This window comes from Microvirga sp. GN3 (assembly GCF_055792825.1).
Genome location: NZ_JBVVAK010000063.1, coordinates 1 through 49,637, shown reverse-complemented (window position 1 = coordinate 49,637; position 49,637 = coordinate 1). Strand labels below are relative to the sequence as shown.

Genomic DNA, 49,637 nt, shown 5'->3' with positions numbered 1-49,637 from the left:
AACGCCTGGGCCGTCGGCGCTCCGATCGGACAGTCTGCGCACCGCCGCCCCAGGCTCCGTCTCACCCGACCTGACTGACAGTTTCGCTTTGCGCCTCACGCGACATTTCAACTTGGTTGCCACATTATTGATGGGTGAGCGGAGCCATGAAACGTCCTCCGCTGCTCCCTCCTTCGGGTTCGGCCCTAAGCGTCGTATCGATCCGATTTGCGTTTGACCGAGTATTGGACAGCCATACTCGCAGGATTGCGGTTCATCCCCTTCGGTTGATCACAGATGCTGCTCGGACCCGTGGATCGGTTGCGCTGCGTTTCTGGCAATCCTTTGTCCAGTTGTCGATCGATCGGCTTGGGGCGATCACCGGCAAACCTTGATCAGCCTGCGGATATGAATGTCTGGAGCTGTTTCTGCCGGCTGGGACCACCTCTTTTCTTGCAAGGTCCCATTTTATTGCCGTGAACCGGATCTGTTTCGCCTAAACACGCTCCAAGGGTCGTTCGAGCGGCGGTGATGTGTCTATGGCAGGTGCATGGAACCGTTATGGTTAACGCAGAAATTCCTTGCTCCAGCATCCTCAAGGCTTCGTCCCTCAATGCCTGAACCGAAATCCCGAACCGGCAGGCAATACCCGCAGTTCGATCCACTCGCCCTGCCCGCCTCCGCAGTCGATCCCAATCAACCTCTTATGATCTACCGCTGACGGTCCCACACCAGGGCTGCCAGGGGCATGACGTGGTTGCGCCTCAGGGTGATGATCAGAACACCATAGAGCGCAATCCCCGTGCCGATGGCCATTCGCACGTCGAAATGATCGCCCGTGATGAGAAGTCCGAGCGCCACAGTCATCAGCGGGTTCATGATCGTCAGAGGTGCGATGAGGTTGGCCGGGTATTTTCCAATGAGCCCATAATAGATGGTGTGGGCCACGAGAGACACGATCAGGGCCGAGAACAGCAGAGCCGCCAGGAAGGCCCAACCGGCTTCCATCGCCCGCGGGATCTGATTGGCCTCGAGGCTGGCTGTGAGGAATGTTAGCGGCAGCACGGAGGCAAGTCCGATCCAGGCCTGGAAGCGCAGCGGCCGAACGCCTTCCATCTGCTTCATCATCACGGCTGCCAGCGAGCCCACAGCCGCGGATCCCAGGATCAGGAGGAGCCCACCGGAGATCGGAAGACCGCCATTGGGATCCCACATCACGAGCACACCACCCACGAATGTCAGCGCGATGCCTAAGGCCCGTCGCCAGTAGATCCTTTCTCCAAGCATCGCGACTGACAACAGGGTCGTGATCGGCAGGCCGAGCTGTGAGACGATGGCGGCACTCGACGGGCTCGCCGTCTTGATGCCTAAGAAGAACAGGGCGAAGCCGCCTCCTCCCATGAAAAACCCGACCAGAAGAATGCGCCAGGTCGGCCTAGGCATGGGCAGCAGCCAGGGCAGCGCCAGCAGGGCGACGATGGCATAGCGGATGGCCGCATAGAACAGCGGCGGAATCGCCATGTCCGAAACGACGATCTTGCTCACCACCGTATGGGCTGCCCACAGCAGGCAGACCAGAATCATCAGGGAAAAATCACGCAGAGCCATGATGTTGGATAACTCGGGCCTGGTGCGCACTACAAATGCCAGGTGCGTAGGGCTGGCATGCTTCCGCGTGTCTGAGACGGCTTTTCAAAGGTAACGATTGCATATCTGGGCGTTTTCACCTCGGGCCACATGATCCCAGATGTCGTCCTGCGGCTCGTATCCGATGAGCTGGCGGGTGGTCTCGATATCCCATGGCATGCCTTGGTTCGCTGACATGCCGTTGACGACGATGCCGGGCTGCGGCCAGGCTTTCGCGTCCGCGAGAAGCGCCCGCTCCATGACGGCCGTGAAGTCCCGGTTGGAGAGCCACATGTTGCGGAACCACCGCAAATCCCGTTCCGTATCCGGGCCGATATTTGTGTCGTCGCCGGGCAGGCCGGACGTGTTGATCGTCTCCGGCCTGTTCTCCTCGGGCTGACACCAGCCAATCCGGACGCAGACCGCGGTCAACGCTCCGTTCGACCGGTTTGCCTCGGCGAGACAGGCACGCTCGCCCATCAGCTTGGACGCCGCGTAGGCAAATCCCTGAAGCATCTCCCGGCCGTTGAACCAGCGCGTTCCCGGGCCCGGCGGCAGAGATGTCGTCAGAGCACCGGGCGTCAGGGTGTCGGCCAGAGGCGTGTCCTTGTATTGCCCCATCACATGGTTGGAGGAGGCGAACACGATCCGCTTCAGGCCGGCCCGGCTGGCCGCCGCCAGCAGAGCGAGCGTCATGTCGAAGGACGCTGAGGCATCGCTCCAGGGCGCATCGGGATACGGGTTCTGGGCGGCGAAATGCACTGAGGCATCGACCCCGGCCAGAGCCGCGTGCCATTGCATGTCGGAGGGATCCGCAAGATTGCCCGCAACCCACTGCACCCTGTCCACGGGTGCAACAGAAGCGGGTGCCGACCGATCGAGCGCGACGATCCGCTCGCACCAATCCCGTGTCAGGAGATGCGCGATCAGCTTCTGACCGAGATTACCTCCCGCGCCTGTGATGAGGACAGAGCGAACCGGTTTCAAGGAAGTCATGATCGAACTGACGCTCCATGATAATGCTCGATAGGCAGTATCGCGCTGCCCGCGCCGACTGTCACCAGTTGGTGACCGAGCCGTCCCGCCTCCTCAGATGCGGCGCTTCCCAGAACTCGAAGCTCTGCCTTGCGATCAGCTCCTCATTGACCTCGATCCCAAGGCCGGGTGCGTCCGGAACCGGATAATGGGCCCCCACCAGACGCGGCTGGACCGGGAAGAAATCGGAGTTGTCGAAGCCGAGATGCGTTTCCGCGGGGCTTGCGCGGGTTTCGAGCCAGGAAAAGTTCGGCACAGCAGCGGAGAAATGGATGGTCGCCGCCGTACAGATGGGCCCGAGCGGGTTGTGCGGCATCATGTCGACGTAGTGGGTTTCGCTCCACGCCGCGACCTTCATCGATTCCGTCAGGCCGCCGACGTTGCAGACATCGAGGCGATTGTATTGGTGAATGTCGCGCTCGATATAGGGCTGGAACTGCCATTTTGAGGCGAACTCCTCGCCGATGGCGAAGGGAACGTCGGTCAGACGGCGCAGTGCCTCATAGGAGCCCGGCGACTCGTCGCGGATCGGCTCCTCGAGGAAGTCGAGGGTGCCCGATGGCATCTTCTGGCAGAAGCTCGCGGCCTCCGCGACGCTGAGGCGGTGGTGATAGTCGATGCCGAGGACGACATCCTCGCCCAGCGCCTCACGGGCCTTCACACACCATTTCGCCGTCGTCGCGATGTGCTCGCGCGGCTCGTAGATTTCTTTGTGTTCGTGCCCCGAAGGTGAGAGACGCATGGCAGTCCAGCCATGCTCGACCAGCATTCGTGCCTGTTCGATCATGGCCGGGCCCGGCTCCGCGAAGGTCGTCGCAAAGGTCAGGATGCGGTCGCGCTGTTTGCCGCCGAGCAGCTCGTAGACTGGCACGCAAAGGGCCTTGCCCTTGATGTCGTGGAGCGCGATGTCGATGGCCGAGATCGCGGCCTGCAGCACGCGGCCGCCTTCGAAATACTGGCTGCGATACATCTCCTGCCACAGGGCGCTGATCTTGAACGGATCGCGGCCGCGCAGGAATTCGGCATAGTGCTCAAGCGCGCCGACAACGGCTTTCTCGCGGCCGGACAGGCCACTCTCGCCCCAGCCGTAAATTCCTTCATCCGTCTCGACTTTCACCAGTAGCTGGTTGCGGATACCAACCTTGACGGCATAACTCTTGATCGCGGTGATCTTCATTTCATCCTCGGATTACCAATGCCACAGAGTACCGTCTTCGAGACGGTTCACGGGCAGATACGCGTGCTGGTAAGGGTACTTTTCCGCCAGCCTCTCATCGATATCGACACCATGGCCGATGGCCTCGCCCGGATGGAGGTAACCGTCGGACAGGCTCCAGGCGCTCGGGAAAACCTCGAGGATCTGCGGCAGATAACCGGAATATTCCTGGATGCCGAAATTGGGGACCCACAGGTCGAGATGCAGGTTGGCGCCGAGACAGATGGGCGACATGTCCATCGCGCCGTGGCACGCGGTGCGGACATTGTAAACACTCGCAAAATCCATGATACGGCGCAGCGCCGTGACGCCGCCCGCATGCACGGTGGTCATGCGGATATAGTCGATAAGCTGCTCCTCCATGAGAAGCCGGGCATCCCAAATGGTGTTGAACACCTCGCCGACGGCGAGCGGCGTCGTGGTGTGCTGGCGGATCAGCCGAAAGCCCTCCTGGTGCTCTGCCGCAACCGCATCTTCGAGCCAGAAAAGACGTGCGAATTCCAGGTCCTTGCCGAGCCGGGCGGCTTCGATGGGTGTCAGGCGATGGTGCGTGTCGTGCAGAAGCTCGATGTCCCAGCCATGGGTGTCCCGTACTGCCTTGAAGAGCTCCGGCACGTAGCGCAGGTATTTCGATGTCGACCAGGTTTCCTCATGCGGGACAGCATCGTCGAGGGCGTTGTTCGTCACCGATTTCGCGCCCGTGCCGTAGACGTCCGGGAGTCCCGGAATGCCGACCTGGACGCGGATCGCCTTGTAGCCCTGCTCCTTGCGCCGGCCGACGGCCTCCACAGCCTCGGCGATGTCGCGGCCCTGAGCATGGGTGTAGCACAGCACCTTCTCGCGGCTCGCGCCGCCGAGAAGCTGATAAAGCGGCATATTGGCGGCCTTGGCCTTGATGTCCCAGAGGGCGGTATCGATGCCGGCAATCGCCGCCATGGTCACCGGGCCTCGACGCCAATAGGCTCCCTTGTAGAAATACTGCCAGATGTCCTCGATGCGGCTTGGATCGCGGCCGATGAGAAGCGGTGCGAGATGGTCCTGCAAATAGGCGACAACGGCGAGTTCGCGGCCATTCAGCGTCGCATCGCCGACTCCGGTGAGCCCTTCGTCCGTAAAGATCTTGACGGTGACGAAGTTGCGCCCCGGCGAGCAGACGATAATTTTGACGTCGGTGATTTTCATCGATTTACCCGTTGGCTGAAAGCGTGCGGCCGGAATCGTACCGGAACCGGTTGTGGATGCGCCGATTGCGTGGATCGGGATGGGGAATGGCCGAGAGCAGCGCCCGCGTGTAATCGTGCGCTGGATTGTTGACGACCTGATCGGTCTCACCCATCTCGACGATCTTGCCGCGATACATGACAGCGACACGGTCGCACATGTAGCGGATCACCGACATGTCGTGGGAGATGAAGACATAGGAGAGACCGAGCTCGTCCTGCAGCTTCATCATCAGGTCGAGCATCTGGGAGCGCAGCGAGACGTCGAGAGCCGAGGTCGCCTCGTCGGCGACGATAAGCCTCGGATTCAGCGAGATCGCGCGGGCGATGCCGATGCGCTGCCGCTGGCCGCCGGAAAAGGCATGCGGATAACGCTCCCGCCAGGCCGGCTCCAAGCCGACCTGCTGCATCAGGTCGGCGACGCGGTCGTTGAGTTCCCTACCCTTCATGCCGGCGATCTTGAGCGGCTCGGCGATGATCTGGCCGGCGGTCTTGCGCGGGCTGAGCGATCCCACGGGATCCTGAAAGATCATCCGGACCTCGCGGCGGATCTTTTCTAATGCGCCCTTGTCGGCGGTGCGGATGTCGACCGTAAGACCGTCCGGGCGGCGATAATCGATGGCGCCGGCCTGTGCGTCGTAGATGCGCAGCAGGCAGCGTCCCATCGTGGTCTTGCCGGATCCGGACTCGCCGACGATGCCGAGCGTCTCGCCCGGTCGAACGCTCAAGGAGACGTCGTCGACTGCCTTGAGGCCCGAGGGGAAGGTCAGCGAAAGGTTCCGCACTTCGAGAAGCGGCGGGGTTCCGGCCGGGATTGCCGGTCGCGACAACCGAACCTCCGCCTTCTTCTCCAATTTGACGACGGAGCCGATCAGCCGGCGCGTATACGCGTCCTGCGGCGCATGGAAGATCTGCTCGACGGGTCCCCTCTCCATCACCTTGCCGCGATACATGACGAGGACCTCGTCGGCGATCTCGGCGACGACGCCCATGTCATGGGTGATGAAGAGCACGGCCATGCCGTGGCTCTGCTGCAGCCTTTTGATGAGATCGAGGATTTCGGCCTGCGTTGTCACGTCGAGCGCCGTCGTCGGCTCATCGGCGATCAGCACCGAGGGGTTGCAGGCAAGCGCCATGGCGATCATCACGCGCTGGCGCATGCCGCCCGAGAACTCGAAGGTGTAGCGGTCGATGGCCACCTCGGGACGCGGGATCTCGACCTGCCGCAGGAGTTCGAGAACGCGCTCGCGCTGCTCGTGCTTGGGCGTGCCGAAGTGGATACGCAGCGCCTCGCCGATCTGCGTGCCGATACGGTGAACCGGCGAGAGCGAGCTCATCGGCTCCTGGAAGATCATGGCGATCTCCTTGCCGCGCACGCTGCGGATCTCCCGGCCCCGCGGGTCGAGCTTGGCGAGGTCGGTCCTCGAGCCGTCGGCACGGGTGAGCAGGATGGACCCACCCTCGATGCGGCCAGGCCTGTCGACGATCTGCAGGATCGAACGCGCGGTTACGGACTTGCCGGAACCGGATTCGCCGACGACGCAGAGAGTCTTGCCGCGTTGCAGCTCGAACGAGACGCCGTCGACCGCCTTGAAGATGCCGGTACGGGTCGGGAAAACGGTCTTGAGGTCCCGAACCTCGAGGATCGTGTCCTTCGTCATGCTCATGCCACCGACTCGTAGGGATCTGCGGCATCGCGGAGACCGTCGCCGAGGAAATTGAGCGCCAGAACCGAGATGACGATGGCAGCGGCCGGCGTGAAGAGCAGCCACGGCGCCTGGGCGACCGCGCGAATGTTCTGCGCCTCCTGCAGAAGGACGCCCCAGGAGATGATCGGCGGCTGCAGGCCGATACCGAGAAAGGACAGCGCCGTCTCGGCCAGGATCATCGACGGGATCGCAAGCGTCAGGGTCGCGATGATGTGGCTGATGAAGGACGGCACCAGATGGTGGAAGATGATGCCGATCTCGCTCATGCCGTCGAGACGGGCCGCGATCACGAAATCCTCGTTTCTCAGGGACAGGAACTTGCCGCGTACCTCGCGCGCCAGGCTTGTCCAGCCAATCAGAGAAACGATCAGCGTGATGACGAAGTAAGTCCGAAGCGGCGGCCAGCCGACGGGGATCGCCGCCGCAAAGCCCATCCAGAGGGGGATGGTCGGGATCGAGCGGAGCAGCTCGATGAAGCGCTGGATCGCGAGATCGATCCAGCCGCCGAAAAAGCCGGAAATGCCGCCGATGGTGACCCCAAGGATCAGGCTGATGAAGACGCCTACGAGACCGATGGACAGCGAAATCTTGGCGCCGTGGACGACGCGAGAGAAGATGTCGCGACCGAGACGATCCGCGCCGAAGATGTACAGGCTGTCGCCCGGCTTCGGGTTCGTGAGGCCGAAGAGCTTGGTCTGCATCGGGATGAAGCCGAGCAGGTCATAGGGCTGTTGTGCTGGCACGAAGAAGGACACCGAGAGCGGCTTCGTCGCGTCGGGCGTGAACTCCCGGCGCATCGACTCGGTGTTCAGCGTCATCTTGAGCTGGTTGACATGCGGCTGGAACGAGCCGTCCAGGAACAGCGAGATGCCCTGGGGCGGCGCATAGGTAAAGCGCGCGTTCGGGACATTGGGATCGAAGGGCGCGATGAAGTCCGCGAAGGCCGCGACGAGATACATGAACACGATCACGACGAGGCTTAAGAGCGCGATCTTGTGCTTCTTGAACTTGAGCCAGAACAGGCGCCATTGGCCGGCGACGGCCATGTCCCTGCCGTGCAGATCGAGTGACGTCGTGGTCTCGGGCGGAAGGCTGGTGATATCTGTCATTGGAGCCGGATCCGCGGGTCGGTGATGGCGAGCAGGATGTCCGAGATCAGCGTTCCGATGATGGTGAGCACCGAGATCAGCAGGATGAGCGAGCCAGCGAGATACATGTCCTGGGCGAGAAGTGCGCGGAGCAGCAGCGGCCCGGTGGTCGGCAAACTCATGACGACGGACACGATGATCTCACCCGAAATGACTGCCGGCAGGATCCAGCCGAGGGTCGAGATCAGTGGGTTGAGGGCAAGGCGCACCGGATAGCGCAGCAGGAGCTCCAGTTCCGACATGCCTTTGGCCCGCGCCGTGGTAACATAGGGCTTCGAGAGCTCATCGAGCAGATTGGCGCGCATGATGCGCACCAGAGCCGCGAGCGATCCGAGACCGATCACCACGACCGGCAGCCAGACATGCTGGGCGAAGTCGACGAGTTTACCGAGGCTCCACGGCGCATCGACATAATCGGGCGAGAACAACCCGCCGACGCTCTGCCCGAAGAAGGCGGACATGATGTACATGGCCGAGAGCGCCATCAGGAAGTCCGGCACGGCCAGGAAGAAGAAAGCCAGGAAGGTCGCGGTGTAATCGGAGATCGAGTACTGCCGCACCGCCGACAGGATCCCGATAGGAATCGCAATGGCCCAAACGAAGCACAGCGTCAGAATCGAGAGCAGCAGCGAGAAGCCGAGACGGTTCCAGATGAGCTCCGTGACCGGCTTGCCGAGCTCGAAGGATATGCCGAAATCGCCGCGGATCAGGATGCCGGCGATCCACTTGTAATACTGAACATAGATCGGCTGATCGAGGCCATAGCGTTCGCGCATGGCGGCGACCGTGCCGGCCTCCACCGCGCCACCCTGGCTCGCCCAATCTGCCATCAGGGTCGTGAGATAATCTCCCGGCGGAAGCTGGATGATGATGAAGGCTACGATGGAGACGGCAAACAGTGTCGGTATCGCGAACACCATTCGCTTGATGATGTAACGAAGCATGAACCTGACCGTTCGATGAAATCGAAGGGGTATCCGGCGGCAGCACGCATGCCGCCGCCGGCACCAGACGGAGCCTTACTTGGCCGGCTTGTCGAAATACCACTGGGTCAGCGTCGGAGCCGGATGCCAGAGATTGCCGGTGATCGGGATGCCGTTGACGACGTTCTTTAGGTTGTTCGAGGTCATCATGTATTTCGGCATGGGGCGCGAGATGCCGATGTTGAGGAAATTATCCGCCGACAAGTTGATGAATTCCTTCATCTTCTGGCGACGGTCGTCATCCGTGACGGCGGCGTTGACCTTGTCATAGGCGGCCATCAGCGCCTTGATCGATTCCGGCGGCTCTTCGCCCGTGGTGCGGTTCGAATACCACTCGCTCCACTTCATCGCGAAGAAGATGTCGGCCTTCTGGAAGGGCATGTAGCAGCGTGGATCCGTATAGACCTCGGAAAGTCCGCCGACGCAGTTCCAGATATAGGCATCCTGCTCGTTCGCATACCACATCGTGTTGAGGCGTGCGCGGTCGGTGGTGCGGAGCTGGATATCGATGCCGATATCCTTGGCGTATTTCTGCACCATCTGCATCACGTCCGGATAGGACAGGCCGAAGACGTCGGCCACCATGAAGTTGATGGTGAAGCGCTTGCCGTTCTCATCGAGACGGAAGCCTTCGGCATCCTTCTTCGGCATGATCTTGTCGAGGATCTCGACCGAGCGCTTTGGATCGAACTCGGTGTATTGCTTCGCCTGGCGCTCGTTATGGAGCTCGTGCTCGGGCTGGACAGCCACCTGTGACGGAGCCCCCTGCCCCACATAGACGAGATCGATGATCTCCTGGCGGTTGATCGCATGGCTGAGCGCGATCCGGAAATCCTTGTTCTGGAAGATCTTGCGCTTGACCGGATCGGTTGAGTTCAAGTTGAGCAGGATGACCGCGTCATTCGCCGGCAGGTCCTTCACGTCCACGAAACGGTAATTGCCGGTTTTCTGGCCATCGAAGAGTACCGACTTGAAGGTCGCGTTGTTGATGTGACGGAAGGCGAAGTCGAACTCGCCCGAGGTCATCTTGAGTGCCATGAGCTGCGGATCGTCGAGCTTGGCCCAGGTGATGCCGTCGATATAGGGGAGCTGGTTTCCGGCCGTGTCCACTTTCCAGTAATAGGGATTGCGGGTTGCGACCACGCGCTCGCTGTCCGCATAGGGCACGGTCAGCACCCACGGATTGAGCGTCGGCAGTTCGAGGTTCTGCCAGAAGGGCGGCTGGAAGGTCAGCGAAACCTTGGAGTTGAACAGCGCCACCCAATCGCCGGCGGCGGGATTGGCCTTCAAGAGCGCCGGGATGCCGTCCTTGTTGTACTTCTCGTGAAACTTGCTGAGGTAATGCTTGGGATAGATGACCGGCAGGTGGCCTTGGCCATAGGCAAGCTGCTGCAGGAAGAGGCCGTAGGGCGACTCGAACTTGAACTCCACCGTCTGATCGTCGATCTTGGTCACCTTCACCGGCTTGCCGGCGACCGTGAAGGTCGGGTTCTTGGCCGGCGAGAGCGCGTTGTTCATGAACACGTCTTCGTACCAGAACATGATGTCGTCGACCGTGAAGGGCTGACCGTCGCTCCACTTCAGCCCCTTCCGGAGCTTGAACGTGTAAGTGGTCGCATCCTCGGAAGCCTTGAACTCCTCGGCAAGCGACGGCACGACCTTCTTCCATTGCGGATCCCAGCGCACGAGCAGTTCGTTGGCGATGGTGCGGGTCAGATTGTAATGGTCACCGTTGGCGAGGATCGTCGTGCGCAGGGTGCCGCCATATTTGCCGACACCATCGATCATAGTCTCCACATAGGGATTTTCCGGGAGCCGGTTGGCAACAGCGGGCAGCTTGCCTGCCTTCACCTGCTCATCGAGCATCGGAGCCTGCTTATAATCCGCCGCGCCGGCCGGGGACATCGCCCCTAGAAGCATGGCGCCTAACAGGCCTGTCGACATGACGAGGCCGGGCAGCTTGTGCTGGTAGCCCATAGCGTTTTCTCCTCTTGGCCGGCTTTTTGCCGGTTTCCTCCCGAACCACGGCCTTTTCGGCCGCCGCACGGAAAAGCTTTCAAATCGTACATTATTTGTCAATCTGAATGTATGGTTTAAGATGCTTCGCGCTTGGCAAGCGAGGACCGAGTGAATAAAGAAACATTCCTATGAGAACGATCGCCAGCATTCGACAAGCTACTCCCGAGCGCGAGGACGAGGACACAGGCCCGTCGGTCTATGACCGCCTGCGGGACGACATCATTCACGGGCGCGTCAAACCGAACGAGCGCCTCAAGGTGTCCGAGCTTGCGAACCGCATGGGCACGTCCACCAATCCCGTGAGGGAGGCTCTGCAGCAGCTGCGTGGCGAAGGCTTCGTCATCATGACGCCGAACCGCGGCGCCCGCGTTCGCCCCATCGACGAAGAATTCGTGCGGGATATCTGCGAGATCGAAGTGCTTATCGAGCCGGCCCTCACCCGCTGGTTCGTCGGGATTGTCACGAACGCCGAGATCGAGGAGTTGGAGCGCATCCAGGAAGAAATCGAGGCGCTCAATTTTGCGGACGAAATGAAGCATTCCAATCTCGACCTGCGGTTCCATCAGCTCATGTACGACCGCCACTATAATCGCCATGCGGTCGATCTATGGGTGCGCCACCGTCAGATCCTCTGGGCCATCAGCCGCCGCTTCCCGACCTCGCTCAGCCGACAAACGAACGTTCTGGACGAGCATCGGGAGCTGATCGCCTGCATCAAGGCGCAGGATGCCGAGGGGGCCGCACAGGTGATCGCCCAGCATGTCAACGGTTCCGGCCGGCACATCATGGAACGCATGCGCCTAGCCCGTCTCTCATCGCAGCAATAACAGCCTCGTGCGTGCGGAGCGCTCCCACATGAACGCCCTGTTCTGAGCAGGACGGCTCAGAGCCACTGCTTCCGGCGGAAGCGCCAATACAGCCATGAGCAGATCACCGCGATGAACGCCAGCACCAGTGGATAGCCGTAATCCCAGTGCAGTTCGGGCAGAACATCGAAGTTCATGCCGTAGATACCGGCGACTGCGGTCGGCACTGCCAGGATGGCCGCCCAGGCGGCCAGCTTGCGGGTGATCTCGTTCTGCTGCGCCTGTCCGGTCATCAGGCTGCTCTCGAATGCGAAGGCCAGCACCTCCCGCAACGACTCGATCTCCTCCTGCACCCGCCGGATGTGGTCCGAGACATCGCGGAAGAGCGGGTGGAGCGTGCTGTCGATCCCCGGCAGGCCCGGCTGCTCGAGGCGCCGGCACACCTCCACCAGCGGCACCGCGGCATTGCGCAGGCGCAGGAGATCCCGGCGCAGCTGGTAGAGCCGCACGATCTGGCCCTGTGGCTGGTTCGCGCTCAGGATGCCGTCCTCGATCCCTTCCACCTCCTCCTGGATCATCTCGATGACCGGCATGTAATTATCGACGATGAAGTCGAGGATGGCATAGAGGATGAAGTCCTCACCCTCCGAGAGCGATTTCGGCGCCGCCTCGCAGCGCTCCCGCACCGGCGTGTAGGTCGTCGAGGCACCGTGGCGAACAGAGACCACATAGCCGCGTCCGACGAACAGATGCGTCTCGCCGAAGGCGATGCGTCCTTCCACCATCTGGGCCGTACGGGCGACGACGAACAAAGCTTCGCCATATTGCTCGACCTTGGGACGCTGGTGGGCCTTGAGCGCATCCTCGATCGCGAGTTCATGCAGGCCGAACTCTGCCTGAACCTTTCTCAGAAGATCGAGGCTGGGCTCATGCAGGCCGATCCACACGACATGCCCGGGCTTGCGCGACCATTCCCCGGCTTCCTCGATCGGGATCTCCATCACACGCCGCCCGCCCGCATAGACCGCCGACGCGACCACGCCGGGAGTATTCGTGGGCGGAACGGAGACGAGCTTGAGAGGCTTTGCCATGACGATCCAACGCATAACGCTTTCCGGCCGTTGCCATGATGAACCGCGTGCAGGCTCCCCCGCAAGCGTCATCCTGAGCCGGTGGTGGATCCGGGGACGCCGTGGTACGTTGACCGAAGTGCAGATTGAGCCGATCGCCCGGCTGGTCGGGTTTTACGGATGGCCTGCAGGGGATCGACCCGATGACCAAGACCGTCACATCCCTCTTCCACAGCGAGCACCACGCGACCACCGCTGCGAACCGTCTGAAGCAGGCCGGCATTCCGGCGGACGCCATCGACATCTGGACGACCCCGCACAACCTGCCTCCTCTTCTGGAGGATCTCGGCGTGTCGCGTGCCGATGCTTATGCGTATCAGGAAGGCGTCATCCGCGGCGGCACTGTGGTGATCGTGAGATGCGATGCGTCTGAGGTCGGCACGGTCGCCGGCATTCTGAATCAGGAAGGCGTGCTCGATCTCGACGAGCAGCAGGCCGCCTGGCGCTCGGAAGGATGGGAAGGCCCCGTCGCGGGGCAAGCCGGCGATCTCACCGGATCACCCGAGATGCCCCCGGTTGGGGCCGATGTCACAGTCGAGAGGACGGAAGTCATCATCCACGGCCGGATCCGCATTCATTCCCGCAGGGGAGAGCGTCGGACGCCCGAATAGGCTCGCTGGCGATCACGCCGCCACGACAATGTCGAACTGCCCATGGAGAGCGCCGGCCTCGGGCGCTTGCGCCGCGAGCAGCGGAACAATGACGCTGCGGCGAGCATTCGGATCGCGAATACCGTTTAAGACGCCGTCACGGGCGTTCAGAGGTTCGCCCTCGATATACATCTGCGTGACCAGCCGCCCCTGCCCCGGCACATGCACGGCAAAATGAATATGCGGTGTGCGGCCAGGATATGGCACTGGCCGAATGGTGCGGAAGCGATAGCGCCCCTGCTCATCGACCTGCATGCGGCCATAGCCCTGGAAGGCGTGATCGATGCGCCCCTGCCCGGCCGCCCGAGGATGACGATAGACGCCGTTGGCATCGCATTGCCAGATCTCGACGACGCTTCCAGGTCTCGGCTGCCCGCGCATGTCGAGCACACGGCCCGATACATGGATCACCTGCCCTATCGCCCGTGCGGCTTGGCCAGTCACCCGGACAAGATCATTGTCCATGTCAGGCGGGAATTCGACGGGGTAGAAAGGTCCCTCGGTCTGCCCCGGCGTCGCGACAAGCTCGGCTGCGACCAGGATCCTCGGCGCGACTGCCGCCGCAACGATAACTCCGGCCTGGATCAACACGGACCGACGGTCGGGAGAGATAAAAGACTGAAGAGTCATTGGAACCTCGGGCTCCGATCGGTGGACCCGAGGATAAACCAGCCCTGCCCTCATGCCAGATCACGAGCGTCAGGATCGCATGAACGTGATGAACGCATTAGATCAGTGAGTGGGTAGCAACGAGCCTTCACTCACTGATCTTCTTTCGGAAGGAGCGCATCAAACTGCTCGGCTGTCAGGTAGCCCGTGACCGCCGCGCTGCGGCTTCTCTGGTAGCCCATGATCGCTTCCCGCGTCAGCGGACCCATGATGGCATCGATCGGACCGGTATAGAGGCCCAATTCCCGGAGCCGTTGCTGGATCAAACGGCGTTGCTTTTGCCCGAGCTGGGCGTCTTCTATCGTCGGCGCCACGGACACATGCCTCAATTGTTCCGCCTGGGCGGCCGCGATCTGAGCTTGGGCTTCAACACGTTTGGCCTCCTGCTTGGCCTTTTCAGCGTCCGCCTGAGCGCGCTCGACATCGGCCTGTGCTTTCTTGGCATCGGCCTGAGCTTTCAGCACTTCGGCCTGGGCCCGCTCGGCCCTGAGCCGCTCGTCGCGCGCGCGGGTTTCTGCCTGCTCACGCGCGCGCCGCTCCTCTTCCAGCTTTCCTTCGATTTCCTCCGTCTTCTGAACACCGACAGCTGGTTGTGGAGAGATCGCGGCGACAGGTTGCGTTGGAGGCGCGGGAGCAGGTTTTGCGAGATTGACTTCGTCTACGCGCCCGAACACCGCCCCTAAATTGCCGTTCGAGGCAATCTTGATCGCCTCGGTGAGCGACGGGCTTGGTTGCTGGAGCAGTTTGGTCAGCGCCTCTGCAGCCTGCTCGCCTGCGGCATCGATGCGGGATACTGGAATACGAGCTGAGCTGGAGAAAATGGTGACGGCGTTCTTCGGAACTTCACTGGTGAACTGAGGCCTGGCATCCAATCCCTCAATGGCGTTCTCGAAGGTCGGCGACGTCATGAAAAAGAACACGCCACCTGTCTGCGCTCGCCCGACGATCTGCGCAATATTGGTAGTCGAGAGCGCACGCGACAGCAGGTCGGTCGCTCGCCCGAGTTCGGTGTTGGTTGTTAGGAAAAAGGTCTGGCCACCCCATGCCACGCCGTGCCCGATCAAGACGACGAACGCGAGATCGGATCCTTCCGCTTTCGCCGCGAAGTCTCGCAGATGTGCTCTGGCCGTCGCATTGCTCGGATTGGGGCTTACGATCACTTCAAAGCCCCGCGCTTTGAGAGCCTCGGCGATCTCGGCACCCCGCTTCGTCCCGATGCTGGATTTCGGAAGTTTCTGATAATCTTCCGCCGTTAGGACTAATGCGATTCTTCCAGCGGCATGAGCGGATGCGATGCCCATCAGCAGCAAGGAAAGCGCAAAGGCGAAGCCTACCCCGAAATTCAGTATCGGATGTCCCCGATTAAGCCCTCCCAATGTGCTTTTGCGCACAGAGGATCTGCCTGCAAATCCACCTGCTTGACCGAAATGCATGGCACGTCTCCAAGACTTGCATTATCATGGAATCCGGTAGTTGTTACGCGAACTAACCTCTCGAGCCGTTGGAGATATCCCGTGGGATTACGGCTGAAATTCAATATCATTCTCGCCGTCTGCTATCTGCTTGGACTCAGCTTATCAATTTATCCATTTTATCAAATTTCCAGGCGGGAAGCCATGGAACAGCTGCAGTCGCAGATCGATGTTCTGCGAGCGCAGGCGCTTTCCATACGCCGCTATACCTCGGAAGAAATTCAGCCCTTGCTGGCTGAACATTCCAGCGTTCAGTTCCTGCCGCAAACGGTTCCGTCGTTCTCTGCACAGACGGCTTTCCGCAATTTCCGAGGGTTCTACCCGCAGTTCTTCTACAAGGAAGCAGCACTCAACCCGACAAACCCCGCGGATCTTGCGCGCGATTGGGAGCGGGAGCTCATCGAGAAACTCCGCGCAAATCCTGACCTGACCAAGGACGTCAGCTTTCAGACGATCGACAACCGTTCCCACTACACGGCAACCTATCCCCTGGTGATCAGGGACGAGTCTTGTCTGACCTGTCATTCGACGCCGGACAGGGCTCCTCCCTCGATGGTTGCTCTTTACGGCAACAAGAATGGATTCGGCTGGAAGCTTAACGAGACGATCGGAGCACAGATCATTTCCGTGCCTATGGACATCGCCGAAGGATCGATCTGGCGGAATCTAGGATTATTTGTCGGTACCTCAAGCATTATCTTTCTGATCTTGCTGATCCTGCTCAACATCCTGCTAAATCGGTATGTGATCAGCCCGGTGACGCGGATGGCGAAAACTGCAGAGGCTGTCAGCATGGGCGATGCATCTGTGGCCGAGTTCGAATACCCAGGTTCGGACGAGATCTCGTCCCTGTCACGCTCGTTTAACCGGATGCGCAGGAGCTTGGATAGCGCATTGAAGATGCTTGAAAAGTGATCAATACGATTGATCCCTGGCCTAACAGAACCAGATTACCGCTCGTCAGGGAATTTTCTCCGATGACCGCAGACAAGGATCTGAGGACAGGCAGTAGCCAAGGCGGAGCCAGTGGCGCCATCCCCGCCAGAATTGGCAAGTATCGCCTTGACCACGTGATCGGCCGCGGTGCGATCGGTGTCGTCTATAAAGGCTACGATGAACAGATTGATCGGCCCTTGGCGATCAAGACGCTTCGTCCCGAAATCCTGGAGAACCTGAGCGAGAATGACGAGCTCCTCCGTCGCTTCGCCACCGAAGCCCGCTCCGCAGCACGGTGCCTGCACCCGAACATCGTCACGGTCTTCGACTTCGTGGAGCAGGACGGCGCGCCCTACATCATCATGGAGTATGTCAATGCGGGTACGCTGGAGAACGTGATCCGGCGTGGCACGTTGCTGCCCATCCGCCAGGTCGGCGAAATCATGGCCCAGTTGCTGTTCGCCCTGGGCTATGCGCACTCCAAGGGCGTCATTCACCGGGACGTCAAGCCTGCCAATATCCTCTGTCCCTCGGCCGCGTCGATCAAGGTTTCCGACTTCGGTGTGGCCCATGTCGAGGCTCTTGATCTCACGAAGCCTGGCGGTATCCCGATCGGCACGCCGAACTACATGGCCCCGGAGCGATTTCTCGGGCGTCCGGCCGATGTCCGCGCGGATCTTTTCTCGGCCGGAGTCATCCTCTTTCAAATGCTGACCGGCGCGAAGCCCTTCATTGCTGCCGACCTGCCTGAACTGATGCGCAAGCTCATGAACGAACCACCGCCATCGATCAGGACCTATCGGCCGGAGCTTTGGCCGGAGATCGACGCCGTCGTGCAGCGAGCTCTAGCGCGAAACCCAGAGGATCGTTTCCAGACGGCGGATGAATTCGTCGTCGCACTCAATGCATCGATCGAGATGCGCCCCAGTGCTGACCTCCCACCGCTTGACCTGACCGAGCTCTCCCACCTGCCTGGAAAAGAGCAGCCTGCGCCTGCAAAGGAACAGCTTAACCAAACCATGGCCGAAGTGCTCACGCCCACCACAATCGACGCACTTGGACGATCTCTTGCCCACTCGCTCGGCCCGATAGGCCACTTACTGGTGAAACAGGCCGCGCACGAGACGATGGACATCGATACGTTCCTGGAATTCCTTGTCGAGAAAATCAAAACCGAGGCCGAGGCCGCCACCTTCCGAAAAGCGGCTCAGCAGATGCTCCGTGACGACAAGGGCTTCAAGATAGCGCAGATGGAAGCCGTCATTTCCCAGACTGAAATTCGTGCGGTGACCGAAGTACTGCTGCCGCTCATCGGTCCTGTTGCGCCAACGCTGGTCGCTCGGCAGGCCGAGAAATCTGTCGGCCGAGATGACTTCTACCGCCGTCTTTCCGACTTCATTCCTAGCGAACGGGACCGCGCGAGCTTTCTCAAGATTCGTGGTAAACTCAGCGAAACCAAACAATGACGTGTAGGTACTCGATGAATGAGTGATGGATAATCTGGCACCCGATGCACCTCAGCCTTCCGGCAAACGAATTCGACGCCTACGAGCGGTCTTCGCGGCCGACATGGCGAATTTTGGCGGCTTGGTTTCCGTTGACGAAACCAACACCCTGGACGCCCTATGGGCGACCCGGCGCGTTGCCCGGGAGGAGCTTGCGGCTCATGGTGGATGGCTTTTTGGGATGCCCGGAGATGGCATTTTCGCGCTCTTTGAAAGCGCCGTGGATGCTGTACGTTGCGCACTCGATACACAGGCGCGTCTCACAGCAATGACGAAATTCGATGCGGTCCGTCTGCGGATCGGTATTCATCTCGGCGATGTCCTATTCCAGGACGATCTTCCCTTCGGCGAGACCCTTGTCATTGCGGCCCGTCTGGAAAGCCTCGCGGATCCGGGGGGAATCCTCGTATCGGCAGCTGTCATGGAAGCTGTGGCGCCTCGCATTTCGGCGACCTTCGGAGAGCGCGGCGTATTCGACCTCAAGCACAGTCCACGGCGGATCACGACGTTCACTGTGGCGATGCCACCGTCTGCGACCGATATGAATGCTACCGTGAGCCTGATCGAGCCACTCGATCGAACAGTGCTTTCGGTGGCTACAGCACGGATGGAAGACAGAGCCGACATGCCCCTGCCGTCCCCCGCGTGCCCCGGGCCACAAGCCATATCACTGCCAAAGGCCGCCCCCCTCGTCATCCCTGTTCATCCGGCAGCGACATCTTCACCATCCGATGATGACGTGGTGCCGGAGAGCCTCCCTGCTCGTTCCGCACCTTTGGACTCCACTGCCCGTCAAGCCTGTCTTGCCGAGCTCACTCACACCCTGACGACCTATCTCGGCCCGGTCGCGGGATTGCTCGTGAAACGGCATGCCGCAAATCTAGCGGATCTAGCCGAGCTTGTTGACGACCTTGCCCGCGAGATTCCGGCGAAGGACGAGCGCCTGCAATTTCTCACGCGTGCTCAACAGATAGTGGCGCAAAGGCGTCTTTGACCTCTACTCGCCGAATTCTGCAATCTCATCGATCCGCTCGAGGTCATGAACAACCAGCCCGCCGCGATCTTGAGTTAAGAGACGCTCTTCGGCCCATCGGTTCAGAACCTTGTTCAAGCCCTCCCGCGACATCGCCGTCCATTGAGCCATCTCGCTTTGTGTCAGCTTGAGAACAACTTCGATTCCTCTAGGCGTGGCTTTGCCATGATCCCGGGCAAGATGGCCGATAATCCGCGCCAGACGCTGAGGCGCCTGACGCAGGGTGGCATCTTCCATCCGGGCACTGGTCCATCTGAGGCGCCTGCACAACAGATCGATCACGTTGCGTACCAGCTGCGGGTCACGATCCAGCGCCTCGTAGAAGGTTCGCCGAGCGATACTCGTCAGGCGCGTACGCAGCATGGCAGAAGCACCCGCTGTCCGCACGCCACCGTCAAGCATGCCGATCTCGCCGAAAACGGCACCATTCGTCAGCACATTAAGCGTGACTTCGGCACCTGCAGCCGAAACAGTCCAGATCCGAACTCGCCCCTCGGCAATCACATAAAGTGAGTCGGACGTATCTCCGACATTGAATAGCAACTCGCCTTTCTCCAATGTCCGATTCTGAGCCTTACGGGCGATCAGCTCAACAGTCGGCGAATCAATGGCCTTGAAAATATCAAGCTCTCCGAACTTGACCGGCCTATCTGCGCCTGTCGCCGCATTCGACGATTGAACGTCAGCCATGATCGAGTTCCCACAAAGGTCGAGCACAGTGCCCCGAGCATAACGGTCGGCGAGACGCGTGCAAAGACAGCTCGCGGGCCAAGTGTGAGGCAGATCACTGTCTGCGGCCAGGCTTGGGTGTACAGCCAGCTATCGCGCCCGATTTCCGCAGACGATCAGAGTGATCGTCCGATTGGGTCGCAATCGAGGAGAGTCCCATGCCCCGCCATCATCGCAACCTCTGGCAGGACGACGAGCCTCATGAGCGTCTGCGCGGAGGCCGGAGTGACATTGATGGCAACGGGGATCGAGGTGATCGGCCGGACTACCATTTCAGGAGCGATTATGGCGACCGCGGGTGTGATCATAGGGACACTCCCGGCCCCATGGAGCAACATGAAGGCGGAAGTCTTGGCTGGGATGCCGCCGCCTGGGACGATGCCGGTGGATTCGACGCGGTGCTTTTCGGCCACCTATCCAATAGTCTGGGGCCCGCTGGAGGCTTCCCGCCGATTATCGTCTTCGCGATCGACGATCTCGATGTGGAGTTCAACACCCTGATCCAGACGACACAGGTCCAGAACACGCTTGTCTTCTTGAACGCTGCCAACGGCGGTTCCATCGACATCGGAGGCGATGTCAGTGCGAACGGCTTGCAGTTGGCGTCGACAGAACAATCGTCCGGGTTCCTGAATCATTCAGAATTTTCCTGAGCAATGTGAGAGCACGGTTACCGTCCTCCCGCATGACCTGAAGGGCTCTATCGTCAGAGCCCTTGTTCGAGGCTTTGAACCTACACAGGCGGCGCGGCCCCGGCTTCCGCCGCATACGCTCCGTTTGCACCGCCACCTCCCCTGCCGTCGACGTGCGATATCATCGCGTCGGCATCAGGAGTGTTGCTTGTCGAACGACGGACCAAGACCTTTCCAAGTTCTGGATGCGAGATGGGTCACCAAAATGAAAGACTGTGAAGCGTGTCACAGCGTTTGGCGCAGGGTTCGTCCATGATCGGGCTACAGACACCAATAGGCCCCACCTGGCTTGTTAGACAGTTTCAGATCGCGTGGATGGCTCGTAATAAGGACGCTTGCGATGAAGAATGGAATGAGGAACAGCGCTGAAGTCCAACTCCGTACCGCTCTTCGCACGCTCAAGAAGCCGCTGATCGGCATCAGCGCCATCAGCTGCCTCGGAAACATCCTGATGCTGACCAGTCCCATCTTCATGATGCTGGTCTACAACAAAGTACTGTCGAGCAAGAGCGTTCCGACACTGGCAGCTCTTTCTCTGCTCGCTCTGCTGCTCTATGCCTTCTATGGTCTGTTGGAGGGGCTGCGCGGCAAGCTCATGGCGCGGGTGGGCATCACCTTTGACCACCGACTGGCTCCGACCCTGTTCGAAGCGACGCTGAAGTTGCCACTCCATTTCGGGCCGCATGCCCGCAACCATGATCCGTTGCAGGATCTGGCCGCCATCCGCAATTACCTCATGGGCCCTGGCCCGGTTGCCCTTCTCGATCTTCCGTGGATGCCGATCTACTTCGCGATCCTGTTTCTCGTGAATCCAATCCTATTTCTTGCTGCCGCAGGCGGCGCTCTGTTTCTCGTCATCCTCAGCCTGATCAACGAATTCGTCACCAAAGGAACGGTCAAGGCTGCGAACCAGGTGCATGCGGCGAACATGACTGTGCTGCTGGACGCAAGGCGCAACTCCGAGGCGGCCGCCGCCATGAGCATGGGAGACGATTTGTGCAAGCGCTGGGGCAGCGGCTACGTGAACTCGATCTCGCATGCGCGCGCTCTTGCGGACCATGCCAGTGTCTTCGGCGCCATTTCCAAGACGGTTCGCCATGTCCTGCAATCGGCGATGCTCGCGCTCGGAGCTTATCTGGTCATCGAGGCGCAGATGTCCGCGGGCGCCATGATCGCGAGCTCTGTCATCCTCGCACGGGCCCTCACGCCTATCGACCAGGTCATAGGGAATTGGCGCAACACATCAGCAGCCTTGCAGGCTTTCCGCCGCCTTCGCGCTCTCTCTTCCAAGCTTCCGAAGACTGCTCAGCAGCAGCACGGCATGCCGCGGCCGAACCACACACTGTCAGTGCGTGATGTTGCAATCGTGCCCCCTGGCGGAGCGGTTGCGACCGTCGCCGGCGTATCCTTCGAAATCGAGGCGGGTGATGCCCTTGGGATCATCGGCCCGAGCGGCTGCGGTAAATCTACACTCGTCCGCGCCCTGGTCGGTGCCTGGCCGACAGCCCGTGGCGAGGTCCGCTTCGACAATGCCCTGATCGGCCAGTATTCACCGGATGCGCTTGCTGATGCGATCGGCCATCTTCCTCAGAGCATCGAGCTGTTCGACGGCACAGTTGCGGAGAATATCGCCCGCTTCCGCAAGGACGCCACCACCGAACAGGTGATCGAAGCCGCAAAAATGGCGGGTGTGCACGACATGATCCTCGCCTTCCCGCGGGGGTATGATACCCCCGTCGGCGAGGGTGGCGCCATATTGTCGGGCGGCCAGCGTCAGCGCATCGGTCTCGCCCGCGCCCTGTTCGGAAATCCATTCCTGGTGGTGCTCGACGAGCCCAATTCCAACCTCGATCCGCTTGGCGAGCAGTCGCTGAACGACGCCATTCACCAGATGCGTCAGGCCGGAAAGATCGTCGTTATCGTTGCTCATCGGCCAAGCGCCATCTTCGCCGCCAACAAGATCCTGTCGGTTCGCGGCGGCCGCGCTGAAATGTTCGGCCCGAAGGAGCAGGTTCTTGCTGCCCTGTTCCCTCGCATCGGACAGCCGCATAAGCCGTCTCAGCTGCCGAGCTCGCAATCGGGCGGTGGAACATCGGGCGCCCAGCCCGTTCCAACCGGCGCATCGGGCACGCCTGTGTCCGAGCCGCACCCCACTTCACCCTCGCAGTCCGAACCCGCTTCGCCTGTATCAGGAACAGCGAATCGAACGGACAGCCCCGCCACTGCCACCGTCACCAGCCTGGATGCGACCCGGGCGCAGCGAGCGAATGGCCTCGTGAGCTAGGAACTGTGAACTGGACCACAGCGCCGGGGGGCGCGGCGTGTCAATTTGATACAGGAACGAGCGCCAGGCTTTCAGGCCCGGAGCGAGAACCTGAAGCCGGATTAGCCCGTCGCCCGTGCTAAGGCGACGGGTAGCCCACACAGCGGAGCGCACCATGACCGAGTTCGAAGCTGATCTCGTCGCCAATTCCTCCTCCATGCGCCGGCTGATGCGCTGGTTCATGTTCAGTTCGTTTATTGTGTTCTTCGGGATTGGCGGCTGGGCGGTCGCCGCCAAGGTCGACAGCGCCGTGGTCACTTCAGGGACTTTTGCCGTTCAATCCAGCGCTCAGGCCGTTCAGCATCTGGAAGGCGGTGTCATCGGAGCGATCCTCGTCAGGGATGGGGAACTCGTGCAGGAGGGGCAAGTCCTCGTCCGGCTCGACACCGCCAAGGTTACGGCAGATGCAAGCATCCTCGAACGCAAGCTGATCGATCTGACCGCCCAGAAGGCTCGCCTCGAAGCTGAGAACCTGGACCGAACGACGATCACGCGACCTGAAATTTCCATTCCCTCGAAGCTGGCGGAAAGCGCCCTGAGAACAGCGTTTGCGGCCGAGGAGAACTTCATGAACGAGCGGCGTTTCACACGGATGAGCCAGCTCTCTCAGCATCAGGAGCGCAAACATCAGGTCGAGCGGCAGATCGATGGTTTCAACGAGAGATACAAGGCGCTCAAGGAAGAACTCGCCCAGGTGACGGCCGAGCTTGCCGACCAGCGGATGCTCGACAGCAAGGGCCTGATCAGACGTCCCGTGCTGCGCCAGACAGAGCGTGAGGTCAGCCGCCTGAAAGGCGAGATGGGCGATATAGAAGCCCGCATCGCTGGCGCCCGCTCCCAGCTCACGGAAATCCAGTTCAAAATTGCTGAGCTTACTCAAAATGCACGATCCGAGGTCCTGAGACAGCTTCAGGGGGTCACGGCCAGTCTCGCCGAAACCGAGGAGCAGCTCTCGGCCGCTCGGGACCGCCTTCAGCGGCTTGACATCCGGGCACCACGGACTGGCCTGGTCCATGAACTCATGGTGCATACGATCGGCGGCATCGTCGGCCCCGGCCAAAAATTGATGTCGATTATCCCAAACACGGAACCGCTGATCGTGAATGCGAAAATCCGGCCTGACGAGGTGGATCAGGTCCATATCGACCAGCCGGCGACCATCCATATCAGCTCATTCAAGCTCCCGACGCTGGTGGAACTTGAGGGAGTGGTCACCAACGTCTCTCCGGATCAGGTCGTCAGCAGCGAGACCGGACAGGCCTTTTTTACCGTCAAGATAGCAATCGCCCCGGGAGAACGGCGCAAGCTGGAAGGGAAGGAGCTGACACCCGGACTTCCCGCCGAAGTACTGATCCGCGGAAATTCCCGGCGCATCATCAGCTATCTGACGCAACCCCTCACCGACCGACTTGCTGTTACCTTCCGCGAGGAATGATCTGGTATGCTGCTCATCTGACGATCTAGCGCCTGCGCGGGATCCCGCGCAGGCGCTAGCGCAGTGTGTCGCCCCGTAACGGCCGCGCTAGCGAAAAGTGGACCCGGTTTTCCGCGCCCGACGATGCGCCCTTAAGGGATTAATGCTCTAATGCGTGCGAGGCTTCGCCGTGCCGCTTCCGATGGCTAGGCACGGGCGTTTTCTACCCAGTTCGCACCCTCGTCATTGGGGACCGAAGCCATATAAGATCCTCCTGGTCAGGATGCTGGGCGATGCCGCCGCCAAGAGGCAATCATGAACAGGGCTGACAGCAACTTTTCCCGCAAGGGTCGTCCCGCGCGGCAACAGGAGGTGAAATCGGTCAATCTGGCTCTCCAGGGTGGAGGAGCCCATGGGGCTTTTGCATGGGGCGTGCTCGACCGCTTGTTGGAAGAAGACGCCATAACCTTCGACGGGATCAGCGCCACAAGCGCCGGAGCGATGAACGCCGTTGTGTGCGCTTACGGGCTGATCGAGGGAGGACGCGAAGGGGCTCGTCGGGCATTGAGGGAGTTTTGGCAGCAGGTCTCCTGCGCCGCTCGCCTGAGCCCGCTTCAACCCTCTTTCTTCGATCACCTTATGGGAAATCGCAGTCTTGAGGCATCACCAGTCTTTCTTCTGTTTCACATGCTGACGCAAATCGTTTCGCCATACGAACTCAATCCATTCAACTACAATCCACTCCTCGATGTGCTTAAACGGGTAGTTGATTTCGAGCTTTTGCGAAGCAGGTCGAAAGTCAAACTGTTTCTCTCGGCCACCAATGTCCGCTCGGGAAAGATCCGGGTTTTTGAAAGCCACGAGATCAGTGCCGAAGTCGTCCTCGCATCGACCTGTCTGCCCTTCATCTTTCAGGCAGTCAAAATCGACCAAGAGTACTACTGGGACGGAGGTTATATGGGCAATCCAGCTCTCTTCCCACTGATTTACCTCTGCGAGTCCTCCGATATCGTGGTGGTTCACATCAATCCCATCAGCCGGCCCACCGTCCCGAAAACGGCCGCTGAGATTCTCAACCGAATCAATGAGATCAGTTTCAACTCATCACTGATGAGGGAGGTGCGTGCGGTCGAATTTCTGAACAGGCTTGTCGACGAGGGGCGCATCCTTACCCCCGACATCAGGCAGGTGCGCCTGCATGCCGTTGCGGCCGACGAGGTCATGCAGAATCTCGGAGCAGCCTCGAAGTTGAATGCCGATTGGGATTTCCTCGTCGAGTTGCACGTGATCGGCCGCAAAAAGGCAGATGCGTGGTTGCGAGACGATTTCCCGAAAGTCGGGATCGAGTCATCCATCGATATTCGCGACAAGTATCTGTAGGCCCAAGAAGCGATGAGGTCTTCAGTCCGGCGCCAGCCAAGATTTGTGACCGCATGCACAGAAGAACCGTACGAAACAAGTCAGTCTGATCCCATCAGCGATTCAGGTCTAAGGGAATGCTCCCATCCGGCCTGATCGCACATCTCCCGCGGGAGGCTGCAATGGGAAGACGGATTTGGATCGCTCTGGTCTGCCTCTTGTCGGCGATGAGTTCGGTGAATGCCGGACCTCATCTCTTTCGAGACAATGAAGCCCCGCCCCTCTCCGCCTGGCTGGAGTTCTGCAGCCGAAACCCCAACGAATGCATCGTCGATCTCCGTCAACCGGAAATTCTCCCACTGACGGAGGATCTTGCCGCGCTCCTCTCTTCCGTGAATCTCTCCGTGAACCGCGCATTGATACCGGTAACTGACCATAACCACTGGGACGTCGTCGACCTGTGGAGCTATCCGACCGACGGATTGGGCGATTGCGAGGATTATCAGCTCCTCAAGCGCAAGATGCTGATCGAGGCGGGTCTGCCGCGGCGCGCTCTGAGAATGACTGTGGTCATCGATGAGAACGGAGAAGGACATGCGGTTCTGACCGTCCGCACGGATCGTGGCGACCTCATCCTCGACAACAAGACGGACGACGTGCTGGAGTGGTTCCGGACGAACTACCGATATATCAAGCGGGAAAGCGCCGAGACACCGGGCTGGGTTTACCTCACGCTCGAGCCGGCCGGAACGACGCTTACGTCATCGAACGATAAGTGACCCGTGCACTAAGGGCTCCCACGCCACGGCGATGGCGTTCAAATAAACTCAATCCGCCTCTCGCTCACGTTCGGCGGTTTCATTCTGCAGGCGTCGTGAGTCAACGATTCTCACCCGGGCCCGACCAAGTTCCACAACGCCGCTCTTCCGCCATTTCTGCAGCTGTCGATTGACCGTCTCCCTCCCCGCTCCGACGAGAACGCTGAGTTCTTCCTGCGTGATGTCGATTTCCTCACCAAAGTCCTCGGCCAACTTCAACAGGCGTCGCGCCAACCGGGATTTGAGAGACAGGAGAGAGGCCTCTTCCAACCGCTCACTCGAGAAGCGCAGGCGCTCGCAAAGCAGTTCGATGATTTTCGTCGTGATCTCCGGCTGCCGCTTGAGAAGGTCCTGAAAGTCGCTTCGCCGGATCATGAAGAGTTCGACTTGACCCGAGGCGATCGCATCGGCGCTCCTGGGATGCCCATCCAATAGTGCGATCTCGCCAAAGATGTCACCGGGTCCGAGAATATTGAGCGTGAACTGCCGGCCTGTATCGGTCGTTATCGTGATGACGATCTGTCCTCGCCGCACGCCGTAGAGGGCATCTCCCGGATCTCCCTTGAGAAATAATGTTTCCCCATCCAGCATCTTTCGGGATGTGCACAAGGCGGCGATCTGTGCAATTGCGTCAGGTCCGAGCGCAGAGAAAAAAGAGCTCACGGAAAGAGCCGAGAAAAACGGCAAATCCCTTTGGATCTGGTCCCCACCGAGACGCACCGTCGCGCCTCCCCTGAATGGTCTCGCAAAAGAGGAGACCTACTCCCCCAAGCCGGAAGCCAAGCAATTATATATGAATAAGGGATTCTCTCAACCGGAGAGGATACGCTTCAGCCCTTGAGCAGGGACGGATGATGTAAACTGAACGTAGGTAGGAACTGCATAGCTTGCGGGAAATCTTGCCGGATTAAGCCCGTTCCGCCTCCGAACGTCCTAGTGTTACTGCTTAGTTCCTGTCAGCTCTTGCAAAATCCAGCGCCGCGCGCGCCGCATCGCGGAGATTTTTGAGCGCTTCATGACGGCCTCCTGCTCGCGAACTGGCGGGGATGGATGACGATTGCGGGCTCTGCCCTACGAACGGCAGGCCGGACCGGGACGGAGACGATCACTGGCTGATCGGTCAATCGATCCAGGACGATGAGAACCATGACAACCTCCTGAGTTCGTTCCTAGGTTCGCCGAAACTGCACTCTGTTTCTGTGACGGCGGTCACAGAGATGAAATGGCCTTAGACGGCGAGTGAAACCTGCAGACGGGTAAGCCGGGTCACATCGAGCATCTCCTTGCCGGACAAGACGACGGGCCGGGGCGCGCGGCCGTTCACAGCAATGGCGTCGGCCACGAACAGAAGAGCGAGGAGACATAGGATGCGACGGGACATGATCGGGCTCCGTGTGAGACCGACCATGCCACCAGCAGCCCCGGGGAACCGTGATTGTCATCACAGAAGCCGGAGACGGCACGTGCGAGAGTGAAGTCATCGAGATGGAGGCTTAAATGTTCTATCTGTACTTTCACTGCGCAGGTCCCGGCGAGATCCTGATCGATCGTGACGGAGCCGAGGTTCTCGACCTGATAGAGGCCCGTGACCGGGCTCTAACCCTGGCGCGGATCCTCGTCGAAGGGGCCTACGGCACACGCGATTTCACGGATTGGCACGTCTATGTCAGCGATGAAGACGACGAGGAAATGCTGTTGATCCCATTTTCCGATGTCATGCCGACCCTCCACTAAGGAAAGCGTCAGGGGATAGGATAGATCCTGCCCCTATAAGGCCGAGGTTCGCCAAGCCGTTATTCCGATGCCGACGAGCGAGATCATCACCTCTTGACCGGTCCGAACGCGAGCCTCGCGATGTTACAAGCCTTTCAGGTTCCGATACCTACGCGCTGAGCGCCTGCATCCCGGACAAGCGCGACCTTTCGGTCCATCGACACTGCACTCCTGGGAAAAGATCTGTTGCTTCGGTGAGCGGTCTCGATTGAAGTCACAACTTCGGATGTTGGGACCGGCGGGCGAGCCAATCGGCCTGTTCCGCCAAGTGGCGCCATCTGCGCGCCGTCGAGCGAAGCTCCACGCGCATTTCCGCCTTCTGGCGCGGATCGTCCGCCAGACGATCCGCCTTGGCGGCCTTCTCTTGATAGTGCTGATTGAGATTCATACGCTTGTCCCGCATTCCGCGAATGGACCGGCATCCGGGCCACAGCATTCAAAATTTATGGGTTTATATTCTCGCAGAGCCTGCCGGCTTAGCCGGAGGGGAAATGGTCACTTTCTGACCGGTCCGTGGATCAAGAATGGTGAGCGTCATGATGATCTCCTTCAATTGAGACCATCATGAATTCGAGTGCATCGTCGTTCTGTGGCTGGCGTCACACAACTCCGGTGTGACGTAGCGCACAGTTATCCGAATATGACTGCGTTAGGTTGAAGGGGTTCCTCCCTGTCAACTCAGCGCCCCGGTCCAGTCTGGGGCGCTTTTTCTTTGTCAACTCTCAGATGGCAGCGCTGTCGATACAGTCCCGCCTCTGTGACCGGCCTCACATTAGCGAGCTCTTCGTCTGTGTAAGGTTGGAAGGTGCAATGCCCCTTTCAGAGGAGATTGGAAATGATGAAGACTTATCGGGCACGGTTTGGTGCTGTGCTGTCCCTCGTGCTATTGGGCGGATATGGCGCCACGACCGCCGAAGCGTGTGATTCACGTGTCACTACAGGCACTCGAGATCTATGGGACAGGCCGACCCACATAGTGCGAGATCACCGTCGACCTGTTGATTCCTACTCGGGGGGCGTGGTTGTCACTAATACCTCTCGGGGACCGATCGTACGAGATCATCGTTCTCGCCCGATCGTGCGGGATCATCGCCGATAGCGTTCTTTCCAGGGCTGTTTTTGCTGCTGGCAAATCAATCGATCAGGATATTCGTTTCCTTCGTATCAACGACATGATGATCTGACCATGAGAGCCCGGCGGTTCAAAGCCAATGACCGCCGGGCTTCTCGGTCAGAAGCGCATAGGTTGGTAAGAGTTTCGTCGAATTTGGCTAAGCATCACTTTGGTGAGAACATTTACGGCTAAAACTATGCGGCCCACATTGCATCGCCTTGCGATGCTGCCACTTGAACTGGACTAGCCAACAATCGCATGCCGCAGAAAACTATGAAGTAAACACCTGTTCCGCCGACTTATGTTATCTCTGTGCCAAAGCGATGCATCGACGAGAAAGCTCCTGTTCCTCGGCATCAAAGTATCTTTGAAGCCAAATATAGGCCTCTCGGACCAGCATCTTGCGCCTGAACGGATTTGTTGCCTGACGTGACTGGGCCATTGTGTTCATGTAGCGGGCCCAGTATCGCGCGCATTTGTCCATCACATCCGCTCCTGTACATCTGAACTTCAGATTGAACATTCATGCCTTAGAAGCGGCTTCGTATCTGTAACCGGCATCACAGTGTCAGATAGACACCACAGCGTGATGGGGCCTCAGCCTAATCCTTCTTGAAAGGAAGCCAGGATCATTCCTTCCGCTCTGTGATGGAGGACACAGTCCTGCAGGGACTTTTGGGATAACAAAGTCTTACTCTGAAATGGGAGCCGCTTATGAAACACACCCGTAAACCGTTCATATTCATTCGGAAGAATGATACGAAATTGGTCTTCGACTCGATCTATCTTCGAGAGGCCGTGTTCCGCAAAGCCGTTACGACGGAAGCTGTCAAAGCTGGGCTTCTACCGAGAAAAAATAGCTGAGACCAGTTGTCTATCGCAACAGGAGCAGGATCAGCACTATCCGCCCCTTCTGTCGAAAATCTTTAGCATCGATTGAGGAACCTCCCCAATGGACGGCGCTCGATCACTCTCTGTGTTATGAACCTTGACGTGAACCGCGATGGGCTAGTTCCAAGTATCGCTCGATCCATGACATAAGCGGAGTGGTCCTGGTTTCCAATCTGCTATCGGGGCCCATTGATTTAATCTCATGGGTGTATCCTAGGACCGGGAATACATTGCTGTAATGCGAAGGTCCGTCCCTACCCGTTCATCCACGATATAAACTGTGAAATCTTCTTGGGTCGGCGTCGTAGTCATTCATCTGCCTATGCTCTGCTGAACTGATGGCACCGGCTCTCCTAGCTAACGCGCCGCCAGTAGCCTTCGAATGGGATCGATATATCTCGGCGCTCTTCCGTCGTGAACCGAGGATAGTCGCCACTCTGCGTCCAACCGCCGTTGCCGCCTGGAACGAAATGCAGATACGCGAACACGATATGAGAGATGACCCACATGCCGACCTCCTGAATGACATTGATTGTAAATGGAGGAGGCGAATTGCTCTGAGATAAAGATCACACAACGTGCTGCACCGTTCTTAACGATCGCGTGAGCTTCTTGAAGACGCGCGTTTCGGAAATCGTTGCGATGCCAGTTGACTGCGTCCTCAACTCGCTGTTCGCTGAGAGGCACCACGCACTTTGTGTGTGATGTGGCTCACTGCACCGGATGATCCAGTAGCCAAATTCTACTATTTAGAGACCTGCACAAAAGTAGATCTGTCTCTAGGATCCATTCCATAGTCCGCCTCTTTCAGTGTGAAGCGAATAATATTGAAACCGGCTCTCCTCCGCACGATGGTGCCAGCAAGCAATAAGGAATATATTCTGCGCACCTGAGCAACCGGCAGCGTCTTCGAGCGCACCCTATTTTCTGTCACAGTAACAGGCGCTGTAGGATGAGGTGGCCAGATTAGCGATGGCGCAAGCATAAGCAGGCAATGCCCCGGCAGGGATCTCGCCATGGCTGACCTGATAAAGTCGTCGAAAGTTATTGCGAACCTGCTCGCCTGCCTCTCCACGTTCGAGCGTGGCGTCTGTAATTCGCTTGATGGCGGCTGCCGAATAGGCCTGTTCGCCATAAACCTGGGTGAAGACATACTCCCGTCGCCACTCGCCTGGCGTACTTCCGGCGGCCTGCTCCAGATTGACAAGATACCATGTCGAGAAGTCGGTTATGTCTCCGGTTCGCCGATTATAGTCGAAGATGTGAAAGGCAGGATTGTTTCCGAATATCGGGCTGATCGACGGTGTCACCTTTTCGACCGCAACCGCGACATTGGCATCCATGAGCAACCGGTAGCTGTCTTGATGGGTGTGGGCGGAAAAACCGGCCCGGATGATAACGGCATATTCCTGAAGCAGGAGCGCGAAGCGGGATGCGAAGGGTTCCTTAAGGAAGGGTGCGACCCGCGCTGGGCAGCTCAAATCGGACGAAGCTTGAAGTGTCGCATAGGGATCAATACCGACCGGGATGTGATGAACGAGCCAGATGTCCCTGCCGGCGGAACGCGCATCTTCTAGCTGCCGTTCGAGCCAGGTCATCATTGCCTCTGCCGCCTGGATTCCAGTGGTACCACACGTATTCCGGTAGTCGGTCGACCACAACACGTCATTGACAACAAGGATCGTTATGCCCGGAAGTACCGGATGGCGCATCGCATAATAGCCGCCGGATGCGAAGGTCTGACCGAAGTCCGCAGCAAGATGATCTGGCCCTGCCAGTTCGCGGACCGTGTCGCTCAAGGAGGCAAGGAAGGCACCACCCGGCTCAAGCTGATAGTCGCCGCACTCGGAATCGTTATTTCCCAAGGCGATGAGGATGGGGCGACCGGGCAGTGCGGTGCGCAGACCATCGGCGACATAACGTGCCGTCTTGACAGCCAGCGCTCGTACGGGGCCGGAGGCTGGTGCCATGCCTAGCATCTGAGCCGCTATCTCTTCGAAGCGGTGTGCCAGAAGATCGCCTGATACGACGACAAGATCGGCGCTTCCTGCTTTCTCGGAGAGCGCACTGAGTGCGGAGGCGAGCAATGCTTGATTTGTGTCCTCGCCACGCCTGGGGAAGTTCTGCCCGCTTGCGGCAGCGAAGATGACCGGCCATTCTTCTGGCTCGGACTCCGCAAGTCGAGGTGCGATACCCGATGCTGCAAATGGATTGAAATGGATATCTGAGATGACCGCGATAGTCCCGGACGGTTCGGCTGTTCGGGCTGGCGTACTGGCCGTGACGATCCCGGTCAGTGTGAGTAGAAGCCCCAATAGGGAATGCCGAGGGCCGCGACGCATGTGAGCTTCCTCCAAACACTCTTCCAATATCGCTTTGCCGAGGCTATCGGGCGTCAGGCTACGACGTGCACCGTCAGATCGGCATCACATGTAGAAGATAGATCAACCTTCATTGTCGTGCCGATGAGCATCTCCGATTCAAAGAATGCGCCAACCATGCAGTCCCTGAACTGAACGATGCTACCGTAGCTTTGATCAGACTGATTTCCTGCGTTCGAGGCGACCAATCTTGAAAACAGGCCCGGGTCGACTCCGCCGTGACACTTGTTCTATTCCGCTGCATTGGCCCTGAATGCAGCGATGAAAGCTGGAGCCGCTTCTGCGACAGCCGTGAGCGAGTTTCCGCCTTCCTGAACGATCAGGGTCGGCAGGTCGATCTTTCCCCAGATTTCTCCGATACGGGCGAAAGCGTCCGACGTGACGTTGAGTTTCGAGAGCGGATCGCTCCGGTGGGCATCCCAACCGGCCGACAGTACCAGCGCCTCGGCGCCATGCGCCTGAACTTCCAGCGCCAGGCGCCGGTTGGCGTCAACAAAGGCTTCGTCGTTAGCACCCGGCGCAAGCGGCAAATTATGGTTTGCTCCTTCGCCGGGCCCGGCCCCGATTTCATCAGCATATCCGGCGTAATGCGGATAATAGGACGATGGATCGGTGTGCACCGAGCCGTAAAAGACATCATGGCGCGTATAGAAGATCGCTTGCGTACCATCGCCATGATGGGTGTCGAAATCGACGATGGCGACCTTTGGAAAGTGGCTGCGCAGCATTGCGGCCGCGATGGCGGCATTGTTGAAGAAGCAGAAGCCGGAGGCGCGGTCGGCATAAGCATGGTGGCCGGGCGGGCGGCAGAGCGCATACGAAGCTCGCTCTCCGGCGAGTACCGCCTGCGCACCGGCAATCGCTGTCTGCGCCGAGGCATAAGCAGCCTGGAAGGTGCCAGCCATGATCGCGCAGGACATGTCGCCAATATACCAGCCCGCTTGGCCCAGGATTCCCGTCGTGCGCGGCCTACCGCGCTCCTCCAGCTCGATACCTGCCCCCCGATAGGGATGAACGTTCGGCAGCACTTCGGGGCCGTGGTTGGGCAGTTTCAGGAATCGATCATAGGCATCTTCAAGGAACCCGACGTAATGCCCGGCATGCACCGCCAAGATCGCATCCTGGCCGAAATCGCCCGGGTCGGTCCTGAGCAGCCCTTGTGTTTCCAAGGCTTTGGCTAGCGTTGTGGCACGATCGGGATTTTCGAAGGGATCCACGATCCGCCCATGCACCATGTATTGCTTGGGCCGATGGGCCAATTGGGCTTCCGAGAAGAACAGCTTCATGATCGTGGTCCCGGATGTTGACGGCTCAGGAGGAAGCGTCCTCCATCTCCTTAGCCTCGTCGATAGAAGTCCAGGAATGGGTGATTTTGGCAACCGCCCCGAGCATGATCGAGGCCGAACAGTACTTTTCCTTGGAAAGCTCGATCGCCCTCTCCACCTTAGCCGGTGCAAGACCCCTGCCCTTGACGCGGTAATCGATGTGGATCGCGGTGAAGACCTTAGGGTCCGTCTCGGCGCGCTCGGCGGTGACCTCCACATCGCAATCCGTGACCTTCTCACGACCTTTTCTAAGGATCTGGACCACATCGAACGCTGTGCAGCCGCCTAATCCGATGAGAAGCATTTCCATGGGACGGATGCCGAGGTTACGGCCGCCATATTCGGGGGCGCCATCCATGACAACGGCATGGCCACTGCCGGATTCGCCCACGAACATCATGCCGTCGACCAGTTTGACCCGTGCTTTCATATGGTTTTTCCTTACTATACCTGAAGCATCTCACTCCTCCTTATACCGCTAACGCGGGGACATGGCGCAAATCCAGCTAGCTCCGCGTTTTGTCCTCAGGCTATGACACGGGCGAAGCGATCAGGGATTTCATCATGAAGCCTTCCTGCGACATCACACGGCTCCTCGAGATCATGGCGGCCCTGCGCACGCCCGGAACCGGCTGCCCCTGGGATCTGGAGCAGAATTTCGCGTCGATTGCCCCCTACACGCTCGAGGAAGCCTATGAGGTCGTTGACGCCATCGAGCGCGGCGACCTCGCCGATCTTCGGGACGAGCTCGGCGATCTGCTGCTTCAGGTGGTCTTTCACGCCCGCATGGCCGAGGAGCAGAACGCGTTCGCCTTCCCCGATGTGGTCGAAGCCATCACGCGAAAGCTGATCAGGCGCCACCCCCACGTCTTTGGAGACACCAAGGACCTATCGCCCGCAGAAGTGAAGAGCCTTTGGGACTCGATCAAGAGCAAGGAGAAGGCCGAACGGCGTGTGATCCGCGAGAAGATGGGGCAAATGCCCGAGGCTCACGAGGCTGGGTTTCTCGGCGGAATCCCAACGGCTCTGCCCGCGTTGACGCGCGCGCAGAAGCTGACGGCAAAGGCCGCGAAGGTCGGCTTCGACTGGCCGGAAGCCGCACAGGTCATCGACAAAATTCATGAGGAGCTGGAGGAGGTTAAGGAGGCATCTTCATCCGGCGCGCGAGACAGGATCGAGGACGAAATCGGCGACCTCCTGTTCTCTGTCACCAATCTCGCCCGCCATTTTGGCATCGATTCCGAGCGGGCCCTCCGGCGGACGAATGCCAAGTTCGAAAGACGCTTCAAGGCCATCGAGAAAGCTCTCGGAAAGCAGGACCGGAGCCTTGATGACGCCTCGCTCGAAGAGATGGAAGAGCTTTGGGTCGCCGCGAAACTGGCCGAGCGCGAGCCCGGTTCATCGTCATAGAACGCGGGCTTCTGGAAACCGGTTGAGGAAGCGGGGTTCTTTGCCGGCCACGAGGCGAACCTGGAGGATGGTGTGCCCATTCTCCGTTGTTTCGCGGCCCAGGATCTCCGTGTTCTCATGCAGCCATGCGAGCCCTTGCCCGTCCTCCGGCGCGACATCGATCTCGTAGGTCGGCCGTCCCATAGCCAAATGCTGCTCGATGGTGGCGAGAAGCTCCGGAATGCCGTCCCCGGTCAGGGCCGAGATGAGGATCGGTCGTCTTTCCTCGTCGGTTCGATGCGAGGTGGTGGCAAGCCTCTCACGATCCAGCGGGGACAGGAGATCCGCCTTGTTCCAAACCTCGATGATGCGCTTCGTATCGTCCGGATCGATGCCGAGTTCGCGCAGGACGACAGCCACGTCGCCGGCCTGAGCCTCTGTCTCCCCGTGAGACACGTCGCGGACGTGCAACAGGACATCCGCCTCGACCACGTCCTCCAGGGTGGCACGGAAGGCCGCCACGAGCATCGTCGGCAGATCGGAGATGAAGCCTACCGTGTCCGACAAAATGGCTTTCTCGCCGTGGGGCAGCTCAATGGCGCGGGATGTGGGGTCAAGAGTAGCAAACAGCATATTCTCGGCCAGAACATCGGCCTGGGTCATGCGATTGAACAGGGTCGACTTGCCGGCATTGGTGTAACCGACAAGGGCGACGATCGGGTAAGGCACCCGCCGGCGGCTCGTGCGGTGCAGAGAGCGCGTCTTCACGACGCTCTCGAGATCCCGCTCGATCCGGTTCATCCGCTCCTGGATCAGCCTCCGGTCGGCCTCGATCTGTGTCTCACCAGGGCCGCCGAGGAAGCCGAAGCCGCCACGCTGGCGCTCAAGGTGGGTCCAGGAACGGACCAGCCGGCCCTTCTGATAGGACAAGTGCGCCAGTTCGACCTGGAGCGTACCCTCCTTGGTGCGCGCCCGTCGCCCGAAGATTTCGAGAATCAGGCCGGTGCGATCGATGACCTTGGCGCCCCAGGCCTTTTCGAGATTGCGCTGCTGCACGGGACTGAGCGCGCAGTCCATGACGACGAGGCCGATCTCTTCCGCTCGGATCATACCGGCCAATTCGTCCACCTTGCCGCTGCCGATGAATGTCGCCGGTCGAGGCGAGGCTAGGGGCGCTATCAGCGATTTGGCGATGGTCAGATCGATCGCGAGGGCGAGACCGGTGATCTCATCGAGACGGGCTTCCGGAGGGCGAGGATTGGTCCCCTCGCCGTCCGCATCGACAACGCTGCGCCGTTTGCGCGTCAGGTAGGGTCCGACGACGAGCGTTCGTGTCCCTGCCGCAACCTCTTTTTCGGGTTCGGCAAGCTGAGCGAGACGTTCTTCCCCCGGACTACGTGGTTCCGTCACCTCAGGCCTTCTCGCCAGCCTCGTCGATCTGGTCGAACAACTGGACGGGCTGTCCTGGCATGATGGTGGAAATGGCGTGTTTGTAAACCAGCTGAGAATGACCATCCCTGCGCAGAAGGACGCAGAAGTTGTCGAACCAGGTAACGACGCCCTGAAGCTTCACCCCGTTCACGAGAAAGATCGTCAGGGGGATTTTCTGCTTCCGGACATAGTTCAGAAAGGTGTCCTGAAGATTCTGCGCGCGATCGCCCGCCATTGAAGTTGCCTCGCCAGCCCATCGCCGCCGGTCTTGGCTATGGGGCCGCCTGAATATGATTGTCCGCTTTCGTGCGGTCGGTGACCGGCACTTCTATTACAGGGCGAACCGCGGCGTTCGGCAAGGGGGGCTAAACGGTTCTACCTCCTCGGAGCATATTTTCCCGTGGATTGTAGGTTTTAGTTCTTTTCAGTTCGGAGAGATCAATCCCGTGCTGTAACGGTGAAGCCCCTCAACCGCCGATCCCGAGGGATTTCAGCTTTCGGTGCAGAGCTGACCGCTCCATGCCGATGAACTCCGCAGTCCTGGAGATATTGCCGCTAAAACGAGCAATCTGCGCCAGGAGATACTCGCGCTCAAAGATCTCGCGCGCCTCGCGAAGAGGCAGGCTCATGAGTTTCTCACCCCCCGCCCCGCCTGGGGTGCTTGGAACGAGTGCGCCGATCTCCGATGGGAGCATGTCTGCCGTAATCTCCGCATCGGGATCGCCAGAGGTCAGAATCATCAGCCGTTCGACGTTGTTTCGAAGCTGCCGCACATTGCCGGGCCAGTCGTGGGACTGCAGGACCGCCATGGCATCCTCCGCAATCCGCCGCTTCGGGAGGCCCGTCGTGGATGAAATCTGCTCCATGAAGAACTCGATCAGCTCCGGCACGTCCTCTCGCCGCTCGGCGAGCGAAGGCACACGGATCGGAATCACTCCGAGCCGGTGGAACAGATCCTCCCGGAATTGGCCTGCCGCAATCGCCGCCGGCAGGTCACGGCTGGAGGACGAGACGATGCGCACGTCCACATGGACCCGCGTCGTTCCGCCAACACGCTGGAAGTTCTGATCGACCAAGACGCGCAGGATGCGGTTCTGCGTCTCCCGCGGCATGTCGGCGATCTCGTCGATATAGAGAGTGCCGCCATGAGCTTCTTCGAGCGCGCCTACACGACGCCCCCCGCCCTCGCCGCCTTCGGTACCGAAAAGCTCCGCTTCCATGGTGTCCGGCGTGATCGTAGCGGCCGAGAGAACGATGAACGGACCATTGGCGCGCGTGGAGAGGCTGTGAACGGTTCGAGCCGTCAGCTCCTTACCGGAACCGGGTGCGCCAGTGATCAGGATGCGGGCATTGGTCGGCGCCGCCCGCTCCACGGCTTGCCGTAGCTGGTTGATGACGATCGACCGACCGGCGATGCGGCTCGCCTGCACGGAACGGGAGCGCAGGTCGCGAACCTCTCGTTTCAGGCGTGATGCCTCAAGGGCACGCTCGGCGACAAGAACGAGCCGGTCGGCCTTGAAGGGCTTCTCGATGAAGTCGTAGGCGCCCGTCTTGATGGCCGAGACTGCCGTTTCGATGTTGCCGTGGCCTGAAATCATCACAACCGGCAGATCGGGATGCTGGGACTTGATGATCTCCAGGACCTGGAGGCCGTCGAGCCGGCTTCCCTGCAGCCAGATGTCCAGGAAAACAAGGTGAGGTCGCCGTGTCTCAATGGCGGCCAGAGCCTCATCCGACGTGCCCGCCGTGCGGGTTCGGTTCCCTTCATCCTCAAGAATGCCGGCTACCAGCTCACGAATGTCGACTTCGTCATCGACGACGAGAATATCAGCGCTCATAGGCTTGCCCTGCGAGAGTCGTTTCGGCTGGAAGCGGCCGATGTCTCTTCCGATGCAACGTGTTTCGTCTTTGGGATCCACATGCGAACTTGCCCACCCCTGCCAGAGGGATTGTCGGCCAGTTCCATGCCACCTCCATGGTCTTCCAGAATCTTTGCAACGATCGGCAGACCCAGTCCGGTTCCACCCTCGCGCGTCGTCATATAGGGCTCCAGAAGGCGCTGGCGGCCCTCGACCGGGAAGCCCTTGCCGTTATCGGTCACGGCCAGGATCAGGTAGTCCGGGTGGGTGTCGTCGAGCCGCACCTCAATCCGCGCATGATCTCTCTCTTCCTCCGGCGCCGCCGCAATGGCTTCGGTCGCGTTCTTCACGATATTCGTGACGGCTTGCGAGATGAGCCGGCGATCGAAGGGCGCAACGAGTGAGCCTGCCGGAACCTGATCGATGAATTCAATCTCGGGATGGGCGATCTTCATCATGAAGATCACCTGGCGGATAGTCTCGGCGAGATCCTCGTTGCCGATGGTCGGCTTCGGCATGCGGGCGAAGGACGAAAACTCGTCGACCATCCGCTTGATGTCGTCGACCTGACGCACAATGGTGTCCGTGCATTGGTCGAACACCTCCCGGTCCGTGGTGATTACCTTGCCATATTTCCGGCGAATGCGCTCGGCGGAGAGCTGGATCGGTGTCAGGGGATTCTTGATCTCGTGAGCGATGCGCCGAGCCACATCGGCCCAGGCGGATGTGCGCTGTGCCAGCACGAGGTCCGTGATGTCGTCGAGAGTGATCACAAGATCCCTTTGGCCGCCGCGCGCCTGCTCGCTCGTCACGCGAACGTTGATGGTACGCTCCTTACCCTTTCGGGAAATGTGGATCTGCTGCTGCATCAGACGCTGGCGGCCAAGACTCATCTCCTCGACGAGCGCCGACACCTCCGGCAGAACCATGGTAATCGGTTGACCGAGCAGTTCCTTATGGGAGGTGCCGAGCAGAGCCTCGGTCGACGGATTGACGATGGTGATCTGTCCTCGGGCATTGACGCCGATGACGCCAGCCGAAACGCCCGCCAGAACCGCTTCAGTGAACCGGCGCCGACGATCCATGAGATCGCTGGCGGCCGTCAGCCCATCGTGCTGGCGGCGTAGTTCCGAAGTCATCTTGTTGAAGGTCTCGCCCAGATGTCCGAGATCGCCCTCACCCCGGCGCACCGGGACCTGGACATAGAAGTTTCCGGTTGCCACCTGGTCCGTCGCATGGATGAGTCGTCGGATGGGGGTGACGAGACGATTGGCGAAATTCAGTCCGAACCAGACGGCCGAGAGCAGCACGATCAGCGCAATCAGCGTGAACATGGAGGCGAAGGCGATCTGGATACCCGCCTTCTTCTGGTCGAGGGCCTCATAGAAGGCTACACCTGCTTCCGCGACCTGAGGGAACTCGAGCGCACGCGGATCAACTTCCCTGGCGACATAAAGGATGCGTCCGCCATGGGCATCCAGCTTCAGGGCGGAGCGGAAGATGTGGCCGGATTTCGGGAACAGGCAGAGGGCCTCTCGATTGCTGGCTTCCTGCAGATCCGTCGGTGTCGGCTGAGGAACGTTTTCGACCTTCTTGGCCTCTATACGCTCGACCACCGAGCCATCCGTATCCACGATCATGGCGAGAGGAAAGCCGAGGAAGACGGCGCGGGAATTCATGAACTCCCGGAAGAGGTTGCGGTCCGCGTCAAAGAGCACTTTGGCGCGGTTGAGATCGGCCGCCATCAGCTGGGTTTCGCGAGCGAGCGTCCGGCACTGCACCTCCCGATAGGACCGGGCGATGGAGACCGTATTGGTCATGAGATCTTTGAGAGCGCCGGTGAACCAGGGATCGAGGCCGCGTTCCAGGGTGACCGTCGCGACTGCCGCGACCAGGATGGCCGGCAGGACCGCTACGAGGCTGAACAGCCCGACGATCCTCACATGGAGACCGGCCGCTGCCGCCCCTGCCTTGCGTTCGCGAACCAGCTTGCGGGTCTGCCAGGCGACGATTCCGAGGAGCAGGGCGATCAGCACGCCGTTGAGCAGGAAGACCCAGACGACGACGTTGTGGGTCGGCAGCAGCGGAGTCGCGCCCGCGAGAATCAGGAACGTGGCGAGCGCCGAGGCCAGCGCCGACAGCACGGCTCCGTAGCCCAGCCAGCCGAGGCCGCTCTGGGACGGTTCGGCCGCCTGCCGTTGTGCAATACTGTCCTGCTCGATCAAGACTGAAGCCCCGCCAATCGGGTGCTTCGGTTCTGCACCCCGTCATGGGGTGATGCACCAACACAACACTGTGGTCAAATTATTACAGCAGCCGGCGGCTCAGGTCCGGTTGGACCGGACCACCATGAGCTCAAGGTCCCGTACCTTTTTGCGAAGGGTGTTGCGGTTGACCCCGAGAAGCTCGGCTGCCCGGATCTGGTTGCCCCTCGTCGCCGCAAGGGCTGCACCGATCAGGGGGCCTTCGATCTCGCGCAGGATGCGGTGATAGAGCCCAGGAGGCGGAAGCGTGTCCCGGAAACCCGAGAAATACTCGTTCAGATGCCGTTCGACGGCGTCGGACAGCCCTTCGGAGTTTTGCTGAGGCGATTGCGAAGTCTTTCCAGAGGTTTGAGGCATCAGCAAAGGCTGGGAATCGAGCTCGGCATCGATGATGGCCCCGGTGATCGTGTCCTGGGGATAGAGCGCCGCCAGACGCCGCACGAGGTTTTCCAGCTCGCGGACATTGCCCGGCCAGCGGTACCGCTTGAGCCGATCCATGGCTTCCACATCGAGCTGCTTGCGGGCTAGGCCTTCCTTTTCCACGAGCATGAAGAAGTGACGGGCAAGATCCGGGATGTCCTCGACCCGTTCGCGCAGCGGCGGAAGCCGCAGAGGTACGACGTTGAGACGGAAATAGAGGTCCTCGCGGAAAAGGCCCTGCTGGATCAGGACGCGCAGGTCCTTGTTCGTCGCGGCGACAATGCGGACATTGGTCTTGATCGGAACGCGGCCGCCGACGGTCGTGTACTCGCCCTGCTGGAGAACGCGCAGAAGCCGGGTCTGGGCCTCCATGGGCATGTCGCCGATCTCGTCGAGGAACAGCGTGCCACCTTCGGCCTGTTCGAAACGGCCCGTATTGCGGGCGGTCGCCCCGGTGAAGGCGCCCTTCTCGTGACCGAAGAGCTCAGATTCGATCAGTTCGCGCGGAATCGCCGCCATGTTCACGGCCACGAACGGGCCCTGCCGGCGCTTTCCGTAATCGTGGAGTGCCTTGGCGACCAGTTCCTTGCCCGTGCCGGACTCACCCGTGATCATCACCGTCAGGTCCGTCGGCATCAGACGGGCCAGCGCCCGGTAGATCTCCTGCATGGCGTGGGAGCGGCCAACGAGCGGAATATCCTCGTTCTCCGGCGACGGGTTGGCTCCGGTGGGAACGCTCCGCGGCCGGGACAGGGCTCGCCCTACGACGGCGACGAGTTCTTTCAGATCGAAGGGCTTCGGCAGATATTCGTAGGCCCCGCGCTCGGAGGCCTTGATGGCGGTCATGAACGTGTTCTGGGCGCTCATGACGATGATGGGCAGCTCCGGGCGCATCTTCTTGATACGGGGCAGGAGATCGAAGGCATTCTCGTCCGGCATCATCACGTCGGTGATGACCAGATCGCCATCCCCTTGAGCCACCCAGCGCCAGAGGGTTGCGGCATTGCTGGTCGAGCGAACCTCGTACCCGGCCCGTGACAGGGCTTGGTTCAGGACGGTTCGGATGGCAGCATCGTCATCGGCAAGAAGAATCTGTCCGCTGGGCATCTGTCAGTCTCACAAATCGGCTCCGCGCCCGTCATCGGCGCGGTGCATGGGTAGGAGAATTCGGAAAGTGGTCCGTCGGGGCGCCGGCTCGCATTCGACGATGCCGCCGTGATCGCCGACGATCTTTGCGACGAGGGCAAGGCCGAGGCCGCTGCCCTGAACCTTCGTCGTTACGAAGGGATCGAAAAGATCGGTCATGAGCTCGGGAGGAATTCCGGGGCCATTGTCGATGACACTCAGCTCGATCGGCAAGCTCACCCTTTCCTGCGAGCCGGGGATCTGAAGCCGGACGCCGGTCCGGAAAGCCGTCGACAGGATGATCTCGCCATCCGGCGCGTCGATGCCGATGGCCTCGGCCGCGTTCTTGACCAGGTTTAGAATAACCTGGATCAGCTGATCCCGGTTGCCGAGCACCGGGGGTAGCGAAGGATCGTAGTTCTCGACGAAGCGGATGTGCCGGGCGAAGCCCGATTGCGCGAGGCGCTTCACGTGATCGAGCACACCGTGGATGTTCACCGCGCCCCGCTCGACCGGCCGTTCCTCTCCGAACAGCTCCATGCGCTCTACGAGCTTCACGATGCGATCGGTCTCGTCGCAGATGAGACGCGTCAGCAGCCGATCGTCTTCGCTCGCCGATTGCTCGAGGAGCTGCGCCGCGCCGCGGATGCCAGAGAGCGGGTTCTTGATTTCGTGCGCCAGAAGCGCGCCGAGTGCCGTGATGGAGCGTGCCGCGCCGCGATGGGTCAGCTGGCGGTTCATCTTGTCGGCAATCGTCCGCTCCTGGAGCATAACGATCACGCTGTCGCTGTCATCACCCAGCGGGCTGGCCGAAACGTCGACGATGCGTTCTGCGCCAAGCCGTGGGCTGCCGATATCGACCCGATGCTCGCTGACGCTGGAACCCCGCTGACGAACATCCTCCACCAACGCCATCACCGGCGAGCCGAAGGGCAGGAAGTCGCTGAGCTTCTGGCGCAGCATCATGCGCAGGCTCATCTCAAAAAAGGATTCGGCCGCCGTATTGGCATGCACGATCCGAAGCTCCGGTCCGATGGTCAGAACCGGGATCGGCAGCGCGTTCATGATGACGTCGTTGATGGCCGCCATCGTCATGCCGCCTCCCTATCCTGTCGGCTGTAGAGGGAGCGCAGTAGGGTAATCACGGTCCGGGATTCCTCGGATGTTACGAGCGCTGTCCTAACACTCGGTGTGATGTGGAAGCCGGAAGCGAGAGCCACATCGGCATAGGCGGCAAGGTGCTTGCGGGCATGGCGGATGCCAGTCCTCTCGCCATAGAGAGACAAGAGTCCCTCATAATGTTCGACGGCGATCTCGGTCATCTCTTCCGGCGACGGATCAGCGATGATCACACCCTGCAGGGCCGCCCCGATCTGACCGACGACCCACGGCCTTCCGACCGCCGAGCGCCCGATCATCACGGCCGCGGCTCCTGAGGCGGACAGGCAGTCCTTCGCATCTTCGAGCGAACCGATATCGCCATTGGCGATGACCGGGATGTTTACGCTTTGGACGACGGCAGCGATGGCGCTCCAGTCGGCTTGTCCTTTGTAAAACTGCTGCCGTGTCCGGCCATGCACTGTTACGGCCTGCACGTCGAGGCTCTCGGCCCGGCGGGCGAGTTCCGGCGCATTGATCGTATCATGGTCCCATCCAAGGCGCATCTTGACGGTCACGGGGACGCTGGCCGCTTGCACGGTCGCCTCGATGAGCCGGGCGGCATGATCGAGGTCGCGCATGAGGGCCGAGCCGGCATAGCCGCCGATCACCCGCTTGGCGGGGCAGCCCATATTGATGTCGATGATGCGGGCCCCTGCCCCTTCGGCCACCCGAGCGGCTTCCGCCATCCAGTGCGGCTCGCATCCGGCCAACTGGACCACGTGAGGCTCGATTCCGGCACCCTCGGCTCTGAGCTGCGCCTCCTCCGAGCCCTGGACCAGCTCATCTGATGCTACCATTTCGGACACGACGAGACCGGCTCCCAAGCGCTTGGCAATGCGCCGGAAGGTGACGTCCGTCACTCCGGATAAAGGTGCAAGAACGACCGGGACGTCGACCTTCACAGGACCGACGCTGAAACCGCCTTCGCCTAATTTTTGATCAAAACTCATTGTGCCTAATCAATAGCCATTTCAGTGTCAGGTGCAAGCCCCTCCCACAGGGATTTGCCTTCTGCCCACCTCACGCTTAGGAGAGCGTTTGTTACAGCGAGTTCCCTGAATGTCAGTTGCCGCCCTCATCGTTGCCGCAGGACGTGGATCAAGAGCGGGTGAAGGGGTCCCGAAGCAATATCGTTTGCTCCAAGGGCAGCCCGTTCTGGCAAGAACGCTTACCGCGTTTCTCTCTCACCCCGGGGTCAGCAGGACCGTCGTGGTGATTCATCCTGACGATCGCGAACTCTATGAAGGAGCGATCGGAGCCTTACCATCCCTGCCACCGACAATTCTGCCATGCATCCATGGCGGTGAGACGAGGCAGATCTCGGTGAGGAACGGGCTTGAGGCACTGGCAGCGCTGAATCCCGAGATTGTTCTCGTTCACGATGCAGCCCGGCCCTTTGCCGGTCCCGATCTCATTGACCGTGCCATCGAGGCCGCACGGCATTGGGGCGCCGCCGTGCCAGGAACGCCCGTGACCGATACGATCAAGGTGATTGGGGATCGGTCCGAAGTGATCTCTACCCCTGATCGTTCGACCCTCAGAGCCGTACAGACTCCGCAATCTTTCAAATTTTCGCTCATTCTCGATGCGCACCGCAAGGCAGTCGCCGCAAACCTGCATTCTTTCACGGATGACGGCGCCTTGGCGGAATGGGCCGGTCTGTCGGTTCATGTCTTCGCGGGCGATCCCGGCAATATCAAGCTCACCCATCCGGCGGATTTCCAAGAGGCAGAGCAGCGTTTGAAAGGCGAGGCCATGACTTACGTGACCCGACTCGGTACCGGCTTCGACGTGCATGCCTTCGGCGAAGGCGATCATGTCTGGCTCGGCGGGATCAAGGTTCCCCATGACCGGGGCGTTGTCGCGCACTCGGACGGCGACGTGATCTTGCATGCTCTGACGGATGCCATCCTCGGTGCACTCGCCGATGGCGATATCGGCACCCATTTTCCTCCGACCGATCCGCAATGGCGCGGCGCCTCCTCCGACCGGTTTTTGGCCCATGCGGTGAACCTTGTTCGCAAGCGCGGCGGCATTGTTGATCATCTGGACACGACGCTGCTCTGTGAGAAGCCGCGGCTGGGACCGCACCGGGAAGCGATGCGCCAGCGGATTGCCGAGATTGCCGGGCTTAGGCTCGATCAGGTCTCGCTCAAGGCGACTACGACGGAAAAGCTTGGATTTACCGGCCGCAGTGAGGGCATTGCCGCTCAGGCCGCCGCGACGATCCGCCTGCCGGAGGTAAGTGCATGACGCCCGCGATGACGAACCGCGCCGCGGCGCTCCTGGACGCCTACAAGGGCAAGGGCCTGAAGATCGCGACCGCCGAATCCTGCACCGGCGGCCTCGTGGCGGCCCTGCTGACGGAGATCTCCGGCTCCTCGGCCGTGGTGGAGCGCGGGTTCGTGACCTATTCCAACGAAGCCAAGACGGAGCTGATCGGGGTTCCGGCCGATCTGATCGCCGCCCACGGAGCCGTAAGCGAACCGGTGGCCCGCGCCATGGCCGAGGGGGCACTCGCCCATTCCCGGGCCGATGTGGCGGTCGGCATCACCGGGGTCGCCGGTCCGACCGGTGGGACGGCGACGAAGCCGGTGGGGCTCGTCCATTTCGGCCTGGCTCGGAACGGCGCCGAAACCGTCCATCTGGAGCGGCGCTACGGTGCTCTCGGTCGCGAGACTGTCCGCCGCCGGGCGGTGGAGGATGCGCTGGCGCTGCTGGAGCAGGCGGTTCGCTGATCAGGCCATCCTTGCTCCGGCCTGCGTTGCCGAGGGCACTCCGTAGATCTCGTCCGCTCGCTCCTCGAAGGCTTCCGTGAACTTGCGGAAGGCCTTGTCGAAGACGGAGCCCATGACAAGGCCGAGGGCGAAGCTCTTGAACTCGTAATTGATGTAGAACTCGACCTCGCAGCCCCCACCCGGCATCTCGCGGAAGGTCCAGCGATTCTCGAGATACTTGAACGGTCCATCCACGTATTCGACCGTGATCTTCAGGCGCGGGTCGTCCAGGGTCACGCGGGTCGTGAAGGTTTCCTTGATGGCCTTGTAGCCGACCGACATGGTGGCGACGAGCGATTCGATGCCCTCCCCGCTCTGGACCCGGCGCATGACGTGCAAGTCCTCGCAGAGCGGCACGAATTCCGGGTAGCGCTCCACATCGGCCACGAGGGCGAACATCTGAGCCGGCGTATGCTTGACGGAACGCGTGGTGCGAAAGGTCGGCATGCTCAGGCGGCCTCTTTGCGGGTTGTGAGAGCGGCCTCGAGGGCCGGGATGTCGGAGCGGGAACGCAGCACGAAAACGCGCTGATCGGGACGCAGACGCTCCAGCATACGCATGGTCTTGGGCCGCATTGTCTCCGGATAGGACCAGATCCAGCGCATGAAGGACCAGTCGAACCGCTCCGGGCCGGCGGTGCCGAGATCCGGCCGCGACCGGCCATAGTTCTTCGCCACCCGCCAGAGCACGCTTAAAGCACACTGCCAGCGCGGCAGGTCGAGCCAGACGATCACTGTCGCGCGGGGCACGCGGATGTCGAAGGTGCTGGCGTAATTGCCGTCCATGACCCAGGCCGTCCTGGCCGCCAGCGCCTTCACCCGCTCGCGCCATTCGGCCTTGGCGGGCATGGACCAGCCAGGCCCGAAGTATTCCTTGTCGAGGTGGATCAGCGGCAGGTCGAGGCGCCCGGCGAGGCGGCTCGCCAGGGTGCTCTTGCCCGCGCCCGGGCTGCCGATGACCAGTATGCGCTGCATGCCTCGCCCGAATCGTGCTCGTCAGTTTAGCCGAGCTTCGTCAGACGAGCCGCCTTCAGCTTGGCAAAATCCTCTCCCGCGTGATGCGAGGAGCGCGTCAGCGGGGTCGACGAGACGAGGAGGAAACCCTTGGCGTAGGCAGTGGTTTCAAAGGCCTTGAATTCGTCCGGCGTGACGAAGCGGATCACCTGATGGTGCTTCTTCGTCGGCTGGAGGTACTGGCCGATGGTCATGAAATCCACATCCGCCGAGCGCAGGTCGTCCATGAGCTGGAGCACCTCGTTCCGCTCCTCGCCAAGGCCGACCATGATGCCGGACTTGGTGAAGATGGTCGGATCGAGCTCCTTCACCTGCTGCAGCAGGCGGATGGAGTGGAAATAGCGCGCGCCGGGCCGGACCTTCAGATATTTTGACGGCACCGTCTCGAGATTGTGGTTGAACACGTCGGGCTTGGCTGCGACCACGATTTCGAGCGCGCCGGGTTTCCGGAGAAAGTCCGGCGTCAGGATCTCGATGGTGGTCTTCGGGCTCCGGGCGCGGATCGCGTGGATCACGTCGGCAAAATGCTGCGCGCCGCCGTCGGCCAGGTCGTCGCGGTCGACGGAGGTGATGACCACGTGCTCCAGGCCGAGCTTCTCGACCGCCGTCGCCACGCCCTCGGGCTCTTGTCGATCGAGCGCCTGCGGCAGGCCGGTCTTCACGTTGCAGAAGGCGCAGGCCCGGGTGCAGGTGTCGCCCATGATCATGAAGGTGGCGTGCTTCTTTTCCCAACACTCGCCGATATTGGGGCAGCCGGCCTCCTCGCAGACCGTCACGAGCTTGTTCTCGCGCACGATCCGGTTGGTCTCGGCCCATTTGGGCGAGCCCGGCGCCTTCACGCGGATCCAGTCGGGCTTGCGCTGCTGAACGGGCTGGTCTGGCCGATGCGCCTTTTCCGGGTGGCGAGGACGCTGATCCTTGTTCAGTAGGTCGAGAACGACGGCCATGAAGCTAAAACCCTTGAGGAAGCCAAAACCCTTGAGGCGAAGGGACCCCGCCCTTCCTGATGTGCCGCTGATTTAAGACTTTCGGCGCACATTCGCAAATGCTCAGATGGCAGGGCTGCGTTTCGTGCAGCCGTGGTTACCGCCGCTGCGGGGGCCTCGAAGCCTGTCCGCCACCCCTTCCCGTCATCCCGGACTGCGAAGCCGATCCGGGATCGTTGGCAGGATGTGGCGCGCGAACCTCAACACTGTCATCCCCGCGCAGGCGGGGATCCATAAACGCCCTCATGGCAGAATGAAGCTGCGTCAGCGGTTATGGATCCCGGGCTCCGCTTCGCGGCCCCGGGGTGACAGTGCTTTACTTGTCCTGCGATTCCGGATCTCCGCTCCGCTTCGTCCGGGATGACCCCTGAGGGGGTGGCATGACCGTCAGGCTCCAAGGCCTCATCGCTGGCGCAGCGCCGCCTCGAAGCTGGCGCGCTGGTCGATCCAGAACGTGCGATGCTCGTGCATCTCCTCCAGCACTGCATCGGCGAAGCGCTTGCGATTCTCGAAAAAGCACGGCGGGCCAAGACCGCCCTGGCAGCGACGCTCGTTGCGGCAGGAGCGCTTGCGACACTCGCCCGGCATGTGGATGACGTCGGCGAGACGACGCAGGGCATCGTCGACATCGGGCATGCGGGACAGGATGTGCTGAACACGGCTCATGACAAAACCTCGAAGCAATGAAGGACTGAAAAAGACTTTTGGGAAGAAAAGGCATGCACCTGCGGGCTCGGGCGCCGCTTCGGCTCCGAGCCTTTGAGGCAATCGAGGGTGGCGCGAATGGCAGCCCGGCTCGATGGCAAATTGTTTGGAAGAGCCGGATATGCCCTTCGCGCACGGCTTCTTTAGGCGGACAGGAGAGGCCAGCTCAGTCAACCGCCCAAGGCGTGATCCGTCTGCTCGACGGGGGCCTTGGACCGATCCCGACTACCCGCCCAGCATCCTGGGCCTCCCGTCGACACAGCTTGCGAGGCCATGCCACGGGACCGCGCCTGCCTCCACACTGCGACGCCTCGCGAGCGCGCCCCTCGATAGAGGCAGGTCTAGGACAAGGATATAGCCAAGATTGGGAATGATGTCAAGAACAAAATAAGAACAGTATCCATCTATTTAACAGCAAGGCGATTTGCTAACCCACCCTATTCATGAGACATGTTGATGTTTGCCGTTCTGGACTGCGATCGCGGGCGCTCGTTGCGTCTGTTTCATCGCGATGAGGTCTGGAATATGGGGAACGCGTTGGCAGGAGTTGGA

Annotated in this window: 45 protein-coding genes; 14 read left to right on the top strand and 31 right to left on the bottom strand. The window is 60.5% G+C overall.

Features of this window, described 5'->3' with window-relative positions; all coding sequences use genetic code 11:
- Positions 1 to 690 precede the first annotated feature (690 nt).
- The 8 genes from ACS5Q1_RS26050 to ACS5Q1_RS26015 all read right to left on the bottom strand — a co-directional run bounded on the left by ACS5Q1_RS26050 (position 691) and on the right by ACS5Q1_RS26015 (position 10,893).
- On the bottom strand, positions 691 to 1,587 hold the full coding sequence (locus ACS5Q1_RS26050) for a DMT family transporter (RefSeq protein ID WP_473100897.1): 897 nt from the start codon (positions 1,585 to 1,587) through the stop codon (positions 691 to 693).
- 84 nt (positions 1,588 to 1,671) lie between these two features.
- Entirely contained in the window at positions 1,672 to 2,601 is a 930-nt protein-coding gene (locus tag ACS5Q1_RS26045; protein WP_473100896.1) for an NAD-dependent epimerase/dehydratase family protein, read from the bottom strand.
- 61 nt (positions 2,602 to 2,662) lie between these two features.
- On the bottom strand, positions 2,663 to 3,817 hold the full coding sequence (locus ACS5Q1_RS26040; protein WP_473100895.1) for a mandelate racemase/muconate lactonizing enzyme family protein: 1,155 nt from the start codon (positions 3,815 to 3,817) through the stop codon (positions 2,663 to 2,665).
- 12 nt (positions 3,818 to 3,829) lie between these two features.
- The gene (gene manD, locus ACS5Q1_RS26035; RefSeq protein WP_473100894.1) at positions 3,830 to 5,038 is read right to left on the bottom strand and encodes a D-mannonate dehydratase ManD; all 1,209 of its coding nucleotides are present in this window, start codon (positions 5,036 to 5,038) and stop codon (positions 3,830 to 3,832) included.
- A 4-nt stretch (positions 5,039 to 5,042) separates the two neighbouring features.
- A complete protein-coding gene (locus ACS5Q1_RS26030; RefSeq protein ID WP_473100893.1) occupies positions 5,043 to 6,743 on the bottom strand; it encodes an ABC transporter ATP-binding protein in 1,701 nt (566 codons plus the stop codon).
- Positions 6,740 to 7,894 (bottom strand): ABC transporter permease subunit, encoded by a 1,155-nt coding sequence (locus ACS5Q1_RS26025; RefSeq protein ID WP_473100892.1) that lies wholly within the window; start codon positions 7,892 to 7,894, stop codon positions 6,740 to 6,742. The genes ACS5Q1_RS26030 and ACS5Q1_RS26025 overlap by 4 nt, the downstream gene beginning before the upstream one ends.
- The gene (locus ACS5Q1_RS26020) at positions 7,891 to 8,877 is read right to left on the bottom strand and encodes an ABC transporter permease (RefSeq protein WP_473100891.1); all 987 of its coding nucleotides are present in this window, start codon (positions 8,875 to 8,877) and stop codon (positions 7,891 to 7,893) included. The genes ACS5Q1_RS26025 and ACS5Q1_RS26020 overlap by 4 nt, the downstream gene beginning before the upstream one ends.
- 75 nt (positions 8,878 to 8,952) lie before the next feature.
- Entirely contained in the window at positions 8,953 to 10,893 is a 1,941-nt protein-coding gene (locus ACS5Q1_RS26015) for an ABC transporter substrate-binding protein (protein ID WP_473100890.1), read from the bottom strand.
- 170 nt (positions 10,894 to 11,063) lie between these two features.
- On the opposite strand from ACS5Q1_RS26015, the gene ACS5Q1_RS26010 reads away from it, so the two are divergent.
- Positions 11,064 to 11,762 carry a GntR family transcriptional regulator gene (locus tag ACS5Q1_RS26010; protein ID WP_473100889.1) on the top strand — a complete coding sequence of 233 codons (699 nt, stop codon included), beginning with the start codon at positions 11,064 to 11,066 and terminating at the stop codon, positions 11,760 to 11,762.
- 56 nt (positions 11,763 to 11,818) lie between these two features.
- Here the strand turns inward: ACS5Q1_RS26010 and corA are convergent, their stop codons facing one another.
- Positions 11,819 to 12,832 (bottom strand): magnesium/cobalt transporter CorA, encoded by a 1,014-nt coding sequence (corA, locus tag ACS5Q1_RS26005; RefSeq protein WP_473100900.1) that lies wholly within the window; start codon positions 12,830 to 12,832, stop codon positions 11,819 to 11,821.
- A gap of 182 nt (positions 12,833 to 13,014) precedes the next feature.
- Between corA and ACS5Q1_RS26000 the strand changes: the two genes are divergently transcribed.
- Positions 13,015 to 13,482 (top strand): hypothetical protein, encoded by a 468-nt coding sequence (locus ACS5Q1_RS26000; RefSeq protein WP_473100888.1) that lies wholly within the window; start codon positions 13,015 to 13,017, stop codon positions 13,480 to 13,482.
- Positions 13,483 to 13,494: 12 nt separating this feature from the next.
- On the opposite strand, the gene ACS5Q1_RS25995 is transcribed toward ACS5Q1_RS26000, so the two are convergent.
- Together ACS5Q1_RS25995 and ACS5Q1_RS25990 are read right to left on the bottom strand one after the other, a co-directional pair.
- Entirely contained in the window at positions 13,495 to 14,151 is a 657-nt protein-coding gene (locus ACS5Q1_RS25995) for a dioxygenase family protein (protein WP_473100887.1), read from the bottom strand.
- 131 nt (positions 14,152 to 14,282) lie between these two features.
- The gene (locus ACS5Q1_RS25990; protein WP_473100899.1) at positions 14,283 to 15,491 is read right to left on the bottom strand and encodes a peptidoglycan-binding protein; all 1,209 of its coding nucleotides are present in this window, start codon (positions 15,489 to 15,491) and stop codon (positions 14,283 to 14,285) included.
- Positions 15,492 to 15,704: 213 nt separating this feature from the next.
- Between ACS5Q1_RS25990 and ACS5Q1_RS25985 the strand changes: the two genes are divergently transcribed.
- Genes ACS5Q1_RS25985 through ACS5Q1_RS25975 form a run of 3 tightly spaced genes read left to right on the top strand, consistent with a single transcriptional unit; the run spans position 15,705 to position 19,097 of the window.
- The gene (locus tag ACS5Q1_RS25985; protein ID WP_203439492.1) at positions 15,705 to 16,577 is read left to right on the top strand and encodes a c-type heme family protein; all 873 of its coding nucleotides are present in this window, start codon (positions 15,705 to 15,707) and stop codon (positions 16,575 to 16,577) included.
- Positions 16,574 to 18,064, top strand: coding sequence for a serine/threonine-protein kinase (locus ACS5Q1_RS25980; protein WP_473100886.1), 1,491 nt, complete (start codon positions 16,574 to 16,576; stop codon positions 18,062 to 18,064). Before ACS5Q1_RS25985 ends, ACS5Q1_RS25980 begins: the two co-directional genes overlap by 4 nt.
- Positions 18,065 to 18,089: 25 nt before the next feature.
- Complete coding sequence (locus ACS5Q1_RS25975; RefSeq protein WP_473100885.1) at positions 18,090 to 19,097, top strand: adenylate/guanylate cyclase domain-containing protein; 1,008 nt, start codon at positions 18,090 to 18,092, stop codon at positions 19,095 to 19,097.
- 3 nt (positions 19,098 to 19,100) lie between these two features.
- Here ACS5Q1_RS25975 and ACS5Q1_RS25970 read toward each other — a convergent pair whose 3' ends face one another.
- Entirely contained in the window at positions 19,101 to 19,826 is a 726-nt protein-coding gene (locus ACS5Q1_RS25970) for a Crp/Fnr family transcriptional regulator (protein ID WP_473100884.1), read from the bottom strand.
- A gap of 197 nt (positions 19,827 to 20,023) precedes the next feature.
- Here ACS5Q1_RS25970 and ACS5Q1_RS25965 point away from each other — a divergent pair, with 197 nt between their 5' ends.
- From ACS5Q1_RS25965 to ACS5Q1_RS25945, 5 genes are all read left to right on the top strand, one after another.
- Positions 20,024 to 20,518 (top strand): hypothetical protein, encoded by a 495-nt coding sequence (locus ACS5Q1_RS25965; protein ID WP_473100883.1) that lies wholly within the window; start codon positions 20,024 to 20,026, stop codon positions 20,516 to 20,518.
- A 391-nt stretch (positions 20,519 to 20,909) separates the two neighbouring features.
- Positions 20,910 to 22,841, top strand: a complete 1,932-nt coding sequence (locus tag ACS5Q1_RS25960) for a type I secretion system permease/ATPase (RefSeq protein ID WP_473100882.1) — start codon at positions 20,910 to 20,912, stop codon at positions 22,839 to 22,841.
- 154 nt (positions 22,842 to 22,995) lie between these two features.
- Entirely contained in the window at positions 22,996 to 24,315 is a 1,320-nt protein-coding gene (locus ACS5Q1_RS25955) for an HlyD family type I secretion periplasmic adaptor subunit (protein ID WP_473100881.1), read from the top strand.
- A gap of 294 nt (positions 24,316 to 24,609) precedes the next feature.
- Positions 24,610 to 25,674 carry a patatin-like phospholipase family protein gene (locus ACS5Q1_RS25950; protein ID WP_473100880.1) on the top strand — a complete coding sequence of 355 codons (1,065 nt, stop codon included), beginning with the start codon at positions 24,610 to 24,612 and terminating at the stop codon, positions 25,672 to 25,674.
- 161 nt (positions 25,675 to 25,835) lie between these two features.
- Positions 25,836 to 26,432: a transglutaminase-like cysteine peptidase gene (locus tag ACS5Q1_RS25945; RefSeq protein WP_473100879.1), complete on the top strand. Its 597-nt coding sequence runs from the start codon at positions 25,836 to 25,838 to the stop codon at positions 26,430 to 26,432.
- Between the two features lie 48 nt (positions 26,433 to 26,480).
- Here ACS5Q1_RS25945 and ACS5Q1_RS25940 read toward each other — a convergent pair whose 3' ends face one another.
- The 3 genes from ACS5Q1_RS25940 to ACS5Q1_RS25930 all read right to left on the bottom strand — a co-directional run bounded on the left by ACS5Q1_RS25940 (position 26,481) and on the right by ACS5Q1_RS25930 (position 27,852).
- Positions 26,481 to 27,080: a Crp/Fnr family transcriptional regulator gene (locus ACS5Q1_RS25940; protein ID WP_473100878.1), complete on the bottom strand. Its 600-nt coding sequence runs from the start codon at positions 27,078 to 27,080 to the stop codon at positions 26,481 to 26,483.
- 404 nt (positions 27,081 to 27,484) lie between these two features.
- On the bottom strand, positions 27,485 to 27,619 hold the full coding sequence (locus ACS5Q1_RS25935; protein ID WP_473100877.1) for a hypothetical protein: 135 nt from the start codon (positions 27,617 to 27,619) through the stop codon (positions 27,485 to 27,487).
- 80 nt (positions 27,620 to 27,699) lie between these two features.
- Positions 27,700 to 27,852 carry a hypothetical protein gene (locus tag ACS5Q1_RS25930; RefSeq protein ID WP_153885282.1) on the bottom strand — a complete coding sequence of 51 codons (153 nt, stop codon included), beginning with the start codon at positions 27,850 to 27,852 and terminating at the stop codon, positions 27,700 to 27,702.
- Positions 27,853 to 27,968: 116 nt separating this feature from the next.
- Here ACS5Q1_RS25930 and ACS5Q1_RS25925 point away from each other — a divergent pair, with 116 nt between their 5' ends.
- Positions 27,969 to 28,205: a DUF6894 family protein gene (locus ACS5Q1_RS25925; RefSeq protein WP_203439501.1), complete on the top strand. Its 237-nt coding sequence runs from the start codon at positions 27,969 to 27,971 to the stop codon at positions 28,203 to 28,205.
- Positions 28,206 to 28,458: 253 nt separating this feature from the next.
- On the opposite strand, the gene ACS5Q1_RS25920 is transcribed toward ACS5Q1_RS25925, so the two are convergent.
- The 5 genes from ACS5Q1_RS25920 to ACS5Q1_RS25900 all read right to left on the bottom strand — a co-directional run bounded on the left by ACS5Q1_RS25920 (position 28,459) and on the right by ACS5Q1_RS25900 (position 34,385).
- The gene (locus tag ACS5Q1_RS25920; protein ID WP_473100875.1) at positions 28,459 to 28,632 is read right to left on the bottom strand and encodes a hypothetical protein; all 174 of its coding nucleotides are present in this window, start codon (positions 28,630 to 28,632) and stop codon (positions 28,459 to 28,461) included.
- A 1,970-nt stretch (positions 28,633 to 30,602) separates the two neighbouring features.
- Positions 30,603 to 30,758: a hypothetical protein gene (locus ACS5Q1_RS25915; protein WP_473100874.1), complete on the bottom strand. Its 156-nt coding sequence runs from the start codon at positions 30,756 to 30,758 to the stop codon at positions 30,603 to 30,605.
- Positions 30,759 to 31,169: 411 nt separating this feature from the next.
- Positions 31,170 to 32,606, bottom strand: coding sequence for a metallophosphoesterase (locus ACS5Q1_RS25910; RefSeq protein WP_473100873.1), 1,437 nt, complete (start codon positions 32,604 to 32,606; stop codon positions 31,170 to 31,172).
- A gap of 254 nt (positions 32,607 to 32,860) precedes the next feature.
- Entirely contained in the window at positions 32,861 to 33,916 is a 1,056-nt protein-coding gene (locus tag ACS5Q1_RS25905; protein ID WP_473100872.1) for a histone deacetylase family protein, read from the bottom strand.
- Between the two features lie 25 nt (positions 33,917 to 33,941).
- Positions 33,942 to 34,385, bottom strand: a complete 444-nt coding sequence (locus ACS5Q1_RS25900; protein ID WP_473100871.1) for an OsmC family protein — start codon at positions 34,383 to 34,385, stop codon at positions 33,942 to 33,944.
- A gap of 134 nt (positions 34,386 to 34,519) precedes the next feature.
- On the opposite strand from ACS5Q1_RS25900, the gene mazG reads away from it, so the two are divergent.
- The gene (gene mazG / locus ACS5Q1_RS25895; protein WP_473100870.1) at positions 34,520 to 35,365 is read left to right on the top strand and encodes a nucleoside triphosphate pyrophosphohydrolase; all 846 of its coding nucleotides are present in this window, start codon (positions 34,520 to 34,522) and stop codon (positions 35,363 to 35,365) included.
- On the opposite strand, the gene hflX is transcribed toward mazG, so the two are convergent.
- The 7 genes from hflX to dusB form a co-directional block, all read right to left on the bottom strand.
- Positions 35,360 to 36,754: a GTPase HflX gene (gene hflX, locus ACS5Q1_RS25890; protein ID WP_473100869.1), complete on the bottom strand. Its 1,395-nt coding sequence runs from the start codon at positions 36,752 to 36,754 to the stop codon at positions 35,360 to 35,362. The two genes, mazG and hflX, sit on opposite strands and share 6 nt — an antisense overlap.
- 1 nt (position 36,755) lies before the next feature.
- Complete coding sequence (gene hfq / locus ACS5Q1_RS25885; protein WP_009491222.1) at positions 36,756 to 37,010, bottom strand: RNA chaperone Hfq; 255 nt, start codon at positions 37,008 to 37,010, stop codon at positions 36,756 to 36,758.
- Between the two features lie 232 nt (positions 37,011 to 37,242).
- Entirely contained in the window at positions 37,243 to 38,613 is a 1,371-nt protein-coding gene (ntrX, locus tag ACS5Q1_RS25880; RefSeq protein WP_203439509.1) for a nitrogen assimilation response regulator NtrX, read from the bottom strand.
- A complete protein-coding gene (locus ACS5Q1_RS25875; RefSeq protein ID WP_473100868.1) occupies positions 38,610 to 40,859 on the bottom strand; it encodes a sensor histidine kinase NtrY-like in 2,250 nt (749 codons plus the stop codon). The genes ntrX and ACS5Q1_RS25875 overlap by 4 nt, the downstream gene beginning before the upstream one ends.
- Before the next feature lie 99 nt (positions 40,860 to 40,958).
- On the bottom strand, positions 40,959 to 42,425 hold the full coding sequence (ntrC, locus tag ACS5Q1_RS25870) for a nitrogen regulation protein NR(I) (RefSeq protein ID WP_473100867.1): 1,467 nt from the start codon (positions 42,423 to 42,425) through the stop codon (positions 40,959 to 40,961).
- Between the two features lie 9 nt (positions 42,426 to 42,434).
- Positions 42,435 to 43,532: a two-component system sensor histidine kinase NtrB gene (locus ACS5Q1_RS25865; RefSeq protein ID WP_473100898.1), complete on the bottom strand. Its 1,098-nt coding sequence runs from the start codon at positions 43,530 to 43,532 to the stop codon at positions 42,435 to 42,437.
- 2 nt (positions 43,533 to 43,534) lie between these two features.
- A complete protein-coding gene (gene dusB / locus ACS5Q1_RS25860; RefSeq protein ID WP_473100866.1) occupies positions 43,535 to 44,554 on the bottom strand; it encodes a tRNA dihydrouridine synthase DusB in 1,020 nt (339 codons plus the stop codon).
- Between the two features lie 109 nt (positions 44,555 to 44,663).
- Between dusB and ACS5Q1_RS25855 the strand changes: the two genes are divergently transcribed.
- Positions 44,664 to 45,857: a bifunctional 2-C-methyl-D-erythritol 4-phosphate cytidylyltransferase/2-C-methyl-D-erythritol 2,4-cyclodiphosphate synthase gene (locus ACS5Q1_RS25855; RefSeq protein WP_473100865.1), complete on the top strand. Its 1,194-nt coding sequence runs from the start codon at positions 44,664 to 44,666 to the stop codon at positions 45,855 to 45,857.
- Complete coding sequence (locus ACS5Q1_RS25850) at positions 45,854 to 46,342, top strand: CinA family protein (RefSeq protein ID WP_473100864.1); 489 nt, start codon at positions 45,854 to 45,856, stop codon at positions 46,340 to 46,342. The genes ACS5Q1_RS25855 and ACS5Q1_RS25850 overlap by 4 nt, the downstream gene beginning before the upstream one ends.
- Here the strand turns inward: ACS5Q1_RS25850 and ACS5Q1_RS25845 are convergent, their stop codons facing one another.
- The 4 genes from ACS5Q1_RS25845 to ACS5Q1_RS25830 all read right to left on the bottom strand — a co-directional run bounded on the left by ACS5Q1_RS25845 (position 46,343) and on the right by ACS5Q1_RS25830 (position 49,046).
- On the bottom strand, positions 46,343 to 46,828 hold the full coding sequence (locus ACS5Q1_RS25845; protein ID WP_473100863.1) for a type II toxin-antitoxin system RatA family toxin: 486 nt from the start codon (positions 46,826 to 46,828) through the stop codon (positions 46,343 to 46,345). It abuts the gene before it with no gap.
- Positions 46,829 to 46,830: 2 nt separating this feature from the next.
- The gene (locus ACS5Q1_RS25840; RefSeq protein WP_473100862.1) at positions 46,831 to 47,355 is read right to left on the bottom strand and encodes a P-loop NTPase family protein; all 525 of its coding nucleotides are present in this window, start codon (positions 47,353 to 47,355) and stop codon (positions 46,831 to 46,833) included.
- A gap of 26 nt (positions 47,356 to 47,381) precedes the next feature.
- Positions 47,382 to 48,341, bottom strand: coding sequence for a lipoyl synthase (lipA, locus tag ACS5Q1_RS25835; protein WP_473100861.1), 960 nt, complete (start codon positions 48,339 to 48,341; stop codon positions 47,382 to 47,384).
- 441 nt (positions 48,342 to 48,782) lie between these two features.
- Positions 48,783 to 49,046, bottom strand: coding sequence for a hypothetical protein (locus tag ACS5Q1_RS25830; RefSeq protein ID WP_203439518.1), 264 nt, complete (start codon positions 49,044 to 49,046; stop codon positions 48,783 to 48,785).
- Between the last annotated feature and the right edge of the window lie 591 nt (positions 49,047 to 49,637).

What these genes read in the sequence shown, in the direction of transcription:
- ACS5Q1_RS26050 (WP_473100897.1), bottom strand. Translation starts at nt 1,587, where the DNA reads ATGGCTCTGCGTGATTTTTCCCTGATGATTCTGGTCTGCCTGCTGTGG.
- ACS5Q1_RS26045 (WP_473100896.1), bottom strand. Translation starts at nt 2,601, where the DNA reads ATGACTTCCTTGAAACCGGTTCGCTCTGTCCTCATCACAGGCGCGGGA.
- ACS5Q1_RS26040 (WP_473100895.1), bottom strand. Translation starts at nt 3,817, where the DNA reads ATGAAGATCACCGCGATCAAGAGTTATGCCGTCAAGGTTGGTATCCGC.
- manD (WP_473100894.1), bottom strand. Translation starts at nt 5,038, where the DNA reads ATGAAAATCACCGACGTCAAAATTATCGTCTGCTCGCCGGGGCGCAAC.
- ACS5Q1_RS26030 (WP_473100893.1), bottom strand. Translation starts at nt 6,743, where the DNA reads ATGAGCATGACGAAGGACACGATCCTCGAGGTTCGGGACCTCAAGACC.
- ACS5Q1_RS26025 (WP_473100892.1), bottom strand. Translation starts at nt 7,894, where the DNA reads ATGACAGATATCACCAGCCTTCCGCCCGAGACCACGACGTCACTCGAT.
- ACS5Q1_RS26020 (WP_473100891.1), bottom strand. Translation starts at nt 8,877, where the DNA reads ATGCTTCGTTACATCATCAAGCGAATGGTGTTCGCGATACCGACACTG.
- ACS5Q1_RS26015 (WP_473100890.1), bottom strand. Translation starts at nt 10,893, where the DNA reads ATGGGCTACCAGCACAAGCTGCCCGGCCTCGTCATGTCGACAGGCCTG.
- ACS5Q1_RS26010 (WP_473100889.1), top strand. Translation starts at nt 11,064, where the DNA reads ATGAGAACGATCGCCAGCATTCGACAAGCTACTCCCGAGCGCGAGGAC.
- corA (WP_473100900.1), bottom strand. Translation starts at nt 12,832, where the DNA reads ATGGCAAAGCCTCTCAAGCTCGTCTCCGTTCCGCCCACGAATACTCCC.
- ACS5Q1_RS26000 (WP_473100888.1), top strand. Translation starts at nt 13,015, where the DNA reads ATGACCAAGACCGTCACATCCCTCTTCCACAGCGAGCACCACGCGACC.
- ACS5Q1_RS25995 (WP_473100887.1), bottom strand. Translation starts at nt 14,151, where the DNA reads ATGACTCTTCAGTCTTTTATCTCTCCCGACCGTCGGTCCGTGTTGATC.
- ACS5Q1_RS25990 (WP_473100899.1), bottom strand. Translation starts at nt 15,491, where the DNA reads ATGGGCATCGCATCCGCTCATGCCGCTGGAAGAATCGCATTAGTCCTA.
- ACS5Q1_RS25975 (WP_473100885.1), top strand. Translation starts at nt 18,090, where the DNA reads ATGGATAATCTGGCACCCGATGCACCTCAGCCTTCCGGCAAACGAATT.
- ACS5Q1_RS25970 (WP_473100884.1), bottom strand. Translation starts at nt 19,826, where the DNA reads ATGGCTGACGTTCAATCGTCGAATGCGGCGACAGGCGCAGATAGGCCG.
- ACS5Q1_RS25965 (WP_473100883.1), top strand. Translation starts at nt 20,024, where the DNA reads ATGCCCCGCCATCATCGCAACCTCTGGCAGGACGACGAGCCTCATGAG.
- ACS5Q1_RS25960 (WP_473100882.1), top strand. Translation starts at nt 20,910, where the DNA reads ATGAGGAACAGCGCTGAAGTCCAACTCCGTACCGCTCTTCGCACGCTC.
- ACS5Q1_RS25955 (WP_473100881.1), top strand. Translation starts at nt 22,996, where the DNA reads ATGACCGAGTTCGAAGCTGATCTCGTCGCCAATTCCTCCTCCATGCGC.
- ACS5Q1_RS25950 (WP_473100880.1), top strand. Translation starts at nt 24,610, where the DNA reads ATGAACAGGGCTGACAGCAACTTTTCCCGCAAGGGTCGTCCCGCGCGG.
- ACS5Q1_RS25945 (WP_473100879.1), top strand. Translation starts at nt 25,836, where the DNA reads ATGGGAAGACGGATTTGGATCGCTCTGGTCTGCCTCTTGTCGGCGATG.
- ACS5Q1_RS25935 (WP_473100877.1), bottom strand. Translation starts at nt 27,619, where the DNA reads ATGGTTCTCATCGTCCTGGATCGATTGACCGATCAGCCAGTGATCGTC.
- ACS5Q1_RS25930 (WP_153885282.1), bottom strand. Translation starts at nt 27,852, where the DNA reads ATGTCCCGTCGCATCCTATGTCTCCTCGCTCTTCTGTTCGTGGCCGAC.
- ACS5Q1_RS25925 (WP_203439501.1), top strand. Translation starts at nt 27,969, where the DNA reads ATGTTCTATCTGTACTTTCACTGCGCAGGTCCCGGCGAGATCCTGATC.
- ACS5Q1_RS25920 (WP_473100875.1), bottom strand. Translation starts at nt 28,632, where the DNA reads ATGAATCTCAATCAGCACTATCAAGAGAAGGCCGCCAAGGCGGATCGT.
- ACS5Q1_RS25915 (WP_473100874.1), bottom strand. Translation starts at nt 30,758, where the DNA reads ATGTGGGTCATCTCTCATATCGTGTTCGCGTATCTGCATTTCGTTCCA.
- ACS5Q1_RS25905 (WP_473100872.1), bottom strand. Translation starts at nt 33,916, where the DNA reads ATGAAGCTGTTCTTCTCGGAAGCCCAATTGGCCCATCGGCCCAAGCAA.
- ACS5Q1_RS25900 (WP_473100871.1), bottom strand. Translation starts at nt 34,385, where the DNA reads ATGAAAGCACGGGTCAAACTGGTCGACGGCATGATGTTCGTGGGCGAA.
- mazG (WP_473100870.1), top strand. Translation starts at nt 34,520, where the DNA reads ATGAAGCCTTCCTGCGACATCACACGGCTCCTCGAGATCATGGCGGCC.
- hfq (WP_009491222.1), bottom strand. Translation starts at nt 37,010, where the DNA reads ATGGCGGGCGATCGCGCGCAGAATCTTCAGGACACCTTTCTGAACTAT.
- ntrX (WP_203439509.1), bottom strand. Translation starts at nt 38,613, where the DNA reads ATGAGCGCTGATATTCTCGTCGTCGATGACGAAGTCGACATTCGTGAG.
- ntrC (WP_473100867.1), bottom strand. Translation starts at nt 42,425, where the DNA reads ATGCCCAGCGGACAGATTCTTCTTGCCGATGACGATGCTGCCATCCGA.
- ACS5Q1_RS25865 (WP_473100898.1), bottom strand. Translation starts at nt 43,532, where the DNA reads ATGGCGGCCATCAACGACGTCATCATGAACGCGCTGCCGATCCCGGTT.
- dusB (WP_473100866.1), bottom strand. Translation starts at nt 44,554, where the DNA reads ATGAGTTTTGATCAAAAATTAGGCGAAGGCGGTTTCAGCGTCGGTCCT.
- ACS5Q1_RS25855 (WP_473100865.1), top strand. Translation starts at nt 44,664, where the DNA reads ATGTCAGTTGCCGCCCTCATCGTTGCCGCAGGACGTGGATCAAGAGCG.
- ACS5Q1_RS25850 (WP_473100864.1), top strand. Translation starts at nt 45,854, where the DNA reads ATGACGCCCGCGATGACGAACCGCGCCGCGGCGCTCCTGGACGCCTAC.
- ACS5Q1_RS25845 (WP_473100863.1), bottom strand. Translation starts at nt 46,828, where the DNA reads ATGCCGACCTTTCGCACCACGCGTTCCGTCAAGCATACGCCGGCTCAG.
- ACS5Q1_RS25840 (WP_473100862.1), bottom strand. Translation starts at nt 47,355, where the DNA reads ATGCAGCGCATACTGGTCATCGGCAGCCCGGGCGCGGGCAAGAGCACC.
- lipA (WP_473100861.1), bottom strand. Translation starts at nt 48,341, where the DNA reads ATGGCCGTCGTTCTCGACCTACTGAACAAGGATCAGCGTCCTCGCCAC.
- ACS5Q1_RS25830 (WP_203439518.1), bottom strand. Translation starts at nt 49,046, where the DNA reads ATGAGCCGTGTTCAGCACATCCTGTCCCGCATGCCCGATGTCGACGAT.